Origin of the sequence: Nocardiopsis sp. NPDC049922 (genome assembly GCF_040660275.1) — a bacterium.
Classification (GTDB): domain Bacteria; phylum Actinomycetota; class Actinomycetes; order Streptosporangiales; family Streptosporangiaceae; genus Nocardiopsis.
Genome location: NZ_JBFAME010000003.1, coordinates 282,512 through 337,072 on the forward strand (window position 1 = coordinate 282,512; position 54,561 = coordinate 337,072).

General features: G+C 71.5%; 62 protein-coding genes (2 of these 62 only partly in view). 34 read left to right on the plus strand and 28 right to left on the minus strand.

The annotated features are described in order from the left end of the window. The 7 genes from AB0I72_RS07960 to AB0I72_RS07990 form a co-directional block, all read left to right on the plus strand. Window positions 1-119, plus strand: the final stretch of a protein-coding gene (locus AB0I72_RS07960; RefSeq protein ID WP_358564256.1) for a cupin domain-containing protein. The gene continues 1,087 nt to the left of window position 1, outside the view; the window shows 119 of its 1,206 coding nt (coding positions 1,088-1,206); its start codon lies beyond the left edge, outside the window; the stop codon is at window positions 117-119. Next, entirely contained in the window at window positions 116-967 is an 852-nt protein-coding gene (locus AB0I72_RS07965) for a hypothetical protein (protein ID WP_358564258.1), read from the plus strand. Before AB0I72_RS07960 ends, AB0I72_RS07965 begins: the two co-directional genes overlap by 4 nt. A gap of 24 nt (window positions 968-991) precedes the next feature. Then, window positions 992-2,206, plus strand: a complete 1,215-nt coding sequence (fahA, locus tag AB0I72_RS07970; protein ID WP_358564595.1) for a fumarylacetoacetase — start codon at window positions 992-994, stop codon at window positions 2,204-2,206. 86 nt (window positions 2,207-2,292) lie between these two features. Then, entirely contained in the window at window positions 2,293-2,568 is a 276-nt protein-coding gene (locus AB0I72_RS07975) for a RuvA C-terminal domain-containing protein (RefSeq protein WP_358564260.1), read from the plus strand. Further along, window positions 2,565-2,900, plus strand: coding sequence for a type II toxin-antitoxin system PemK/MazF family toxin (locus tag AB0I72_RS07980; protein WP_358564261.1), 336 nt, complete (start codon window positions 2,565-2,567; stop codon window positions 2,898-2,900). The genes AB0I72_RS07975 and AB0I72_RS07980 overlap by 4 nt, the downstream gene beginning before the upstream one ends. 169 nt (window positions 2,901-3,069) lie before the next feature. Then, a complete protein-coding gene (locus tag AB0I72_RS07985) occupies window positions 3,070-4,116 on the plus strand; it encodes a hypothetical protein (RefSeq protein WP_358564263.1) in 1,047 nt (348 codons plus the stop codon). A 203-nt stretch (window positions 4,117-4,319) separates the two neighbouring features. After that, entirely contained in the window at window positions 4,320-5,348 is a 1,029-nt protein-coding gene (locus tag AB0I72_RS07990) for a hypothetical protein (protein WP_358564265.1), read from the plus strand. Between the two features lie 70 nt (window positions 5,349-5,418). Here the strand turns inward: AB0I72_RS07990 and AB0I72_RS07995 are convergent, their stop codons facing one another. The 6 genes from AB0I72_RS07995 to AB0I72_RS08020 form a co-directional block, all read right to left on the minus strand. Next, entirely contained in the window at window positions 5,419-5,748 is a 330-nt protein-coding gene (locus AB0I72_RS07995; protein ID WP_358564267.1) for a hypothetical protein, read from the minus strand. Window positions 5,749-5,951: 203 nt separating this feature from the next. Continuing rightward, window positions 5,952-6,377 (minus strand): VOC family protein, encoded by a 426-nt coding sequence (locus AB0I72_RS08000; RefSeq protein WP_358564597.1) that lies wholly within the window; start codon window positions 6,375-6,377, stop codon window positions 5,952-5,954. Between the two features lie 202 nt (window positions 6,378-6,579). Then, window positions 6,580-7,029: a carboxymuconolactone decarboxylase family protein gene (locus AB0I72_RS08005; RefSeq protein ID WP_358564269.1), complete on the minus strand. Its 450-nt coding sequence runs from the start codon at window positions 7,027-7,029 to the stop codon at window positions 6,580-6,582. Between the two features lie 49 nt (window positions 7,030-7,078). Continuing rightward, window positions 7,079-8,275 carry an aminotransferase class V-fold PLP-dependent enzyme gene (locus AB0I72_RS08010; RefSeq protein WP_358564271.1) on the minus strand — a complete coding sequence of 399 codons (1,197 nt, stop codon included), beginning with the start codon at window positions 8,273-8,275 and terminating at the stop codon, window positions 7,079-7,081. Further along, complete coding sequence (locus AB0I72_RS08015) at window positions 8,268-9,587, minus strand: pyridoxal-phosphate dependent enzyme (RefSeq protein ID WP_358564272.1); 1,320 nt, start codon at window positions 9,585-9,587, stop codon at window positions 8,268-8,270. The genes AB0I72_RS08010 and AB0I72_RS08015 overlap by 8 nt, the downstream gene beginning before the upstream one ends. Beyond that, complete coding sequence (locus AB0I72_RS08020) at window positions 9,584-11,071, minus strand: hypothetical protein (RefSeq protein ID WP_358564273.1); 1,488 nt, start codon at window positions 11,069-11,071, stop codon at window positions 9,584-9,586. The genes AB0I72_RS08015 and AB0I72_RS08020 overlap by 4 nt, the downstream gene beginning before the upstream one ends. Before the next feature lie 441 nt (window positions 11,072-11,512). On the opposite strand from AB0I72_RS08020, the gene AB0I72_RS08025 reads away from it, so the two are divergent. Beyond that, window positions 11,513-13,879: an FGLLP motif-containing membrane protein gene (locus AB0I72_RS08025; RefSeq protein WP_358564275.1), complete on the plus strand. Its 2,367-nt coding sequence runs from the start codon at window positions 11,513-11,515 to the stop codon at window positions 13,877-13,879. 43 nt (window positions 13,880-13,922) lie between these two features. On the opposite strand, the gene AB0I72_RS08030 is transcribed toward AB0I72_RS08025, so the two are convergent. Next, a complete protein-coding gene (locus tag AB0I72_RS08030; RefSeq protein ID WP_358564277.1) occupies window positions 13,923-14,546 on the minus strand; it encodes a TetR/AcrR family transcriptional regulator in 624 nt (207 codons plus the stop codon). Between the two features lie 62 nt (window positions 14,547-14,608). Between AB0I72_RS08030 and AB0I72_RS08035 the strand changes: the two genes are divergently transcribed. Then, a complete protein-coding gene (locus AB0I72_RS08035; RefSeq protein WP_358564279.1) occupies window positions 14,609-16,021 on the plus strand; it encodes an aldehyde dehydrogenase family protein in 1,413 nt (470 codons plus the stop codon). Window positions 16,022-16,038: 17 nt separating this feature from the next. On the opposite strand, the gene AB0I72_RS08040 is transcribed toward AB0I72_RS08035, so the two are convergent. Together AB0I72_RS08040 and AB0I72_RS08045 are read right to left on the minus strand one after the other, a co-directional pair. After that, window positions 16,039-17,616, minus strand: coding sequence for a polysaccharide deacetylase family protein (locus tag AB0I72_RS08040; protein WP_358564281.1), 1,578 nt, complete (start codon window positions 17,614-17,616; stop codon window positions 16,039-16,041). A 179-nt stretch (window positions 17,617-17,795) separates the two neighbouring features. Beyond that, complete coding sequence (locus AB0I72_RS08045) at window positions 17,796-18,860, minus strand: pyroglutamyl peptidase (RefSeq protein ID WP_358564283.1); 1,065 nt, start codon at window positions 18,858-18,860, stop codon at window positions 17,796-17,798. 237 nt (window positions 18,861-19,097) lie between these two features. Between AB0I72_RS08045 and AB0I72_RS08050 the strand changes: the two genes are divergently transcribed. Beyond that, entirely contained in the window at window positions 19,098-20,645 is a 1,548-nt protein-coding gene (locus AB0I72_RS08050; RefSeq protein ID WP_358564285.1) for an aldehyde dehydrogenase family protein, read from the plus strand. A gap of 425 nt (window positions 20,646-21,070) precedes the next feature. Here the strand turns inward: AB0I72_RS08050 and AB0I72_RS08055 are convergent, their stop codons facing one another. Both AB0I72_RS08055 and AB0I72_RS08060 read right to left on the minus strand, forming a co-directional pair. After that, window positions 21,071-21,454, minus strand: coding sequence for a hypothetical protein (locus AB0I72_RS08055; RefSeq protein WP_358564286.1), 384 nt, complete (start codon window positions 21,452-21,454; stop codon window positions 21,071-21,073). Then, window positions 21,451-22,038 (minus strand): TetR/AcrR family transcriptional regulator, encoded by a 588-nt coding sequence (locus tag AB0I72_RS08060; RefSeq protein WP_358564288.1) that lies wholly within the window; start codon window positions 22,036-22,038, stop codon window positions 21,451-21,453. The genes AB0I72_RS08055 and AB0I72_RS08060 overlap by 4 nt, the downstream gene beginning before the upstream one ends. 163 nt (window positions 22,039-22,201) lie before the next feature. Here AB0I72_RS08060 and AB0I72_RS08065 point away from each other — a divergent pair, with 163 nt between their 5' ends. Beyond that, on the plus strand, window positions 22,202-22,681 hold the full coding sequence (locus AB0I72_RS08065) for a MarR family transcriptional regulator (RefSeq protein WP_358564290.1): 480 nt from the start codon (window positions 22,202-22,204) through the stop codon (window positions 22,679-22,681). 60 nt (window positions 22,682-22,741) lie between these two features. Continuing rightward, window positions 22,742-23,170 (plus strand): organic hydroperoxide resistance protein, encoded by a 429-nt coding sequence (locus AB0I72_RS08070; RefSeq protein WP_358564292.1) that lies wholly within the window; start codon window positions 22,742-22,744, stop codon window positions 23,168-23,170. A 97-nt stretch (window positions 23,171-23,267) separates the two neighbouring features. On the opposite strand, the gene AB0I72_RS08075 is transcribed toward AB0I72_RS08070, so the two are convergent. The 4 genes from AB0I72_RS08075 to AB0I72_RS08090 all read right to left on the minus strand — a co-directional run bounded on the left by AB0I72_RS08075 (window position 23,268) and on the right by AB0I72_RS08090 (window position 27,236). Then, on the minus strand, window positions 23,268-24,275 hold the full coding sequence (locus tag AB0I72_RS08075; protein ID WP_358564294.1) for a hemolysin family protein: 1,008 nt from the start codon (window positions 24,273-24,275) through the stop codon (window positions 23,268-23,270). Further along, on the minus strand, window positions 24,272-25,651 hold the full coding sequence (locus tag AB0I72_RS08080) for a hemolysin family protein (RefSeq protein ID WP_358564296.1): 1,380 nt from the start codon (window positions 25,649-25,651) through the stop codon (window positions 24,272-24,274). The genes AB0I72_RS08075 and AB0I72_RS08080 overlap by 4 nt, the downstream gene beginning before the upstream one ends. A 226-nt stretch (window positions 25,652-25,877) precedes the next feature. Next, a complete protein-coding gene (locus tag AB0I72_RS08085) occupies window positions 25,878-26,438 on the minus strand; it encodes a TrmH family RNA methyltransferase (RefSeq protein WP_358564298.1) in 561 nt (186 codons plus the stop codon). Window positions 26,439-26,573: 135 nt separating this feature from the next. After that, the gene (locus tag AB0I72_RS08090; protein ID WP_358564300.1) at window positions 26,574-27,236 is read right to left on the minus strand and encodes a methyltransferase; all 663 of its coding nucleotides are present in this window, start codon (window positions 27,234-27,236) and stop codon (window positions 26,574-26,576) included. Between the two features lie 158 nt (window positions 27,237-27,394). Between AB0I72_RS08090 and AB0I72_RS08095 the strand changes: the two genes are divergently transcribed. Further along, complete coding sequence (locus AB0I72_RS08095; protein WP_358564302.1) at window positions 27,395-27,778, plus strand: hypothetical protein; 384 nt, start codon at window positions 27,395-27,397, stop codon at window positions 27,776-27,778. 61 nt (window positions 27,779-27,839) lie between these two features. On the opposite strand, the gene AB0I72_RS08100 is transcribed toward AB0I72_RS08095, so the two are convergent. Both AB0I72_RS08100 and AB0I72_RS08105 read right to left on the minus strand, forming a co-directional pair. Continuing rightward, window positions 27,840-28,007 (minus strand): DUF397 domain-containing protein, encoded by a 168-nt coding sequence (locus AB0I72_RS08100; RefSeq protein WP_358564304.1) that lies wholly within the window; start codon window positions 28,005-28,007, stop codon window positions 27,840-27,842. 2 nt (window positions 28,008-28,009) lie between these two features. Next, window positions 28,010-28,861, minus strand: a complete 852-nt coding sequence (locus tag AB0I72_RS08105) for a helix-turn-helix transcriptional regulator (protein WP_358564306.1) — start codon at window positions 28,859-28,861, stop codon at window positions 28,010-28,012. A gap of 110 nt (window positions 28,862-28,971) precedes the next feature. On the opposite strand from AB0I72_RS08105, the gene AB0I72_RS08110 reads away from it, so the two are divergent. From AB0I72_RS08110 to AB0I72_RS08145, 8 genes are all read left to right on the plus strand, one after another. Beyond that, on the plus strand, window positions 28,972-29,172 hold the full coding sequence (locus AB0I72_RS08110; protein ID WP_358564308.1) for a hypothetical protein: 201 nt from the start codon (window positions 28,972-28,974) through the stop codon (window positions 29,170-29,172). After that, complete coding sequence (locus tag AB0I72_RS08115) at window positions 29,169-29,372, plus strand: hypothetical protein (protein ID WP_358564310.1); 204 nt, start codon at window positions 29,169-29,171, stop codon at window positions 29,370-29,372. The genes AB0I72_RS08110 and AB0I72_RS08115 overlap by 4 nt, the downstream gene beginning before the upstream one ends. Continuing rightward, window positions 29,365-29,574, plus strand: a complete 210-nt coding sequence (locus AB0I72_RS08120) for a hypothetical protein (RefSeq protein ID WP_358564311.1) — start codon at window positions 29,365-29,367, stop codon at window positions 29,572-29,574. The genes AB0I72_RS08115 and AB0I72_RS08120 overlap by 8 nt, the downstream gene beginning before the upstream one ends. A 32-nt stretch (window positions 29,575-29,606) precedes the next feature. Next, the gene (locus tag AB0I72_RS08125; RefSeq protein WP_358564313.1) at window positions 29,607-29,861 is read left to right on the plus strand and encodes a hypothetical protein; all 255 of its coding nucleotides are present in this window, start codon (window positions 29,607-29,609) and stop codon (window positions 29,859-29,861) included. Next, the gene (locus AB0I72_RS08130) at window positions 29,861-30,667 is read left to right on the plus strand and encodes an MvdC/MvdD family ATP grasp protein (protein WP_358564315.1); all 807 of its coding nucleotides are present in this window, start codon (window positions 29,861-29,863) and stop codon (window positions 30,665-30,667) included. Before AB0I72_RS08125 ends, AB0I72_RS08130 begins: the two co-directional genes overlap by 1 nt. Next, a complete protein-coding gene (locus tag AB0I72_RS08135) occupies window positions 30,664-31,767 on the plus strand; it encodes a methyltransferase domain-containing protein (RefSeq protein ID WP_358564317.1) in 1,104 nt (367 codons plus the stop codon). The genes AB0I72_RS08130 and AB0I72_RS08135 overlap by 4 nt, the downstream gene beginning before the upstream one ends. Window positions 31,768-31,872: 105 nt before the next feature. Then, window positions 31,873-32,379 (plus strand): dsRBD fold-containing protein, encoded by a 507-nt coding sequence (locus tag AB0I72_RS08140; RefSeq protein ID WP_358564319.1) that lies wholly within the window; start codon window positions 31,873-31,875, stop codon window positions 32,377-32,379. Between the two features lie 213 nt (window positions 32,380-32,592). Further along, the gene (locus AB0I72_RS08145) at window positions 32,593-33,852 is read left to right on the plus strand and encodes an APC family permease (protein ID WP_358564321.1); all 1,260 of its coding nucleotides are present in this window, start codon (window positions 32,593-32,595) and stop codon (window positions 33,850-33,852) included. On the opposite strand, the gene AB0I72_RS08150 is transcribed toward AB0I72_RS08145, so the two are convergent. The 5 genes from AB0I72_RS08150 to AB0I72_RS08170 all read right to left on the minus strand — a co-directional run bounded on the left by AB0I72_RS08150 (window position 33,840) and on the right by AB0I72_RS08170 (window position 38,569). Continuing rightward, a complete protein-coding gene (locus tag AB0I72_RS08150) occupies window positions 33,840-34,628 on the minus strand; it encodes an NUDIX domain-containing protein (protein WP_358564323.1) in 789 nt (262 codons plus the stop codon). The genes AB0I72_RS08145 and AB0I72_RS08150 overlap by 13 nt on opposite strands. Next, complete coding sequence (locus tag AB0I72_RS08155) at window positions 34,625-35,359, minus strand: HAD family hydrolase (RefSeq protein ID WP_358564325.1); 735 nt, start codon at window positions 35,357-35,359, stop codon at window positions 34,625-34,627. The genes AB0I72_RS08150 and AB0I72_RS08155 overlap by 4 nt, the downstream gene beginning before the upstream one ends. 142 nt (window positions 35,360-35,501) lie before the next feature. Beyond that, window positions 35,502-36,449 (minus strand): VWA domain-containing protein, encoded by a 948-nt coding sequence (locus AB0I72_RS08160; protein ID WP_358564327.1) that lies wholly within the window; start codon window positions 36,447-36,449, stop codon window positions 35,502-35,504. A gap of 78 nt (window positions 36,450-36,527) precedes the next feature. Then, complete coding sequence (locus AB0I72_RS08165) at window positions 36,528-37,496, minus strand: DUF58 domain-containing protein (RefSeq protein ID WP_358564329.1); 969 nt, start codon at window positions 37,494-37,496, stop codon at window positions 36,528-36,530. Between the two features lie 5 nt (window positions 37,497-37,501). After that, window positions 37,502-38,569: a MoxR family ATPase gene (locus AB0I72_RS08170; RefSeq protein ID WP_358564331.1), complete on the minus strand. Its 1,068-nt coding sequence runs from the start codon at window positions 38,567-38,569 to the stop codon at window positions 37,502-37,504. A gap of 150 nt (window positions 38,570-38,719) precedes the next feature. Between AB0I72_RS08170 and AB0I72_RS08175 the strand changes: the two genes are divergently transcribed. The 5 genes from AB0I72_RS08175 to AB0I72_RS08195 all read left to right on the plus strand — a co-directional run bounded on the left by AB0I72_RS08175 (window position 38,720) and on the right by AB0I72_RS08195 (window position 44,496). After that, window positions 38,720-39,442, plus strand: coding sequence for a hypothetical protein (locus tag AB0I72_RS08175; RefSeq protein WP_358564333.1), 723 nt, complete (start codon window positions 38,720-38,722; stop codon window positions 39,440-39,442). A gap of 323 nt (window positions 39,443-39,765) precedes the next feature. Further along, on the plus strand, window positions 39,766-40,533 hold the full coding sequence (locus tag AB0I72_RS08180; protein WP_358564599.1) for a HipA family kinase: 768 nt from the start codon (window positions 39,766-39,768) through the stop codon (window positions 40,531-40,533). Further along, window positions 40,530-40,967 carry a DUF3037 domain-containing protein gene (locus AB0I72_RS08185; RefSeq protein WP_358564335.1) on the plus strand — a complete coding sequence of 146 codons (438 nt, stop codon included), beginning with the start codon at window positions 40,530-40,532 and terminating at the stop codon, window positions 40,965-40,967. The genes AB0I72_RS08180 and AB0I72_RS08185 overlap by 4 nt, the downstream gene beginning before the upstream one ends. A 243-nt stretch (window positions 40,968-41,210) precedes the next feature. After that, a complete protein-coding gene (locus AB0I72_RS08190) occupies window positions 41,211-42,383 on the plus strand; it encodes a multidrug effflux MFS transporter (protein ID WP_358564601.1) in 1,173 nt (390 codons plus the stop codon). A gap of 157 nt (window positions 42,384-42,540) precedes the next feature. After that, a complete protein-coding gene (locus AB0I72_RS08195) occupies window positions 42,541-44,496 on the plus strand; it encodes an AMP-binding protein (protein ID WP_358564337.1) in 1,956 nt (651 codons plus the stop codon). A gap of 59 nt (window positions 44,497-44,555) precedes the next feature. Here the strand turns inward: AB0I72_RS08195 and AB0I72_RS08200 are convergent, their stop codons facing one another. Continuing rightward, window positions 44,556-45,422, minus strand: coding sequence for a LysR substrate-binding domain-containing protein (locus tag AB0I72_RS08200; protein WP_358564339.1), 867 nt, complete (start codon window positions 45,420-45,422; stop codon window positions 44,556-44,558). Between the two features lie 70 nt (window positions 45,423-45,492). On the opposite strand from AB0I72_RS08200, the gene AB0I72_RS08205 reads away from it, so the two are divergent. Further along, window positions 45,493-46,089 carry a short chain dehydrogenase gene (locus AB0I72_RS08205; protein ID WP_358564341.1) on the plus strand — a complete coding sequence of 199 codons (597 nt, stop codon included), beginning with the start codon at window positions 45,493-45,495 and terminating at the stop codon, window positions 46,087-46,089. 170 nt (window positions 46,090-46,259) lie between these two features. On the opposite strand, the gene AB0I72_RS08210 is transcribed toward AB0I72_RS08205, so the two are convergent. Next, a complete protein-coding gene (locus AB0I72_RS08210; RefSeq protein ID WP_358564343.1) occupies window positions 46,260-46,922 on the minus strand; it encodes a response regulator transcription factor in 663 nt (220 codons plus the stop codon). Beyond that, the gene (locus AB0I72_RS08215) at window positions 46,874-48,142 is read right to left on the minus strand and encodes a sensor histidine kinase (protein WP_358564345.1); all 1,269 of its coding nucleotides are present in this window, start codon (window positions 48,140-48,142) and stop codon (window positions 46,874-46,876) included. The genes AB0I72_RS08210 and AB0I72_RS08215 overlap by 49 nt, the downstream gene beginning before the upstream one ends. A gap of 341 nt (window positions 48,143-48,483) precedes the next feature. Between AB0I72_RS08215 and AB0I72_RS08220 the strand changes: the two genes are divergently transcribed. Together AB0I72_RS08220 and def are read left to right on the plus strand one after the other, a co-directional pair. Continuing rightward, the gene (locus tag AB0I72_RS08220) at window positions 48,484-48,927 is read left to right on the plus strand and encodes an SMI1/KNR4 family protein (protein ID WP_358564603.1); all 444 of its coding nucleotides are present in this window, start codon (window positions 48,484-48,486) and stop codon (window positions 48,925-48,927) included. Between the two features lie 109 nt (window positions 48,928-49,036). Then, window positions 49,037-49,705 (plus strand): peptide deformylase, encoded by a 669-nt coding sequence (def, locus tag AB0I72_RS08225; protein WP_358564346.1) that lies wholly within the window; start codon window positions 49,037-49,039, stop codon window positions 49,703-49,705. Between the two features lie 64 nt (window positions 49,706-49,769). On the opposite strand, the gene AB0I72_RS08230 is transcribed toward def, so the two are convergent. Continuing rightward, window positions 49,770-50,144, minus strand: a complete 375-nt coding sequence (locus tag AB0I72_RS08230; protein WP_358564348.1) for a VOC family protein — start codon at window positions 50,142-50,144, stop codon at window positions 49,770-49,772. A 225-nt stretch (window positions 50,145-50,369) separates the two neighbouring features. Here AB0I72_RS08230 and rnhA point away from each other — a divergent pair, with 225 nt between their 5' ends. Further along, window positions 50,370-50,840 carry a ribonuclease HI gene (gene rnhA, locus AB0I72_RS08235; protein ID WP_358564349.1) on the plus strand — a complete coding sequence of 157 codons (471 nt, stop codon included), beginning with the start codon at window positions 50,370-50,372 and terminating at the stop codon, window positions 50,838-50,840. A gap of 104 nt (window positions 50,841-50,944) precedes the next feature. Here the strand turns inward: rnhA and soxR are convergent, their stop codons facing one another. Together soxR and AB0I72_RS08245 are read right to left on the minus strand one after the other, a co-directional pair. Continuing rightward, window positions 50,945-51,421, minus strand: a complete 477-nt coding sequence (soxR, locus tag AB0I72_RS08240; RefSeq protein WP_358564350.1) for a redox-sensitive transcriptional activator SoxR — start codon at window positions 51,419-51,421, stop codon at window positions 50,945-50,947. A 9-nt stretch (window positions 51,422-51,430) separates the two neighbouring features. Next, entirely contained in the window at window positions 51,431-51,943 is a 513-nt protein-coding gene (locus AB0I72_RS08245; protein WP_358564352.1) for an ABC transporter ATP-binding protein, read from the minus strand. A 395-nt stretch (window positions 51,944-52,338) separates the two neighbouring features. On the opposite strand from AB0I72_RS08245, the gene AB0I72_RS08250 reads away from it, so the two are divergent. The 4 genes from AB0I72_RS08250 to AB0I72_RS08265 form a co-directional block, all read left to right on the plus strand. Further along, complete coding sequence (locus AB0I72_RS08250) at window positions 52,339-52,689, plus strand: hypothetical protein (RefSeq protein ID WP_358564354.1); 351 nt, start codon at window positions 52,339-52,341, stop codon at window positions 52,687-52,689. An 81-nt stretch (window positions 52,690-52,770) separates the two neighbouring features. Beyond that, window positions 52,771-53,724, plus strand: a complete 954-nt coding sequence (locus tag AB0I72_RS08255) for a GlxA family transcriptional regulator (RefSeq protein ID WP_358564356.1) — start codon at window positions 52,771-52,773, stop codon at window positions 53,722-53,724. Window positions 53,725-53,755: 31 nt separating this feature from the next. Continuing rightward, entirely contained in the window at window positions 53,756-54,397 is a 642-nt protein-coding gene (locus tag AB0I72_RS08260; RefSeq protein WP_358564357.1) for a DJ-1/PfpI family protein, read from the plus strand. 161 nt (window positions 54,398-54,558) lie between these two features. Next, window positions 54,559-54,561, plus strand: partial view of a DUF2332 domain-containing protein gene (locus tag AB0I72_RS08265; protein ID WP_358564605.1) — the 5' end (the start) only. 984 nt of this gene lie beyond the right edge of the window; only the first 3 of its 987 coding nucleotides appear in the window; its start codon is at window positions 54,559-54,561; its stop codon lies beyond the right edge, outside the window.

Genomic DNA, 54,561 nt, shown 5'->3' on the forward strand with positions numbered 1-54,561 from the left:
TCGACGAACTCGCCGTCATGGTCGACACCTTCCGCCCGCTCGACCTGGGCGAGGGCGGCCTGGCCAGCGACGACGGCGGCTACGCCTGGACCTGGGCCGGAGGGAGGAGGGACCGGTGACCCACCCCCTCTACCGCCGCCTGTTCGACGACGCCGCGCTCTTCCCGCCCGGCAACGCGCCCATGGGCGAGGCGGTGCCCGCCCACCGCGGGTACCGCTCGGGGTGGCGCCGCGACCACGTCGGTCCGTTCCTGGTCGCCGACGGCCGCGTGGCCGAACTCCGCGCCGTCCTGGCCCGGGAGGAGGACCCGCCCGGGCCCCTGGCCGTCGCGGTCACCGTGCCCGGCGGCCCCGACGGCATCGGCGCCGCAGTGGAATCCGTCCTCGCCGACCCCGCACTGCGGCTGGTCGGGGTCGAGGCCGCCGCCGCGCCCGGCGCCGCCGGGGCCGTCGCCGAGCGGCTCACCCGCCACCTGCCGTCGGGCGCGTCCGGGTTCGTGGAGGTCTCCCGCGAGGGCGACGTGCGCGCCGACCTGGACGCCCTGACCGGCACCGGCCACAGCGCCAAGTTCCGCACCGGCGGCCTCACCCCCGAGGCCCACCCCGACGAGGCCGAACTCGCCGTGTTCACGGCCGCCGCCGTGTCCCGCGACCTTCCGTTCAAGTGCACCGCCGGGTTGCACCACGCCGTCCGCCACACCACCGGCGAGGGCTTCGAACAGCACGGGTTCCTCAACCTGCTCGTCGCCACCGCCGCGGCCCTCGACGGCGCCGGAACCGACGACCTGGCCGGGATCCTGGCCGACCGCGACGGCGCCGCCCTGGTCGACGCCGCGGCCCGGCTGACCCCCGACCGGGCCGAGGCCGTCCGCGCGCGGTTCCTCTCCTTCGGCACGTGCAGCGTCGTCGAACCCCTGGAGGACCTGGTCGTCCTCGGCGCCCTCACCCCCGAGGCCCGGCCGCACTGACCGCCACCACAGAAAGCAGCGATGATGCCCGACACCTGGCTCGACCTAAACCCGGACGCGCCGTTCGGCCCGGCCACCCTGCCCTACGGGGTGTTCAGCACCGACGCCGACCCCGCGCCGCGCACGGGCGTGGCGATCGGTGACCACGTCCTGGACCTCGGCGCCGCCGCCCGCGCCCTGGGCGCGCCGTTCGCCGACACCGTCGCCCAGTCGAACCTCGACGCCCTCCTGGCCGCCGGGAGACCCGTCTGGGATGCGGTGCGTTCCGCCCTGACCACGTGGTTCACCGATCCCGCCCACGCCGACGCGATCCGCCCGCACCTCGTCGACCGGTCCCGGGCGCGCCCGCACCTGCCGTTCACGGTCGCCGACTACGTGGACTTCTACGCCTCGGAGCACCACGCGAGCAACGTCGGTCGGATGTTCCGTCCCGACCAGGAGCCCCTCACCCCCAACTGGAAGCACCTGCCCATCGGGTACCACGGCCGGTCCGGCACCGTCGTGGTCTCGGGGACCGACATCGTGCGCCCCACCGGCCAGCGCAAGCCCCCCACCGAACCCACACCCCTCTTCGGGCCCTCCGCACGGCTGGACATCGAGGCCGAGGTGGGGTTCGTCGTCGGGACGCCCAGCCCCATGGGGGAGCGGGTCGCCGTGGACGACTTCGCCGACCACGTGTTCGGGGTGTTCCTCCTGAACGACTGGTCCTCGCGCGACCTCCAGGCCTGGGAGTACGTGCCGCTGGGGCCGTTCCTGGGCAAGTCCTTCGCCACCTCGATCTCCCCGTGGATCGTGCCGCTGGCCGCGCTGGAGTCGGCCCGCGTCGAGCAGCCCACGCAGGACCCCGAACCGCTGCCCTACCTGCACGGCGGCCAGCCGTGGGGGCTGGACCTGGACCTGGAGGTGCGGATCAACGGGCATGTGGTCTCGCGTCCGCCGTTCGCCACGATGTACTGGACGGCGGCGCAGCAGCTCGCGCACATGACCGTCAACGGCGCGTCGCTGCGGACCGGGGACGTGTACGCCTCCGGCACGGTCAGCGGGCCCGAGCGCGAACAGCGCGGGTGCCTGCTGGAGCTGACCTGGAGCGGCAAGGAGCCGTTGCGGCTGCCGGACGGGACCGAGCGGACGTTCCTGGAGGACGGCGACGAGGTGGTCATCACCGCGACCGCGCCCGGCCCGGACGGGAGCCGGGTGCACTTCGGCGAGGTCACCGGCCGGATCCTGCCCGCGCGCTGACGCACGGGCGGCGGCCCCGCGCACCCCCCGGGGAATGCGCGGGGCCGCCGCCCACGGGTGTCCAACATTCGTTGTACTGTGTCGATATGAGCACGGGATTTCGACCCACGGAAGCGGATAGGCGACTCATCGAACGCCTGAGGAGTCCGGGGGAGTCGACCAGTGAACTGATTCGGCGCGGACTGCGCTCTCTGGCCAGGGAAGAGGAGCGGCGCAGAGCCTACGAGGACATGGTGCGGATCGCGGAGTCGGGTGAGAACCCCGCCGACGAACCGGACGAGTGGGAGTACACAGCGGACGGCCGCATCCGCGTCGTCGGCACGGACACCACGGTCAACGCGCGCCAGGAGGAGGGGCGGTGATCCGAGGCGCCGTCCATCCGATCGAACTGGGGGAGGCCAAGCGTGGCCACGAGCAACGTGGACGTCGCTTGGGCGTCGTCGTCAGCGACGGTCCCCGTCTGTGGTCCACCGTGACCGTCGTGCCCACGTCCACCAGTGCCCAGGACGCTCTGTTCAGGCCCCGGTTGCACATCGCCGGTCGCGACACCCTGGCCCTCACCGATCAGATCCGCACCATCGACGCGAGCTATGTCATCGGTGACCAGGTCGGTTATCTGGACCACACCGAGATGGCGCAGGTCGAGTACGCACTGGGCCTGTGGCTGGGACTGAGCATCGACCTGGGTTTGTAGGACGCACCATCGCGGCACCGGTCCACGTCCGGAGGGCGGCACGGAACCCGGACCGGCACTCGGGCTCCACAGGACGCGGTGGCGTCCGCGCAACCGTCGGAGTGTCCGCCGCGTCGTAGGTGCGACGCGTGTCTCCCGCACGCGACGGCATGGAAGGTCGCGGCCCCCGATGAAGCTCGAGAAGCACTACGACGGCACACGCCCCGTGTTCGATCCGACCCTCCCCGAAGCGATGCTCCAGGGCCTGCGCGCGGAATCGGTGGAGATCCAGGAGGCACCGGCGGGGTCGCGGCCCCGATTGCTGCGGACTCGACGGGAGCGCCTGATCACGGGTGGGGCGGCCTTCACCGCGACGCTGATCGCGATGGCCGTGTGTCTCTTCGTCCTGGACGCGACCGGGTGGTCTGTCCTGGTCGGTGTCACAGGGATGTTCCTATACATTCCGCTCCACCTGCCCAAGGGCGGGATCAAGGAAGAACTCACGTACCTGTTTATGGGGTGCCTGACATCCTTGGGCGGCTTGGGGGCGGTCACCCTCGGAGTCTTCCACCCCTCTCTCGCGGTCCTCGCTCCCTGCCTTCTGATCCACCTCGTGCGCTACCCGTACTTCGTGTACCTGGGGGAGAGGGCGGTGTACGTCGTGCCCGCGGACCGGTTCGTCGACCCGTCCACGCTCGGAATCGGGGAACGCAAGAAGCTGCGTTGGATCCGGAACGCGTGTGATCGGGTGGAGCGGGCCGAGCGGCTGATCCCGGGTTTCGACGGCCGGTCGGCGCTCATCGTCCTCCGCGAGGAGGAATGGATCGTGGCACGCGACCTGGCCCGGATCGCGCCGCTCAGCGCGAAGGTCGAGCGGTTCAAGGCCGAAGCCGCCTCCGACCGGGTCCGTTCGGCTGTGCGTCCCCAGGTGGCGGCGGTGGAGGCCGCGAACCGTGGGGTGGAGCGGAGACGGGGACGGATCGCGGCGTACATGCGTCCGGTGGACGGGGCGCTCACCGCCTACCGGGAGTGGGAGCAGCTCTCCCAGCTGCCTGGAAGCGTCGACGACTACATCGACCTGATCGCGCGCGGTGGTTCCGATCCCGCGGGTCCGCTGCCGCACGACCTTCACGGGGATCCCGCGCTGCACGCCGCGCGGGACGCGGTCGACGAGCGCGTCCGCGAGGCCAACGAGGCCGCCGTCTGGCTGATCTCGGAGACCCAGGAGCACGGATAGAGCGCAGGGGGTCGCCACCACTGGGCGGGGCGTCGTGTCCGGTCGTGCTCCGCCCGGTGCCGTTCCCGGCGGCCGCCGGGAACGGCACCGTTCTTCCTGGCGGTGCTCCCGTTCGGGAAGGCTGGAACCGCCGGATCGCCAGTGGCGTCGTAGGTGCGACGCGTGTCTCCCGCACGCGACGGCATGGAAGGTCGCGGCCCCCGATGAAGCTCGAGAAGCACTACGACGGCACACGGCCCGTGTTCGATCCCACACTCCCCGCGGACATGCTCCAGGGTTTGCGGGTGGACACGGTCGAGATCCAGGAGGCACCGGCCGGGGCACGGCCCCGATTGCTGCGGACTCGGCGCGAGCGCCTGATCACGGGTGCGGTTCCCTTCACCATCACCCTGGTGGGGATGGCCGTGTGCGACTTCGTCCTGGGCCAGCTCGCGCTGTCCATCATGGTGGGCTTCCTGGGGCTGTTCCTCTACTTTCCGGTGCGGCTGTCGGAGGACGGTGTCAAGGAGGAGGTGTTCTCCCTCGGCTTCGGGCTCTTCTGGTTCCTGTTGGGAGTGTGGCTAAGCGGCTTCGGCGGAGCCTTCTTCCCCTTGCTGGTCGTTCATCTGCTGCGCTTCGGGCTCTTCCTCCTCCCGGGGAAGGCGGCGGAGTACGTCGTGCCCGCGGACCGGTTCGTCGACCCGTCCACGCTCGGATTCGAGGAGCGCAAGAAGCTGCGTTGGGTCCAGAACGCGTGTGATCGTGTGGAGCGGGCCCAGCGGCTGATCCCGGGCTTCGACGGCCGGTCGGCGCTCATCGTCCTCCGCGAGGAGGAATGGCTCGTGGGACGCGACCTGGCCCGGATCGCGCCGCTCAGCGCGGAGGTCGAGCGGTTGAAGGCCGAAGCCGCCTCCGACCGGGTCCGCGAGGCCATGCGTCCCCAGGTGGCGGCGGTGGAGGCCGCGTACCGCGAGGCGAGCCAGCGACTGACCCGCATCGGGCGGTACATGGGCCCGGTGGACGCGGCGCTCACCGCCTACCAGGAGTGGGAACAGCTCTCCCAGCTGGCCAGAGGCACGGACGGCTACACCGACCTGGTCGCGCACGGTGGTTCCGAGCCCGCGGGTCCGCTGCCGCACGACCTCCACGGGGATCCCGCGCTGCACGCGGCACGGACCGCGATCGGGGAGCGCGTCCGCGAGGCCCACGAGGCCGCCGCCTGGCTGGCGTCGGCGACCCGGGCGGACGGTTAGGGACCCCTGAGGCCGTCAGCGGTGGACGACGCGCGACGAGGCCGGGCCCCGCCCACCGCGCCTTCGGAGGTCACCGACGCTGGTCGGCCTCCATCATGCGGACCAGGAGGGTGGCCAGGCCGACCGCCGTGGTTCCCTCCCCGACGTCGTCACCGCCCTCGATGGTCCACTCCGCGCTGCGGTCGTCGCGGAGGTACGCCTCCAGGGTGAACCTTCCGCCCGGCCAGCTCACCGACAGGTGGGTGGTGTCGCCGTCGTCGGTCTCCACCCTCAGACCGGCGGCGCGCAGGAGTTCGGCGACGGTCTCGACGTACCGGTCGAGCTGGTCCTCGCTGAGCAGTTCGGGGGTCTCGTCGCCCATGTCCTCCCACATCATGAGGGCACGGGCATCGCTGCTCACTCACGCGTGGTGTCCTGGGCGGGGCCCTCGCAGTCCGCCGGACTGGACGTGGGGCGTCGCCGCGGACCGGCGATGTGTACGCCCCGGGTACGGTCAGCGGTCCCGAGCGCGGACAGCGCGGGTGCCCACTGGAGCTGGCGTGGAGCGGCAGGCATCCGTGTGCACTCCGGCGAGGTCACCGGCCTGATGCTTCCCGCTCGCCGTCAGGCGAGCTGCTGCGCCAGGGCGACGATGATGCCCTCGGGGCCGCGGACGTAGCAGAGCCGGTAGCTCTCCTCGTACCGCGCCACCTCACCGAGGAGTTCGGCGCCGTGGGCGCGCAGACGAGCCAGGACGTCGTCGATGTCGTCGACGGCGAACATGATGCGACGGATGCCCAGCGTGTGCGGTGGCGCGTTCTCCGGGGCGGCGCTGATCGCCGTCGGCGTGCGGAACTTCGTCAGCTCGATCCGGCCGTGGCCGTCCGGGGTCCGCATCATCGCGATGTCGACCCGGACGCCGTCGAGCCCGACGACCTGGTCCAACCATCGTCCCTCGGCCGGTGCCTCCCCCTCAAGCTCCATGCCGAGTTCGGCGAAGAAGGCGATGGCGGCTCCGAGGTCGTCGACGACGACACCGACGTGGTCCATCCGTTGAATCGTCATGCCCCAGAGCATAGGGCGGATGGCCGACGATCGGGCGCAGGAAGCGTGTGCGTCCACCGCGTGAGCCGTGCGGCCGTCGTGGATCCCGCCGAGCGGTTCGGGGATCGGCGGCCCCGCACCCGTGGACGACGCGGAGGCCGCCCCGGGCCCGGGGCCGGGGCGGCATCGTGGAGGTTCGGGGTCCGGGTCACTCGGGTCGACGGCTCACCGCCACGTCCACCTGGTTCACCGCGTTGGCCGACGCGATCGAGAACAGCAGGTGCGCCAGCTCGCCCTCGCTGAACCGCGCCCTGGCCTCCTCCCACACCCGGTCGGGCACGGGTCCGCGCCCGGTCACCGTCATGGCCTCGGCCAGATCCAGCGCCGCCCGCTCCTTGGGGGTGAACAGGTCGGTCTGCCGCCACACGGCGATCGCGTGCAGGCGGCGGTCGCTCTCGCCCTTCCCGGCGGCGGCCGCCGCGTGCAGGTCCACGCCGTGGGCGTTGCCGGTGAGCTGGGCCGTCCGAACCAGGACGAGTTCGGTGAGCAGGGGGTCCAGGAAGCCCACCGCCTTGTCGAGCAGGGCGGCCAGGGCCGTGTTCAGCTGCGGAGCCACCTGGCGCGGCTCCATACGGGGTTCGTAAGCAACGTCACTCATGGTGGAGAGGGTAGCGCGGTGTGTGACTTTCTGGGAGTGGTTTCCATGTTCACAAGTCCCGGAGGACCGCCACGAGCGCGTCGATCTCCTCGGGTGTGTTGTACACGTGCAGGCTCACCCGCACCGACCCGTCCCCCGGATCCGCCCCCGCCTGGCAGTGGCTGTCCGACCGGACCATGAACCCGTGGCTGAACAGGATGAACCCCAGGTCACCCGAGTCGATCCGCCGGTGCCGGAACGCGACGATCGACGAGCGTCGCTGCACGGGGGAGTCGTCGGCCAGACTCAACTGGCACCCCAGCACCTCGAAGGCCGGCAGCTCGCCCAACGCCTCGGTCAGCCGCGCCGCCAACCCCGCGCACCAGCGGTCGATCCGCGCCACCCCGGCCCCGTCCAACCAGTCCAGCGCCGCCGCCAGACTGGCGATGCCCACCGTGTTCGGCGTGCCGTCCCACCCGCCGGGGGCGAACCGCGGCCCCCGTGCCCGCCGTGACCACACCGCCCCGATCCCGGGCAGCGCCAGCGCCTTGTGTCCGGAGAACACGACGAAGTCCACGTCGAGCTCGGCCACCGACACCGGCAGGTGCCCCACGCTCTGCGCCGCGTCCAGGCAGATCACCGCGTCCGGACCGACCGCCTCGCGCACCCGGTGGACGTTCATGTCGCCCCCGTACACGTGGTGCACGTGGGTGAGGGCCACGAACCGCGTCCGGGGCCCGACCAGCGCGGCCAGGGCGTCGGTGTCGTAGTCGCCCGACCCGGCCTGCCGGGGCATCTCCACCACCCGCACCCCGATCCCGCGCCGCGCCAGCGCGTCGCGCGCCTCCAGCCACGGCGACAGGTTGGCCTGGTGGTCGGCGAACGGCACGACGATCTCGTCGCCGTCAGCCAGGAACGCCGTCAGCCAGTCGAGGGCGATCCTGCGCAGCCCCTCGGTCGTCCCGCTGACGAAGTGCACGGACGACCGCTCGGGCTCCGGGTCGTCGAGGAACGCCCTCACCCGATCACGCGTGCGCTCCACCATCGCCGTCGTCGCGTTCGCCCAGGGGTAGGTGCCCCGCCCGGCGTTGGCGTTGCCGGTCACCAGGTACTCCTGGACCGCGTCCAGCACGGCACGCGGCTTCTGCGAGGTGGCCGCGCTGTCCAGGTAGGCCAGATCGGGGTGCCCGGTGATGATCGGGAACTGCTCACGTAGGGACCGCTGCCAGTCCCCGAGCTCCTCCCACACCCGCCCCACGTCAGTCACGCACCAGCGGCGCACCGGCGTCGCGCCAGGCGATGATCCCGCCCGCCAGACTGCGCGCGTCGGTGTGTCCCATCCGCCTGAGCAGGGCGGCGTAGCGCGCCGACTGCTCGCCGACCGGGCACGCCAGCAGGACGGGCTGCCGTGTGCTGAACGGCAGCCCGCCGCGCAGCATCTCGTCGAACAGCTCGTCCACGATGTTGACCGACCCCTCGATGTGCAGCGCGGAGTAGGCGAACGGACTGCGCAGGTCGACGACGAGCGGCCGGCCCTCCGCGATCCAGGCGCGCGCCGCGTCGACCTCCAGCGCCGGTACGGCGAGCACCTCTTCCTCGGTCAGGCTCGCCACCGAGTTGGTCTCGGGCGGCCGGTGGAACAGGTCGGGACGCAGCCGCCGCACGTAGCTGAGGTAGCTCTCGCACCGGTCGCACACGATGAACACGGCCGTGGCCCGTCCGGTGAGCGTCGCGTCGATCCCGCGCAGGTGGCGCACGGCCCCGAAGTAGGCGGCCCCGCCCGTCGGACCGGACAGGATCCCGCACCGGCGCACGAGGGTCAGCATCCCCTCGACCGCGTCCTCGGCGCTGACGTCCTCGATCGTGTCGTAGACCGCCGGGTCGAACAGCCCCACCTCGTGCACCTCGTCGATGGTGCGGATACCCGGGATGAAGTCGGACTTGGCCCCGACCAGCCCGACCACGCGCGTCGCCGGGTCGTGTTCGCGCAGCACCCGCGCCACCCCGGTCGAGGAGCCCGCCGTGCCCACGCACGCCACGAAGTACTCCGGGGCGCGTCCGCCCAGGTCGGCGACGATCTCCGGCCCCGTCCCCGCCGCGTGCGCGTCGGCGTTGCGCGGGTTGAAGTACTGGTCGGTGTGCAGGTGGGCGCTGTCGGGCGCGGACAGTTCCTGGTGGATGAGGGTGAGCGGGTCGTCGGTCAGCGTCGGGTCCAGGCACTCGGTGCGCCCCGGCAGCTCCTCGATCTCCGCGCCCAGCAGCAGGAGCAGATCCTTGATCTCCGGCACCCGCATCCGGTTGGTCACGCTCCGGAACGGCAGCCCGTGCATGCCCGCGATGGCCGCCAGCGCCTTGGCCGTGTTGCCGCTGGACAGCTCCACGACCGTCGCGTCCGCCCGCTGGGCCTCGGCCAGCCCCGGCCGCGCCATGTTCCACGCCGCCCGGTCCTTGACCGACCCGAACGGGTTGAGCATCTCCAGCTTCGCGTACAGGTCGATGTTGCGCAGGCCGTGTACGGCCGGGTCGATGCGCACGAGCGGGGTGTCGCCGATGGCGTCGGTGATGCTGTCGTACCTCACGCCGACCTCCCTTCCGGACGCGAGACGGGGGAGTAGTGCTCGTCCAGGGTCCACCGCCAGCGTCCCGGCTCCCCGTCGACGGCGACCTTGCGCGCCGGGGGCTGGAGCTGGGCGTGCGTGGCGGCGAAGTCCATGCAGTAGCCCGCGGTGTTGGCGAAGGCCAGGAGATCGCCGGGCCGGGGTCGGCGGGGGAGGAAGACCCTGCGGCGGGTGATGAGATCGCTCTCCAGACACAGGCTGCCGGTGAGGAACACCCCGGCGGGCTCCTTGTCCTCGGTGTCGGGGCCGTCGCGCCCCGGATCGGGTTCGCCGCGGTCCAGCAGCAGTGGGTCGACGAGCACGCCGTGGTCCTCCAGACCGATGTCGGTGGCCTTGGCGGCGAGCCGCAGCATGGGTTCGCCCGCCCGCGTGCGACGGGTCTCCAGCACGCGCGCCAGGGTGAGGCCGCACTGGTCGAGCAGGGCGCGGCCGGGTTCGACGTACAGGTCGTAGAGGTTCTCCAGCAGCAGGGCGCCCAGCCCGCGGCCCAGGGTCGGCGCGGTCCGCGACAGCAGGGCGTCCAGGTAGGCGGGGCCCGCGTCGGGCCGGTGGGCCGGGTACAGGCCGAGCGAACCGCGAACGGCGCCGCCCTCGGCGCGCAGGCCGTAGCCGTGTCCGCCCCAGGTCAGCGGCGGTCGCTCGCCCAGGACGGCGCGGGTCAGCTCGGTGGTGTAACGGTCCCACTCGTCGCGGTCGTCGACGTAGCCCACCCCGAACCCGCCGCCGACGTCGACGACCCTGGGCTGGAACCCCCGGGCGCGCAGGGCGTTCATCGCGTGCAGGCACCCTTCGAGCGCGACGGCCTTCTCGTCGAGGCTGACGGTGTCCAGGTGGTAGGCGGTGCCGACGGGCTCGATCGCGTCACGGTGCCGTTCCAGGTCGTCCAGCAGACCGTCCAGCGCGGGGGCGGGCACGCCGAATCGGCTCTCGCGCGACCGGATGGCCACTCCCGGCGCGGTGAACCCGGACAGCCGGACCAGGACGCGTACCGGCGGCAGCCGGTGGGCGCGCACGAGCCCCGCGAGGGTGTCCAGCTCGGCGGGTCCGTCGATGTGGACGGTGGCCCCGACCAGTGCGGCCAGCCACAGGAAGTCGGTGTCCTTGGGGCCGGAGGCGACGATCCGCTCGCCGGTGAACCCGGAGCCGAGCACGTGCCGCAGTTCGCCGACCGAGGCGACGTCGACGCCCGCGCGGGTCGCCGCCAGCCGTCGGACCAGGGCACTGGAGCGGTTGGCCTTGTGCGCGAAGAACTCGCGTCCGTCCAGCCGGTGGGCGCGGCGGACGTCGGCGAAGCGCTCGGCGTTGGCCGCGATCCGGTCGGGTAACAGGACGTCGAGGGGGGAGCCGAGCGCGTCGGCCAGGGTGTGGAGGAGGTCGGACGAGCCCAGAAGGGGCGCCAGCGGGGGTTCCAGCCGCGGTCGCAGGTACAGGGGGGCCTCGTCCACCCGGCTCTTCCTCCCCAGAGCGGAACACTCTCGACGGTCCTCCCGACTCCTTTCCAGTTGCCGCGCGCCTTACCCCCGCATGACCGCCGCTTCACCGGACGTGGGGTCGCCGTGAAGAGGTCTTGCGAGGAAGGCGGTACCGCGACCCACGCAAACCGTGACCAGGGTCACATGTCTGGAGGCGGGACGGCGGGTACGCGGGCGAGGGGCGAGCGACGCGACGGTCGGCCGTCGCCGACGGTGTCCGAGTGTGGCCAAACGCCTGTGGAACCCCCGGCGGCCTGGTCATAATGAGGCTCCTTCCCGTCATCGGACACGGCTGGGAGATCCCCCATGGCGCCTTCGACGCACGGCCGACCCAGGACTCCGGATGACCCTCACGTCGGGGCGTGCCCCGCCCACCGCGGACGGCCGACTCGCGCCCCCGCGCTCCGGCGCCTCATGCGACGCCTCACCGCGGTGCTCGCCGCCGCTCCGCTCGTCCTCGGACCGGGCGGCGCTCCGGCCGCCGCGACCGACACCGACCCGGCCGCGCCCACGGTCGACCCCTTCATCGACCAGTTCACGCCGGATCCCGGTCTCCAGGAGACCCCCGAGGCGGAGCACGCGGCTCGGGAGGTGACGGCGCACGAGCACCTGTTGTGGGCGCCGACCTCGTCGATCGTCAGGACCATCGTGGTTCGGGACGCTCCGGCCTGCGCCCTCCCCGAGGGGGCGGAAGGTCCCTCGGCGGACGGGAGCAGGGGAGTACGGCTCAACGGCGCACTGGCCGTCGGCGAAGGACGCGAAGCCGTCCCGATTCCCGAACCGACCGTGTACTACGCCGATCCCGACGACCTCGTCATCGAGATCGACGAGGCGCTCCAGGCGCCTCCGGGGGAGACGGTCACGGTCACGGTCGAGTGCCTGACGACCGACGACACGTGGGTTCCGGTCGGCGAGGGATCATACTTCATCGAGTTCGGCACGGACGTCCTCCCCTTCGGCCTGGACTTCCCCACCGCGGTCGACTTCGGTCCGGTCGTGGAGAACGGGCGCGTGCCGCTCAGCCTCGCCGAGATCCCCGCCGACGGGCCGGTCGGATACCCCGTGACCGACCTGGACATCGCGGACGTGCGCGCGGGACTCGACGGGGAGCCAGCGACGGTCACGGGGACGGACGAGGACGCGGAGGTCGTGTTCCCGGAGGACGCGGAGCCGGGCCTGCACCTGCTGACCCTGAGCTACGCCGAGCCCGCACTCTGGGAGGTGACCGTGCCCGTCATCAACGGGTACGCCGCTCCCGCGGTCGAGCCGCCGCCGGTCGCGCAGGCCGAGGGCGACGGCGACGGCGTCCCCCGCCTGGAGGACCTGCGCACCGACCCCGTCACCCTCCTCATCGCGCTCGCCGTCACCACCGCGGCGATCGGCGTCGTGTGGCTGCTGGTCGGCTTTCCCTCCGACATCCTCAACAAGTCGATCGAGGGCAACCAGGGGCGCGTCCGCGGCTGGTGGAACCGCCTCCGCGCCTTCGTCACCGGCCGCCCAGGCGAGCGCCGCGCCCTGCTCACCCTGTCCGCGGGGACGGCCTTCGTCGTCTTCTGGATCCTGTCGGCGGCCCTGCCGGTGCTGCTCAACTGGAACCCCGCACCCGAGGCGACGCCGGTGCTGGACTTCCTCGGGCTCCTGATCGCCGTGTTCGCCGTCACCGTCGTCTACGCGTGGGTGGTCAACGCCCGCGACTGGTCGTGGTCCCAGGTCCCGGGGCGCTTCGAGGTCCTTCCCGCCGGACTGGCCATCGTCGCCGTGTGCTCGGCGGCCTCCGCGGCGGCGGACTTCGAGCCCGGGTACTTCTACGGCCTCATCGCGGGGTTCGCCGCCGTCGCCGACCGCGCCGCGAAGCTGGACCTGCCCGAGGCGGAGCGGGACGGCTTCGTCCGGGAGAACGAGGGCCGCGCCACCCGGCTCGGCGCCTTCAGCGTCCTCGTCCTGAGCGTCGTGTGCTACCTGTTCTGGAACTCCCTCAGCGCGGTCGTCGAGGACGGCGGCGCGCCCTTCGGCGTCCTGCTCATGGAGAAGGCGCTGTTCGCCACCACCGTGCTGGGCGTCCAGACCGTCGTCTTCGGGCTGCTGCCGATGCGGTTCCTCGACGGCCACCGGCTCTGGCGCTGGGGGCGGGCGCACTGGGCGCTGGCCTTCACCCCGGGCCTGTTCGTCTTCGTCTACCTGCTCCACATGCACCCCGACCAGGTGGCGGGCAAGACCGCGCCCGAGTCCCTCCTGTCGACGGCCGCGCTCTTCGTCGGGTTCGGAGTCCTGTCCCTGGTCGTCTGGGCCTTCTTCGTCTGGCGCGCCCGCCGCGCTCCCGCCGACCGGCCCCAGCCCGTCGCGGTGGCCGCGTCGACGCCCGGGGAGCCGTCCGCGACCGATCCCGCACGGGCGGCACGGGCCGATTCCGTCGAAGCGGACGCGGTCGCGCCGACGCCTTCGGAGGAGACGGACGAGCCCCTCACGGGCACGGACGAGGCCGCCCCGGAGGACGGCCACACGGAGCCGGTGCCCGTCGACCCCGAGCCGACGCCCCCTGAGCCCGCGTCCGGCCCGCCGGACACGGACCGAGCTGACCCCGTGGAACCCGAGGAGGACGGGTCCGACGAGGAACGGCCGTCGGAGGCTCACCGGGACACGACCGGCGAACCGGAGGAGCCCCCGCCCAGCGACCCCGACACCGACATCGACGGCGACCCCGCCGAGGCCACCGAACCGACCGCCGCTGATCCGACACCCGATGACGCCGTCCTCACCGAGGAGCGTTCCCGACAGGACTGACAGGTCGCCGGTCCCCGGCGGTCCACGCCTCGTCGACCACCCGCTACCCCTCCGCGCCCAGTGCGCGCAGCAGGTACGGCAGCAGGCGGTCGGCCATGTCCGCGCCCGGGTCGGCCCCGGGCACGTGCGGGATGAGGAACGTGTGCGTGACCATCGGGCCGATCACCATCTCCCCGACCACCACCGGGTCCTCCACCGGCGCGATCTCCCCGCGTTCGGCGGCCCGCTCCAGCAGCGCCGCCACCCGGTTCTGGAGCGGCAGCACGAACGCGTCGAACAGCACGTCCGCCAGCGCCCGGTTGTGCGCGGCCTCGCCCACGACCGCCCGCAGCAGCCGCCCCGAGGGGCCGTCGAGCGCGCGGGCCTTGTCGTGCAGGACCCGGCTCAGGTCCGAGCGCAGGCCCCCCGTGTCGCGGTCGGGCCCCAGGTCCTCGGCCCAGGCCTGGGCGGCCCCCACCACCAGGTGCTCCTTCGACCGCCAGCGCCGGTACAGCGTGGCCGTGGAGACCCCCGCGCGCTTGGCGACCGCCGCCGTGGTCAGGCCGCTGTACCCGTGCAGCTGGAGTTCGGCGAGGGTGGCGTCCATCAGCGCGCGGTCCCGGGCCGCGTCCCGTGGCCGCCCCCGGGCGGGGGCGGCGGACGCTTCGGGCAGATGGTCGGTGGTCATACCCGGAATCCTATGCGAGCGACCCTGTTGGAAACGAAACAGTTTCGTTTAGTATCGAGTCCATGACGGAGACCCACGCCCACAGTGAACCGCTGACCGACACCGCCGCGATCCCCGGGATCGTCGACCGCCTGCGCGCCGCCTTCGCCAGCGGTCGCACCAAACCGATCGCCTGGCGCCGCGAGCAGCTGCGCGCCCTGCGCCGCCTGCTCACCGAGGAGCGCCCCACCCTGGAGAAGGCGCTCAAGGCCGACCTGGGCAAGAGCCCGGTCGAGGCGCACACCAGCGAGATCGGGTTCGTGGTCAACGAGATCGACCACACCCTCAAGCACCTGGCGTCGTGGCTGCGTCCCCAGCGCGTCTCGGTGCCGATGGCCCTGGCCCCGGCCAAGGCGCGCCGCGTGCGCGAACCCCTGGGCACGGTGCTGATCATCGCCCCCTGGAACTACCCGGTGAACCTGTCCCTGGCGCCCCTGGTCGGCGCCATCGCCGCCGGGAACACCGCCCTGCTCAAGCCCAGCGAACTCGCGCCCGCCACCTCCGCCGCCCTGGCCGAACTGCTGCCCCGCCACCTGGACACCGAGGCGGTCGCGGTCGTCGAGGGCGGCGTCCCCGAGAGCACCGCGCTGCTCGAACAGCACTTCGACCACATCTTCTACACCGGAAACGGCGCCGTCGCCCGCATCGTCATGGCCGCCGCCGTCAAGCACCTGACCCCGGTCACCCTCGAACTGGGCGGCAAGAGCCCCGCCATCGTCGAACCCGGCGTCGACCTGGCCGCCACCGCCCGCCGTCTGGCCTGGGGCAAGTACACCAACGCCGGACAGACCTGCGTGGCCCCCGACTACGTCCTGGCCGTCGGCGACACCGCCGACGAACTGGAGCGCGAACTCGCCGCCGCCATCACCGAGATGTTCGGCGACGACCCCCGCACCAGCCCCGACTACGGCCGGATCGTCAACGAACGCCACTTCGACCGGCTCACCGCCCTGCTCGACTCCGGCACCGTCGTCGCCGGGGGAGACCACGACCGCGACGCCCTGTACATCGCCCCGACCGTGCTGGGCGGAGTCTCGGCCGACACCCCCGTCATGGCCGAGGAGATCTTCGGCCCGGTCCTGCCCGTCATCCGCGTCCCCGACCTGGACGCCGCCATCGCCTTCGTCAACGAGCGCGACAAGCCCCTGTCCCTGTACGCCTTCACCGACTCCGAGGAGACCAAGCGCCGCCTGACCACCCAGACCTCCTCCGGAGGACTGGCCTTCGGCCTGCCGATCGCCCACCTGGCCGTCCCCGACCTGCCCTTCGGCGGCGTCGGCGAGAGCGGCATGGGCGCCTACCACGGGGCGGCCTCCGTCGACACCTTCTCGCACACCAAGTCGGTGCTCGACAAGTCCCTGTTCATGGACACGATGCGGGTCGCCTACGCGCCCGTCACCGACCTCAAGGAGCGCATCCTGCGCCGCATGCTCTGAGCGGCCGGGAGGCCGCCTCACTCGTGCCGGGCGTCGGTGTACACGTCGCCCGGCTCCAGCGTGCCGTCGAACAGCTCGGTGACCGACACGAAGTGGAACCCCTGCCGGTGCAGCTCCGTCAGGACGTCCGGGATCGCCCGCACCGACGACTCGTGGATGTCGTGGAACAGCACCACGCTCCCGGACGTGCTGTGCTCGATGGCGTACGCGGCGACCTCGTCGGTGTCCCGGCTGCGCCAGTCCATGGTGTCCACGTCCCACAGGATGATCGGCAGGCCCACGCTCTTGCGCACGGTCCCGTTCAACGCCCCGTACGGCGGCCGCATCGAGGGCGGATCCGAGCCGATCACGTCGCGCACCGCCCTGTTCGTGCGCGCCATGTCCGACTCGACGGCCTCGGCCGACTTCCCGCTCAGGTCGTCGTGGTCCCACGTGTGGTTGCCCAGCTCGTGCCCCTCGGCGGCCATCCGCTCCAGGGCCTCGGGGAACTCGCCGACCAGGGAGCCCAGCACGTAGAACGTCGCCTTGGCGTCGTACTCGTCGAGGGTGTCCAAGAGGTCGTCGGTGTGCTCGCCGGGGCCGTCGTCGAAGGTCAGCGCCACACACTTGAGCCGCTGGCAGTCCAGGGTGTCGCGCTCGTCGGAGGAGCCGTCGCCCAGGGGCACGTCGGGGTCGGGTCCGGTCAGTGCCGCATCCCGCGCACGGAAGCCCAGCTCGGACAGGACCTCCTCGGCGTCCTCGGGCTCGACCGGCAGGATCACCTCCGCGACTCCCCCCGCCCCCGGCACCTGGGTGGGATCCATGCGCACGGCCAGACCTCCGCCGGTGCTGAACGCCAGGTCCTCCAGCGGGGAACCCTCCCACTCCTGGGCGACCTCCCGCGCCCGCTCGACGTCGAGCAAGCCGCTCCGCGCCGCCTCCTCGGCCGCCTCGGCACCCGCCCCGGCCCCCGCGGCCCCCGCCGTGTCGGTGGACGCCGATCCGCCCTCGGCCCCGGCGTCGGTCGCCTCGGCCTCCTCACGTGCGCGCACGGCGGCCTCGCCGATCACCCCGGGAAGGTCCGCCAGGGGCAGGTGGTAGTGCTCCTGGAGCACGTCGGCCAGGAGGACGTGCGCGCGTTCGACGGCCGCCTCGTCGCGGAAGAGCGCCGTCCAGGGCAGGACCCGTTCGGCGCCGGCGTCGAACCACAGCGTGGAGGCCTCCCGTGTCTCCCGCATGCCCGCCGTCGACACCGCGGTCAGCCGCACCCCAATGACCTCGGGTGAGGCGGCGACCACGGACACGTCCTGCCGCAGTTCGGGACGGCCGCTCCCGGACAGCTCCTCCAGGAAGGCGGTCTGCCGCGCGGCCATGGCGGTGCGCACCTCCGCGCTGAGCGGGTGCCCCGCGCCCAGGAGCGGGTAGCGGTAGCCGACCACGCTGTGCTCGGTCTCCACGGCGTGCTCCCTGACGGTGAGCCCCGGCACCTCGTCGAGCGGGACGCCGATCACCTCGGCGTAGGGCGACGCGTGCTCTCCGACGTGGCATCCGGGCACCAGCAGGAGCCCCAGCGCCGCGCCGACGGAGAACGTTCGTCGCAGTAGGGTGTCGCACACGTGGGGGACCCTATCGAAACGACCACCCGAAACGGGCGAAGCGCGACGAGTTTCGCACGGAGTGTCACCGATTGGCGAAGTCCGCTCCGAGGTGAACCCGGTGCTCCCCTGGCCCGGAGCGAGCGGCCCCGCCCGCCGGGCGTGCCCCCGCCGGGGGCGCCCCGGTGCGGGGCCCGGGTTCAGCTGACGGTGGCCGCCACGATCTCCCGGACCTGCGCCAGCACCTCGGCGTGCTCGTCCGGGGCCGTCGTCCGGGGCAGGTGGACGTGGCCCGCCGGGATCGAGCGGCCCGACCGGTCGCGCAGCAGGGTGTTGCGGTAGGCGATCTCGTTGGACAGGTAGTCGCCTCCGCCGCCCGCGCGGGCGGCGGACCCCTCGGTGGGGCCCTGCGGACGCCGGACCTCCTCGCGCGACCCCGCCGGGACCTCGACAACCTCGGTGTTGGCCACCACCGGATACCGTCCCGACACCGTGTCCGCGATCCGTTCGCACGGCAGCGACGACCGTGTCCACTCCGGGACCCGCGGCCCCGGCACCGGCGCGCGCCCCGTGCTCGTGCGGCCCAGGTTGTCCGTGCCGCCGCCGCGCCACACCCCGTTCCAGACCTCCAGGTCGAACCGGTCGGGCCGGCCCCTGCTCAGGGTGACCACGGCGTCGACCGAGGTGTGGTGGTGGCCCAGGGCCCGCTCCACCACGCCCTCGTCGAAGTCCGACCAGCGCACGGGAAAGACCGCGGCGCGCACCACGGCGGTGCGCCCGCCGACCGGGAAGGTCCATCCGTGCAGGTCCAGAGCCGCGGCCCCGGACGGGTTGGAGCACGCGACGTCCTCGTCCAGGCGGAAGGGGTCGAAGCCGGTCACCACGAGCCGGAGCCAGCGTTCGCCCGGAGGGAAGCCGATGTCGGCGAAGCCCCGTGACTCCCACTCCAGCAGCCGCAGCAGCTCGGCGCGCTGGCCGTCCGTGAGCGCGAACCCCGGCCGCCAGGCGCGCAGCCGGGCGGAAAGCACCAGGCGGGCCCAGTACAGGGGCCGGTCGTCGGTGTCCCCGCTCTCGGCTCGCGTCGCCTCGGTCCACAGCCGGGAGGCGTGCGCGGCGACCGCCTCCCGGGCCTGCTCGACGTCGCCGCTGTCCGCCAGGTCGGCGGCGAACAGGGGTTCCGCGGCGTCGAACCCGGAGCGGGCCAGGATCCGCCTCGGCTCGGGGAGCTCGGCTCGGGCCTCTTCGGGGGTGGTGTCGTGCTGCACGATTCCCTGTCTGGGTCGGGGGAGGGGAACGCCGATGGGACGGGCCGGACGAGTGTAACGTCACCGGGGTCGGGCCCGGGGTCGGGCCCGCCGTCCACGGCGGCGCCGTCGGCGCCGGGTTCGGGGCGGGGCTCCGCCGCCGTTGTCCACAACCTCGACATCGGGGGTGGACCACCGGCCCCGGACTTGGCAGTGTGAGAACTGACAGCCCGTCCCTCTCAACGGAGAGAGAAACACATGCCTACTGCTGCACTCCCCGACACCGACGTCCTCGCCGAGCGCGCGCGGACCGCGTTGGAACGGTGCGGAGTCGACCGCCTGCGCGAGCCGATCGGCGCGGCCGGGGTGGCGAGGACGCCCATCACGGGCCAGATCCTGTTCCCCGTCGAGTTCGACACACCCGCCTCAGTCGACCGGGCCGTCGACACCGCCAAGGAGTGCTTCACCGCCACCTGGCGGGACACGCCCGCGCCCGAGCGCGGCAAGCTCGTCCACCGGTTCGGCGAGCTGCTGCGCGAGCACAAGGCCGACCTGGCCGAGCTGGTGACGATCGAGGCGGGCAAGATCACCTCCGAGGCGCTCGGCGAGGTCCAGGAGATGATCGACATCTGCGACCTCGCCGTGGGGATGTCCCGACAGCTGTACGGCCGCACCATGCCCTCCGAGCGCCCGGGGCACCGTCTCATGGAGACCTGGCACCCGCTGGGCGTCGTCGGAGTGGTCACGGCGTTCAACTTCCCGGTCGCGGTGTGGGCGTGGAACACGTGCGTGGCCCTGGTCTGCGGGAACACGGTGGTGTGGAAGCCCTCGGACCTGACCCCGCTCACCGCACTGGGCTGCCACGGCCTGCTCATGCGGGCCGCCGCCGACGTCGGCGCGCCCTCGGACCTCCACTCGGTGGTGCTGGGGGGCCGCGACGTCGGTGAGGCTCTGGTGGACGACGCCCGGGTGTCGCTGCTGTCGGCCACCGGTTCGGTCGCGATGGGCCGGACGGTCGGGCCCCGGGTCGCCGCGCGGATGGGCCGGTGCCTGCTGGAGCTGGGCGGCAACAACGCGGCCGTGGTCGCGCCCTCGGCCGACCTGGACCTCGTGGTGCGCGGCAGCGTGTTCGCCGCCGCCGGGACGGCGGGCCAGCGCTGTACCTCGCTGCGCCGCCTCATCGTGCACGAGGACGTGGCCGACCAGGTCACCGAGCGCATCGTGGACGCCTACAAGCAGCTGCGCGACCGGATCGGCGACCCCTTCGAGGAATCGACCCTCGTCGGCCCGCTGATCGGCGAGCGCGGGTACTCGGGCATGGTCAAGGCGCTGGACCAGGCCAGGGCCGACGGCGGCGACGTGCTGGTCGGTGGCGGCCGCCGGCTGGAGGAGTCCGGGGCTGACGCCTACTACGTCGAGCCCGCCGTGGTGCGCATGCCGGGCCAGACCGAGATCGTGCGGGAGGAGACCTTCGCGCCGATCCTGTACGTGCTGACCTACCGCACCCTGGACGAGGCGGTGGAGCTGCACAACGGCGTGCCGCAGGGGCTGTCGTCGGCGATCTTCACCCAGGACCAGGCCGAGGCCGAGCGGTTCCTGTCCTCGGCGGGTTCGGACTGCGGCATCGTCAACGTCAACATCGGCACCTCGGGGGCGGAGATCGGCGGCGCGTTCGGCGGTGAGAAGGACACCGGCGGCGGCCGTGAGTCCGGCTCCGACTCGTGGAAGGCGTACATGCGCCGGGCGACCAACACCGTCAACTACGGCGGTGAGCTGCCGCTGGCCCAGGGGGTGCGTTTCCTCTAGGAGGTGCGTCCTCCGCCGGAGAGTTCGGGGGTCCGTTCCGGCGGACCCCCGCGAGCCGTTCGAGGGTGGTGGACGGTGTGGTGGTCGTGCACCGCGGTCGGCCGTGAGCGGCCGCCGCACGCCGGGGCGGTGCGCAGTTCGGGGACCGGCCGGACGGACCTCGCCCGCCGCACCCGGTACCCCTGAGGCGGGGCCGACACCGTCGGTCCATGGTGGGCGCGCCCACGCGGGATCGCGTACGGACGCGCCCACCAGCGATCGCGGGCCAGGAACAGGCGTCCGGCGGGGGTCCGGCGGGCGTTGGGATGGGTGGTGTGGGGCATCGAGGCCCTTCTGGCGGGCCGGTGTGGACGTCAGACATCCACACCGATACCGAAGGCCCTCTTCGCGTGTGTCAGCCGGGGTGGGTGTCACCAACCTCGTGGTCAGTACATCTGGAGCGCACCGACTCCCGCCAGGACCGCCACCGGCAGCAGGAGTATCCACTGCGGCAGCCGCAGCAGGGGCCGAGACCAGTCCGCGCGCAGCGTGATCACCAGGAAGACCGCCGAGTACGCCACGAAGTGGGCCGCGATGAAGAGGACGAGCGGTGCGTTCGTGGTGTTCGAGGCGCCGAGGGCGATCAGGGCGGCACCGCTGAACAGCAGGTCCGCTGTGGCGAAGTGCCACACCGCGTGCAGCGTCCGCATCGGCTCGGAGGGCAGGGCGCTCTCCAGGAGAGGGCGGACCACGTCGCGTCCGCCGGCGAAGAGGTGGATCAGGGCCGTCACGGTCGCCAGGGCGCCCGCGGCCAGCAGCCAGCCGTTCAACGGGCCTCGATTCCCTTGGCGGTGATCCCGGCGATGCTCCGGGCCAGTCGGGGGTCGGGGGGATCGCCGAGTACGCCCAGTCGGAACACGACGGTTCCGACGAGTGCGTCGAGCACGAGGTCGGTGTCGACGTCCGCCGCGCTCTCACCGCGCTCGCGGGCTCGCTCGAAGACGTCGACGAGGCGTTCCTTGGCGGGAGTGAGGAAGTCGGAGCGGATCCTGGCGCGCGAGTCGGGGTCGGCGGCGAAGTCCGCCAGCAGGCCGGGAAGGGCGGCGATGGCGGCCGGGGTGCTGAACTCGTCGATCAGCTGCTGGGTCATGGCCGCGAGGTCGCCTTCGAGGCTGCCGGTGTCGGGGACGGGGGCGGTGTCGGTGGTGGTGAACACCGCCTCGTAGACGAGCTCTGCCTTGCCGGACCAGCGACGGTAGAGGGTGTCCTTGCCCACCCGGGCCCGCGCCGCCACCGCCCCCAGGGACATGGCGGCGTATCCGGTCTCGGCCACCAGTTCGGTGGTGGCGGCGAGGATCGCCGCGTGCACTCGCGCGTCTCGCGGGCGTCCGCGAGGTGTGGTCACCGTGGTCATGGCTCCTTTTTACCATACGGGTCGTCCCGTATGGGAATGTGCCTCCCCGAGGGGCAGCGAATGGTCTCCATCGGAAAAGTTGTGCAAAACCATGTTGTGCACAACTAAAATCTGCTACGGTGGTGCCGTTCGATGGACGTGCCACCCACGCGAGGGAGGGACCATGGCCGACACCGGCGAGGGAGACCCCCTCGCGCTGGACAACCAGCTGTGCTTCTCCCTGTACGCGGCCTCCCGCGCCCTGACCGGGCTCTACCGCGAGCTCCTGGACGACCTGGGACTCACCTATCCGCAGTACCTGGTCATGCTCGTGCTCTGGGAGCGCGGGACGCTGAGCGTCAAGGAGTTGAGTCAGGCACTGCACCTGGACTCGGGCACGCTCTCCCCACTGTTGCGCCGCCTCGAGGGCGCCGGGCTCCTCATCAGGGAGCGCGGCGCGGCCGACGAACGCGTCGTCGAGGTCACCGCGACCGAGGAGGGCACCCGACTGCGCGCACGGGCCCGGGACATCCCGAACCGCCTGCTGTGCGCCGTCGACCTGCCCGGGGACCGGGTGCGCGAGGTGAAGGGGGTCCTCGACCGGATCACCCGGTCCGTGGAGACCGCCGCCAGCGGACGGGCGCCCCGCACCCCGCGTGACTGAGCACCGCCACCGACATCTCCGTCACCTTCCGACCCCGCGTCGGAACACAGAAAGGCAGTCATGGCAGTCGACATCCTGTACACCGCGAACGCCACCGTCACCGGTGAGGGCCGCGCCGGAACCGGCAAGACCGACGACGACCGCCTCAGCGTCGACCTGTCCGTGCCCAAGGGCATGGGCGGCGACGACGGCCCCGGCACCAACCCCGAGCAGCTCTTCGCCGTCGGCTACGGCGCCTGCTTCCACGGCGCCCTGAAGAAGGTCGCCCGCGAGGCCAAGGCCAACGTCAACGGCTCCGTCATCGACTCCCGGGTCAGCCTGGGCAAGGCCGAGGACGGCTTCGCGCTCGTCGTCGACCTGACGGTCACCATCCCCGGCGCCGACCAGGCCGAGGCCGAGAAGCTCGTCGAGGCCGCCCACCAGGTGTGCCCGTACTCCCGCGCGACCCGCGGCAACATCGACGTCAACCTCACCGTCAAGACGGCCTGAGGCACGTTCCTTCCGGAGCGCTGAGACGCCGCCCACGACGCGGGGGCGGGGGAACCACGTCCCCCGCCCCCGCGTTCACGCGTGCCCGGACCGCCCGCTAGGCGGCGGCCTCCAGCAGCAGCAGCCGGTCCAGGATGTCCTGGAGGGTCACCAGACCGATGAGGCCCTCCTCCTCGACCAGTGACAGGTGGCTGCGGCTGTCCCGCATGATGCTCATCGCCGCGTACATCGGCGTGCTCGCGTGCAGCATGAGCACCGGTCGCATCAGGTCCGCCGCGGTCGTCCCGGGCGGGCAGGTCAACGCCTCGCGCACGTGCAGCACGCCCACCGGCTCACCCTGCTCCATGACCACCAGGCGCAGGTGCGTGGAGGCGCGGGAGACCCGCTTGATCTCCTCCAGGTCCGCGTCCGGCGGCACCCACGCGATCTCCTCGCGCGGGGTGACGATCTCGCTCAGCGGACGGGAGTTGACCTCCAGCGCCGTGGCCAGCTGGTCGCGTCGCTCGGTGTCCAGCGCACCGGCCTTGGCCGAGTGCTCCACCAGCTCGCGGACGTCGTCGGGGTCGTGCCCCGACACCATCTCGTCCACCGCGGCGACGCCCACCCGGTGCAGGCACCGGTTCGCCATGCCGTTCACCGCGACCAGCAGGGGACGGGTGAACCACATGAACGCCCGCATCGGCACCGACAGCAGCCTCGCCGACTTCTCCGGATGCGAGATCGCCCAGGACTTCGGCGCCATCTCGCCCACCACCAGGTGCAGGAAGGTCACGATGACCAGGGCTAGCACGAAGGAGAGCGTCGAGGACACCGCGTGCGGCAGTCCGTGGAACAGCGGCTCCAACAGGTGGTGCACGGCGGGCTTGGAGATCGCGCCCAGCGCCAGCGTGCACAGCGTGATCCCCAACTGGGACCCGGCCAGCAACAGCGACAGGTCACGCGCGTTGCGCAGCGCGGCGCGCGCGGCCAGGCTGTGGTCGGCGTCGGCCTCCAGCCGGTACCGGCGGGCCGCCACCAACGCGAACTCGATCGCCACGAAGAAGGCGCTCAACGCGATGATCGCCACGGTCAGGGCCATCGCGACCCACGGGTTCATGTCGCTCATGCCCGCACCTCCCGGGACTCCTCATCGGCCAGTTCGCGCAGTCGCAGCTCCACGGTGTGCGGAACGTGCCGCTGCACCGAGTTCACGGTCAGGGTCAGCGCGAAGTCGGGATCCCCGTCGTGCGCACTGGTCGGCCGTGGCAGGGTGATGTCGACCTGGTCGCCGACCTCCGGCAGCCGGTGCAGCTCGTGGATGACCAGGCCGCCCACGGTCTCGTAGTCGCCCGTCGGCAGGTCGTGCCCGAGCAGACGCTCGGCCTCGTCCACGTGCAGGGCGCCGGGCACCATGTAGCCGCCCTCGCCCTCCAGATGCGCCGGAGCCTCCTCGTCGGGGGAGTGCTCGTCGGCGATCTCGCCGACGAGCTCCTCAGCCAGGTCCTCGGTCGTGATGACTCCGGCCAGGCCGCCGTACTCGTCCACCACGCAGGCGAACTCCTCGCCCGCCTCACGCAGCTGGTTGAGCACGCCCGGCAGCGCCAGCGACACCGGCACCATGACCGTCGGCCGGGCCACCTCGGTGACCTTGATGTGGTCCAGGTCGCGCTCGCCCAGGGCGAGGACGTCGCGCAGGCAGATCACGCCCACGATGTCGTCCACGCCGTCACCCAGGACCGGGAAACGCGAGTGGTCCGAGGCCATCAGCTCGACGACCCGGCTCACCGGGTCGCCCTCCTCCACGGTCGCCACCTCGGGCCGCGGGATCATCGCGTGCCCGGCGGTGCGCTCGTGGAAGTCCAGCGTGCGGTCCAACAGGGTGGACAGCTCCGCGGGCAGGTCGCCGGTCTCGCGGGACTCGGCGATGATGTGCTCCAGGTCGCGCGGTGTCGCCGCGTGCTGCACGTCCTCGACCGGGGTGATCCGCACCGCCTTGAGCAGCAGGATCGCGGCCTGGTCGAACAACCAGATCACGGGCCCGAACACACGCAGGTAGACGAGCGTGGACAGGGCCAGCCACCGGGCGACCGGTTCGGGCTTGGCGATCGCCAGGTTCTTCGGGAAGAGCTCACCGAACACCATCTGCACCACCGTCGAGAACAGCAGTGTGAGGACGGTGCCGACGGCGACGCCCGTGGCCACGGGGACACCGGCAACGCCCAGGATCTCACCGATTCCCTGACCGATCATCGGCTCGGCCACGTAGCCGACCAGCAGACCGGTCACGGTGATGCCCAGCTGGGCGCCGGAGAGCATGAACGAGGTGCGGTCGGTGACCTTCTTGACGCGCCGGGCGACGGGGTCCCCGGACGCGGCCCGGGACCGCACACGCGAGCGGTCCACGGCCATGAAGCCGAATTCCTGGGCGACGAAGTAGCCGTTCGCGGCGATGATCACGAGGATCACCACGATGCCGGCGGCCATGGTGAGAACGGTGCTCATCGGGCACGCACCGCCTGGTTCCGCCGCACGGCGGGGTCTCTACGAGGGTGCGGGCCCCACGAAGAAGGAGGCTCGTCGGAGTCTGGGTCACAGCATCCACGCGGGATGCTGCTGGTACTTCGGGACGGGTCCACTGTTCCTCTCTCTGCGCCTTCGCGCGTTGGGTGTGCTTGGAGTGGTCCTGGTGAAGTGAAAGACGATCGGGGGCGGGGTAAAGGTTCCCCGGTCAGCCCCCGACCGGTGCGTCGGCCTCTCCGCCGAGGGACGCCCACTCGCGGCGCCGCGCCTCGGACAGGGCGATCGCGGTCGCCACGGCCACGTTGAGCGATCCGACCCGGCCGATCTGCGGGATGTAGGCCACCGCGTCCGCACCGGACAGCAGCGCCGGGGAGCACCCGTGGTCCTCCGCCCCCACGGCCAGGCACACGTCCGGCTCCAGCGGAGCGGCGTGCAGCGGCACCGCGCCGCTGGCCAGCTCCACGGCGACCACCTTGTAGCCGTCACCGCGCGCCGCCGCCAGGGCCTCGCCGGTGGTGGCGAACCGGGTGTGCGGCACCTTGGCCGCCGTGCCCAGGGCGGTCTTGCCGACCTTGGGATCGTCGGGGTCCGCGCTGTTGCCCGTGAGCCACAGCTGGTCCACGCCGAAGGTCGCGCACGTGCGCAGGATCGACCCCAGGTTGAACGGCTGGGTGACGGATTCGACGAGAAGGGCGAGCCGCCCCTCGGTGCGCCTGCGCCACTGGCGGTTCAGGCGTTTGACGTCCGTGGGACGCAACTGCGTGCTCAACTGCTGTGTGTTCCTCAGCGGGTCGGTGCCGGGCTGTTCCCGGTGGTCCGGTGTTCGCAACAGGTTACCGGTCACCCGGGGCCACCGCACTCCCGGCCCTGGACACATCAGGCAAAATCGGCGGCCGGACGCCGATCACGCGCCCTCGGAGCGCCGCACGGCCAGCACGCGAAAGCCCGCGCGCGAGGCCACGCGTTCGGCGGGCAGCCCCTGGGCGTCCAGCCACCGCTGCAACGAGTCCGCGCCCAGGTGCTTCTGGACGACCAGGTGCGCCACGCCCTCGGGCGTGAGCCGACCCAGCCACGTGCGCAGCATCGCGTGCAGCACCCCCTTGCCCACCCGGATCGGCGGGTTGGACCACACCGCGTCGAAGGGACCGAGCAGCTCCTCGGCCGTGGGGGCGCCCTCCGCCGCCCCGGCCCCCTGGTCCGTGGCCAGTCCGCCCTCGGGCGAGACCACCGCGAAGCGCGCGTTGCCCAGCCCGTGCTCGGCGGCGTTGCGCCGCGCCAGGCCCACGGCCCGCGCGTTGACGTCCACGCCCAGCACCCGCGCTCCCGGCGCCCGCGAGGCCATCGTCAGGGCGATCGGGCCGTACCCGCACCCCAGGTCGAGCAGTCGGCCCTCCGGCGGGGGCGCGGGCACCGTCTCCAACAGCACGCGGGTTCCCAGGTCGACCTTGTCGGGGGAGAACACGCCCCGGTCGGTGCGCAGCCGCAGGTGCAGATCGGGCAGGACCAGGTCGGCCGTCGAGGGACGGCTGGCGGCGTCGGGGTCGGAGTCGAAGTAGTGCTGGGCCACGCCGTGACGCTACCAGGGCCGGGACACCCCGCGCCCCGGGCGAAGCCGAACAGCGGCGGACGGGGCCCGGTAAGAAATCTACGACGTAAAGACGGCGGATCGGTGTCCACTCAACCACCGAGGCGTAATACGGCGAGGATGTGGACACACCGAAGGTCATGAACACTCACCGCCTCACGATCATCCGCAACCTGCACACCTGCGGCGGAGTCGAATTCGACTTCCGGGTCCTGTGGGGAGCCCTCACGCCCCCGGACGATCTCGGCCTGCGGGAGCAGGACCCCGAGCGGACTATCGAGTGCTGCACCGAGCCCGGGCCCGACCAGGCGGACCGGTCCGACGGGGTGAACCTGATCCAGCTCATGGACCGGGCCGGCTACGACCGCGTGGACGTGGACGGAACCGACGCGCTGTTCGCCGACAAGTTCCACATCGCGGTGTGGGGGCTGGAGCTGCTGAGCTGGCACAGCGACCCGAACGTGGCCGCGGCCCGCCACGCCCGGATCGATCTGGCCACGGGCGACACCCTGGCCCTCGGGTAGAACGCGGATGCGAGCGGCCCCGGGCGCCACGCCTGCCCGGGGCCGCTCCGCGCGTCGGGTGTTACAGGGCGGCGACGCTCAGCAGCGCCTTCCATTCCTGGGCGGGGAACTCCAGGTACCCCGACTCGCGATTCTGGGTGTCACGAACAGCGGTGACCGCACCCTCGGCGACCTCCACGCATTCACCCTCACCCGAGCTGTGGCTGGACTTGTGCCAGTGGTCGTACATGGTCAACTTCCTTTCTCGATGAGCTCCCGGACGAACGCCAGGCTCCCGCTGGGAGATGACGCGATGGCTCGCAGGGCCCCGAACCGATGGAGGGTGGTGGACACGGTGGGCGGGTCGGTGATGACCTGTCCACCGGCCGTGGTCTCCACGAACAGCAGGGTCTCGGCCCGGGTCATCCCCAGGAGCGTACAAGCCCCATGGGTTAGGGGATGTGCCCCGTCCGCGAATCTCAGCACCTGGACGGTGACGGCGGGGGCCTGGGCGAGGTCGGCGATCGCCTCCCACTGGCGGCGCATCACCTCCGGGCCCCCGATGACACGTCGCAGGGCACCCTCGTCGATGACGAACTGGGCCATCGGCGGCTGACTCCTGCGCAGGATCTCGCCGCGTTTGAGCCGTGCGGTCGCCAGCTCCTCCACCCGGTCGACCGACAGGGGTGGAACGGACGCGGCCAGGTCGGCACGGGCGTACTCCTCGGTCTGGAGGAGTGCCGGAACGACCTGGGGCTGGAACTGGTCGATCGTGAGCGCGCGAAATTCCAGGTCGACGTATTCGCGCAGGTAGCGTCTGCGCGACCCGTTCTTGCGAGGCAGAAGGTCCAGGAGGGCGCCACCCGCGTCGAGGGCTTCGTCGACCTTCCGGGCGAACTCGGGTGTGGGGTGGCGGTCCAGGCGTTCGACCGCACCGATGGACTGGTGGGAGTAGCCGGCCAGCGCCCCCAGCTCAGTCTGGGTGAGGCCGGCGCGGATTCTCAAATGCTCCAATTCTCGTGCGAATCTGGACATTCCCATGGGGTCCACATCGGCCTTCGTACGTGCCATACCCACAACAATGCCCGGGATTGACACAGGCATGCACGTGATTTCTCTTGGTTTCCCCGTCCTCGCGCATATCCCTGGCGTGTTCGGGCTCGTCGGGTGAGGTTTTCCTACGTGAATGACACCACCTGACGCCGGACGGATTCATGAACGCCTCAATAACAGCCCTCGCCGCCCTCCGCGGGCTCCACCCCGCGTGGACGATCTCCCGAGCCGAAGACGGCTACGTCGCGGTCCACACCGACGCCGAGACGGGCCGTGCCGACGACGTGGTCCGAGCCGCGCGGGTGGACATCCTCGACATCCGCCTCAACGCCGCCGCTCGCCCCGCGGGAACCCCGAGGTGACCCCGCACTGGCGGGATGTGCCCGCCCGGGAGCTGCGTCGCAACGACATCGTGCGGATGCACACGGGCCACCTGCGGGTGGTCACCGACATCCGCCCACCCCAGAACGGCCGGGTCCAGGTCCGGCTCGGTAGCACTTGGTACCAGCTCCCCGCGGGACAGATGCTGACCGTCGACCGACGAGGACACGGTCGTGGGTGACGCACACGCCGCGTACCTGGGGCGGTCCGAATGGCTGGTGGACGGCCGACGAGGCGACTGGTCCACCTCCTACCACCGACTGATCCGCGAGCACGGGATGCGCCACTCGGTCGCGGTGCGGACGCTGGGCGAAGCGGTCCGACTCGACCCGCACCTGACCGCATCCGGCCACCCTCCGAACTCGATCCCGCACCCGGGGTAGACCCCACGTGTCACCGACAGGAAGAGACCCTCATGGAACACGCTCCCCTCGTGGCAGCCAAGGACCGGTTCTCCACCGGCCTGCCCGGCCGCCGCGTCCCCGTCAGCGAGGCCCAGCCCTCCGCGTACCGACCGTGGGGCATGGACCACGCCGTCGTTCCCCGCCCGGTCGACATGTCAGGCAGGCACGAGAAGCCCACGGAGAACAAGCCCGTGACGCGGCGGACCCAGTACAACGACGACGGCAAACTGGAAACCGACACCGTCACCGAGACGCACACCGACTGATGCCGGTCACCGTCCTGATCCTGATGGCCTTCGACGACGGCGAGGGCCGCCTCGTCGCCGATGAACTCCGGCGACGAGGGCACCGCCCCGTGCCCTTCGACCTGTCCGACTTCCCCATCCGCGCGAGCTTGGACGCCCGCCTGGGCCCCGACGGGTGGGACGGGCGTCTGAGAACACCGGACACCTCGGTGGACCTGACCGACGTCACCGCCGTCTACCACCGGCGATGCCCATCCTTTGAACTGCCCGAGACGATGAACGCCGCTGAACAACGGTTCTCCCGAGTCGAAGCGCGGTTCGGGCTGGGCGGTGTGCTCGCCAGCCTGCCCGCGCACTGGGTGTCGCACCCCTCGGCGATGGCCGACGCCGAGTACAAACCCGTCCAGTACGTCGCCGCCACACGTGTCGGCCTGCCCCTGCCCCCGACCTGGGTCGGCAACACCCCCGAGGCAGCCCGCGCCTTCCTCACCGACCAGGGCGGATCAGGGGTGTACAAGCCGCTCATGCACAAGTTGGTCGCCGACTCCGGGCAAGCCCGTCTCATCTACACCACTCCCACCCGTGCGGCCCAGGTCGACGACCGGGTCACCGTCACCGCCCACCAGTTCCAACAACACGTCCGTGCCGAGTACGACGTTCGCGCCCTTGTCACCCGTACCGGATGCGAAGCTGTGGCGATCACCATCGAGGGTCGGACCGTCTTCTACGAGGTGAACCCGGCCGGACAGTGGGCTTGGCTGATGGAGGAGACCGGAGCGCCCATGACCGGTCTGATCTGCGACGAACTCACGGAGCCGTCCCGATGACACGACCCGACACCGCCGAGTGGGAACCGCTTGCCGCCGCCCTGGCCGACGACGTCACACCGAGGGGCTCACCCTGGCGCGACATCGTGGCTCGCACGCCACGCCACGTGTTCGTACCCGAATTCGCCGAGCGCGACGGCAACACCTACCGGCGTGTGTCCAGCTCCGAACCCACCTGGTTGGAACGCGTCTACACCGACGAGGCGCTGACCACACAACACCAGGCGCACCCCGACCACCCGGGTCTGGAGTTGCCCACCTCCTCGACCACCCGGCCGTCCCTCATGATCGCCATGCTGGACGCGCTCGACGTGACCGACGGGGCACGGGTGTTGGAGCTGGGGACCGGAACCGGATACAACGCCGCCCTGCTGTGCGAACGTCTGGGGCAGGAGAACATCACCAGCGTGGACCTGGACCCCGGGCTGGTCGAGGCCGCACGCCGACGCCTCGCGTCGGCCGGATACCGCCCCCACCTGGACGTCGCCGACAGTGCACACGGGTATCCGGCGCGGGCCCCCTATGACCGGGTGATCGCCACTCACTCCGTTGAGCGGATACCGCACGCGTGGGTGGCCCAGACCCGGCCGGGTGGGCGGATCGTGTGCGATGTGCGGTCGGCTCCGGCGGCTGACATCGGACGTCTGGCCACTTTGACCGTGGACGGTGACGGAACCGCCCGGGGCCGTTTCTGGGCCAGCGACCCAGGAGGGTTCATGGCGGCCCGCACCCGGGTCGACGTCCCCTCGGTGTGCTTCGGGCCGCCCGTCAGGGACCTACGCGACGCCGAGCGCCGTCGCAGTCGGGTCGACCCCACCGTCCTGACCGACGCGAACTTCCGGTTCGCCCTGTGGGCACGCTCTCCCCACCTGACGATCGCCCTTGGTCCGGATGCCGGGGTGTCGGAGCGGGACGGCGCATGGGCCCAACCGGTCGACGCCCGGGACGTGGACGTGGCGGGGCCGGTGGACCTGTGGGAGCAGGTGGAGGAAGCCCACGCGTGGTGGGTTCGGTCGGGATCTCTCGGCCCCGCTGACTTCGGGATCACCGTCACTCCCGAGGGGCAACGGGTGCGGGTGCGACGTCCTCTCCCTCCGTGACCCGGGCAAAAACCTCCCATGCCACCGGAAACGAAATCGCCAAGGCCCCGGACCTGGCGGCGGAGGACGCAGAAGATGGAGGTAGCCGAGGTTTGTGGGGGAAGCATGCGAGCACAGGTAGGTGACCGACTCGTAGTCGAGAGCCCGCGCGCCGACGCCCATCGCCGGACCGGGGTCGTGACCGAGGTGCGCGGATCCAGCGGCGAACCGCCGTACCAGGTGCACTGGCTCGACACCGAAGAGGGCCACGACACCCTCGTGTATCCGGGACCGGACGCGCACATCGAGCACACGCCCGGCGCCACGGGCGAACAGGCGGAGGGGGCGAGCAGGATGCAGACGACGAAGCGCTGGGACCTGGACGTCGTCGTGTCGGAGGAAACCGAGGGTGACACCGCGCGTACGTGGGCCGAGGTGGGCCTGGTAGCCGACGACGGGACGGCGCTGAGGGGCCACGGCATGGCCCGTAAGCACCCGGCGGACATGGACGTCCCCGAGATCGGGGAGGAGCTCGCCGTCTCGCGTGCGCTGTCCGACCTCTCGCGTCAGCTCCGCCAGGTCGCGGCCGAGGACATCAACGAGAACACCGGCACCCCGTGGCGGCCCAGTTGAGCCGACCGCCAGGGCCGACGCCCGGGCCCCCGGCGCCCCGCCGGGGGCCTTCGCGCGTCCCGGGGCGGTCCCGGTCGCGGTGCGTCACCGTCCGACTCCATCGCAGGTCATCGGCCAGACCGGAAGTGGCCACCCTCACCACGGGTACACCGCACGGGTTGGTCACCTGGATCGGGCAGACTCGGAAGGTCCCCACCGACCCAAGGAGACCCGTTGACCACCTCCTCCGGAGCCCAGGCCCGACCCGCCCGTGTGCTGGGCACCGTCGACGCGGTCGCCATCGGCGCGGGTGCGATGCTCGGCGCCGGGGTGTTCTCCGTCTTCGCCCCCGCGGTGGTGGGCGCCGGCGCCTGGCTCCCGGTCGCGATCCTCATCGCCGGAGCGGTCGCCTACTGCAACGCCGTCTCCTCGGCCCGACTGGCGGCCCGCCACCCCCAGTCCGGGGGCGCCTACGTCTACGGCCGCGAACGCCTGGGCGACCTGTGGGGCTACCTGGCGGGCTGGTCCTTCGTCGTCGGCAAGACCGCCTCCTGCGCGGCGATGGCGCTGACGTTCGCGGCCTACACGCTGCCCGGCTGGGAGAAGCCCGTGGCGGTGGCCGCCGTCGCGGCGGTCACGGCACTGAACTACCGGGGCGTCCAGCGCTCCACGTTCGTGCTCAAGATCCTGGTCGCCCTGGTGCTGGCCGTCCTGCTCGCCGTGGTCGTGGCGATGGGGCTCAGCGGGCGCCTGCCCGCCGTCCTGGAGGTGGACGGGCTCGGGCCCTGGCCGGGGTCCTTCGGCGTGCTCGGCGCGGCCGGGATGATCTTCTTCGCCTTCGCCGGGTACGCCCGCGTGGCCACCCTGGGCGGCGAGGTCCGCGATCCGGCCACGACCATCCCCCGCGCGATCGCGCTCTCCCTGGGCGGGGTGCTGGCCCTGTACCTGGTCATCGGAACGGGCGTGCTCATCGTGCTGGGCCGCGAACGGCTCTCCCTCAGCACCGCCCCGCTGGCCGACGCCGTCCAGGTGGCCGGCTTCTCGGGGCTGGTCCCCCTCGTGGTGGCGGGCGCCGCCGTCGCCAGCCTGGGAGCACTGCTCTCCCTCGTCCTGGGCGTGTCGCGGACCACGGCCGCGATGGCCGCCGACGGCCACCTGCCCCGCCGCCTGGCCGCCGTCCACGAGCGCTACGGGGTGCCGCACCGCGCCGAGATCGCGGTCGGCGCCGTGGTCGCCGCCCTGGTGCTGCTGACCGACCTGCGCGGAGCGATCGCCTTCTCCGCCTTCAGCGTCCTGGTCTACTACGCCATCACCAACGCCTCAGCGCTGCGGTTGGGCCCGCACGAGAACCGGCCGCCGCTCCTGGTCCCGGTCGCGGGGCTGGTGGGCTGCGTCGTCCTGGCGTGCAGCCTGCCCCTGCCGGTGGGCGCCACGGGTCTGGCGGTGCTGGCCGCCGGCGCGGGTCTGTGGTGGCTGCGCGATCAGCGGCGGTGAGGCGCGCGCCGGGGTCGGCGCAGGAGGAACTCCAGACCGCGCCGCGCGGTCCGCGACAGTCTCAGCCCGGCGAGCTCCTCGGGGGTGAACCAGGCGCAGTCGGCGGTCGAGCCGGAGACCTCGGTCACGGTCGGCTCGGTCGGGGAGGCCACGTGCACGTGGGAGAACACCCACACCCCGTGGATCTCCGGTTCGCCGGGGCGCTCGCGGTGGTGGCTGGAGACGGCGATCAGCTCGCCGACGACGCCCTCCTGTCCGGTCTCCTCGAACACCTCGCGCCGCAGGGCCCGGCGGACGTCCTCTCCGACGTCCACCCCGCCTCCGGGCAGGTGCCAGGTGCCCGCGCCGGGGAAGCCCTCGGCGATCAGGCTCAGCAGCACGCGCCCGGCGGGGTCGGTGACCATCCCGTAGGAGGCCACACGGCTCAGCCGCGGCCCCGGGTCGGCGTGCTCCTCCTCGGGCGCCAGTTGGGCCGCGCGGGGTCGCGGACCGCCGGGCGGGAGCACGGTGGGCCACTCGCGGACGGCGTCGGGCACGGCGAAGACCACGCGGTCGATCTGCATGAGGTAGCCCGCCGGGGTGGACGCGGGTTCGGACACCACGTCCACCGCGACCAGGGGGGCGTCCTCGGGCAGCCCGCCGAGCGTACGGGCGACCGTCTCGGGGTCCTCCCCGAACAGCAGCCGCCGTCCGCTGATGGTCGGGCCGGTCGGCCCGTGGTGGACCAGGTGCACGGTGACGCGGCGCGCCGCCCCACCACCGGGGACGGAGGTCACAGCGCCCCCGAGGCCGCCGTGCTCGGCAGGCCCACGAGCTGGAGGAGTTCGTCGAGGCTGGCGATCGTGGTGACGCCCTCCAGCCGCTGACGGCCCTGGCGGTCGATCATGATCGGGCTCATGCGCGCGGCCACGGCGCCCACGCCGTCGGACTGGATCTGGTCGCCGACGTGCCAGCAGGCGCGCGGGTCCACGCCCAGGCGCTGCGCGGCGGTCTCGAAGATCCGGGGGTCGGGCTTGCCCGCGCCGACGGCGTCGGCGCACACCACGGTGTGGAAGTACGGGGTCAGCTCCAGGGCCTGCATCTTGGCGTGCTGGAGGGCCTCCACGCCGTTGGTGACCACCGCGAGGCGGTACCCGGCCGAGGCCAGGGCGTTGAGCGCGGGGACGGTGTCGTGGAAGACCTGCCACCCGGAGCGGTGGGCGTCGAGGTAGAGGCGGTACAACTCGTCGCAGTGCTGGTCGGCGATGTCGGCGTGCCCGGCCTGGACCGCCAGGGCGCGGATGCGCTCACGGCGCTGCTGCTCCAGGCTGAGTCCGCCGCGCAGGTAGGCGCCGAAGGAGATCTCCGTCTGCACGTCCCAGAGGCTGCGTGCGGCGGCGAAGTCCGGGTGTCCGAGCCGGTCCATGACCGCGCGCAGTCCCGTGGACGACGCGGCGTTGTCGTCGATGAGGGTGTCGTCCAGGTCGAAGCAGATCGCGGTGGGGGCCGCGGCGGGTATGTTCGGCATCGTTCCTCAACTGAATGGGCAGGACAAAACATGCCAACGCTAACCCGTGGACACGACGGAAAAGGTGTAAACCCCGCCTAAAGGGATGTGGTCAGAATCACTGTACGCAGTGTGGTGTCCCGTGTCCCCTGAGGTCAGAGCGTTACGGAAGGCGCTGGAACCACAGGAGTGATGTCACAGCGGTGGCCGTGCCGAGCAGAATCGCAATCAACACGAAACGCGTCACGATCTCCTCGTGAACCCACTCGGTGCCCAGTGAGGAACCGATGTCCTCGTACACCTCGTTCAGTTCGGTCTCGCTCTCGGCCTCGTAGTAGTGGCCCTCGGTGTCCTGCGCCAGCTCCATCAGCGCCTCGCGGTCGATGTCGGCGGGCACCCGGTACCCGTCGATCTCGATCATCGCCGCGCCGCTGCCGAACGCGATCGTCGACACCGGGACCCCCGCCTCGGCCGCCGCGGCCGAGGCTTCCTCGATCGCCCGACCGCTGGTGTTCTCCCCGTCCGACAGGAGCACGATCGCCGACGGCGGCGGATCCTCCCGCGCCTCCTCGTCGAAGCCGCGGATCGCCTCCAGCGAGGCGAACACCCCTTCACCGATCGCCGTGCCCGGGCCCAGCCGCAGGTTCTCGATCGACCCGATCACCGCCTGGTGGTCCTGCGTGGGGGAGGCGACCATCGTCGCCGCGGACGAGAAGGACACCAGCCCCACGTTGAACCGGTCGGGGAGGGTCTCCACGAACCCCTGCGCCGACTCCTTGGCCGCGTTGAGCCGGTCGGGTTCGATGTCGGTGGCGGCCATCGACAGCGACACGTCCACCGCCACGATGATCGTCGCCCGCTCCCGGGGCGCCTCCACCGGCATCGCGGGCAGCGCCAGGGAGGAGATCAACACCGCCAGCGTCGACATGAACAGCGCGGCGGGCACGTGGCGGCGCACGTCCGGCCGGTGCGGCACCACCTGGTCCAGCAGGGCGAGGTTGGTGAACCGGGCCGCGTATCCGCGCCGCCGGGTCTGGGCGAACACGTAGGCGCCCACGAGCACCAGCAGGGTCAGCAGCCACCACAGCCGCTGCGGTTCGAGGAAGGTCATGTCATACTCTCCGCGCGTCGGCTCGGTGCCGCGGGACGCCCCCGCGCCGTCGCTGTCGCATCTTCAGCCCTTCCGTGGTCATCGGGGGGTCCCCGGGGTGTGGCGGGCCAGGTGGTGGGCGGTCCGCCGCTGGTGGATGACGAACCGCGCCGTGTCCAGGACCCAGTCGCGGTCGGTCCGCAGCACGAGGTGGTGCACCCCGCACCGCCGCAGGGCCGCGCGGATCGCCTCCCTCTGGGTGTGCGCGGCCTGACGGTACCGTTCGCTGACCGTCCGCGTCAGTCGCACCTGGCGTACGCGTCCGGTGCGCGGATCCCGCAGGGTCACGTTCCCGATCGGGGGCACCTCCAACTCCCGGGGGTCGATCACCTCGACCACCAGCACCTGGTGCCGGGAGGCCATCAGGCGCAGCGGCCGTTCCCAGGGGACCGACTCGCCCGTGACGGGGGTGTCCAGGAAGTCGGAGATGACCACGCGCAGACCGCGCCGTCGGCGGGTGCGGACCAGGTCGGTGCACGCGTCGGCCAGCGTCGCCTGGTGGGGGGAGGGGTGCTCCACGTCCCCGGTGGGGGCCGCCGCCACCGTCGCCAACAACGACAGCAGCGCCTCCTTGCCGGACCGGGCGGGCCAGCGGCGGACCGTGCCCTGGTGCAGGAAGTGCGCGCCGAACCGGTCGCCGACCCGCTGGGTGAGCAGGTTGGCGGCGACCAGCGCGCCCACCGCCACCTCCCGCTTGGTGCGCAGACCCGTGCCGAAGTCCATGCTGGGCGACAGGTCCAGCAGCGTCCAGCTCTCCAACTCCCGGTCGGCGACCAGGTCGCGCACGTGCGGGGTGTCGGTCCGCGCGGTCACCGCCCAGTCCATGCGCCGCACGTCGTCCTCGCCGGGCCGGTACTGCCGCGCCTCGGCCGCCTCGGATCCGGGCCCCAGTCGCAGACCGAGGTGCTCGCCGTGCAGCAGGCCCTCCAGCCGGTGCACGATCCGCAGGTCCAGGCGGCGCAGTGCGGCGCGCAGCCGCGGATCGGTGCCGATGACCGGTTCGGACACGGCCCTCACCTCGGCGCGGCGAGGGAGGCGGACTCGCCGCTGGGCGGTTCGTCCCAGATCACCCGTGGTGCCAGCACCGTGGACAGGATGCGGTCGACGACCTGCTCGGGGGTGATCCCGTCGGCCAGGGCGTCGAAGGTCAGGACGAGGCGGTGGGCGATGACGTCCCGGGCCAGCACCCGCACGTCGTCGGGGAGCACGTAGTCGCGTCCGCGCAGGACGGCCAGCGCGCGGGCGGCGGCGACCAGTCCGAGGGTGGCGCGCGGGCTGGCGCCGACCTCCAGGACGTTGCGCAGGTCCGGCATCTGGTGCTTCTCCGGCTCGCGGGTGGCCATGACCAGGCGCACGACGTAGTCCGCGATGAGCTGGTGGACGTGCACGCGCTCGGCGTCGGCCTGGAGTTCGCCGAGGGTGACCGGGTCGAGTACCTGGTGGGCGGTGGGCGGGGTGGTGCTCATGCGCCGCAGGATCTCCATCTCCTCGTGCGCGTGCGGGTGGCCGACGTTGACCTTCATCAGGAAGCGGTCGCGCTGCGCCTCGGGGAGGGGGTAGACGCCCTCGGACTCCACGGGGTTCTGTGTGGCGATGACGATGAACGGGGAGGGCACGGGGTAGGTGGTGCCGCCGAGCGAGACCTGCCGTTCGGCCATCACCTCCAGGAGGGCGGACTGCACCTTGGCGGGGGCGCGGTTGATCTCGTCGGCGAGGACGAAGTTGGCGAAGACCGGCCCGAGTTCGACGTCGAACTGCTCGGTGGAGGGGTGGTAGATCCGGGTGCCCACGATGTCGGACGGCACCAGGTCGGGGGTGAACTGGATCCGGGCGAAGGAGCCGCCGGTGACCTTGGCCAGGGTGGACACCGCCAGGGTCTTGGCGATGCCGGGCACACCCTCGATCAGGCAGTGGCCCTTGGCGACCAGGGCGATGAGGGACCGTTCCACCATGCGTTCCTGGCCGACGATGACCGTGGACACCTCGTGGAGCGCCGCCCGCAGCAACCTGGTGGGCTCTCCCGGGGCACTGTCCGGGCCCGGCGAGGGCGCGGCGCCGCTTCCGGGTGAGTTCTCTGACATCTTCCGCCTTCCCGACAGGACGCCCCCGCGGGCGGCGCCGAATAGGGTGTGGATCACCTGCCTGTGGCGACATTACCTGCTTCGGTCGGCGCGGTCGGGGACACAGCGTCGGCGGGCGTGCGGCGCCGTACCGCCGGAAGGGGGCGTGACATGGGGGTTCCCACCAAGGGTCTGCACGAGGGTGATCCTCGTCAGTTGGGTGGGTTCCGGCTGGTCGGCAGGACGCGTGAGTCCGCGCTCGGTGTGGTCTACCTGGGGCGGGACGCCTCCGGGGCCGAGGCGAGCGTGGTGATGCTCAACTCCGCCGCCGGCGGCGACCACGAGGCGCGGGAGCGGTTCGCACGGGCCGTCCACGACCGGGACGACGTGTTGGCGGCGCGGACGCGCGGTCGGTCGGCCCTGTGGGTGGCGCTTCCGGCCGACGCCGACGGCGCGGGGGAGGTGCTGGAGCGGACGGCTCGGGGCGGTCCGGTCGCGGAGAACGGCCCCGTGGTGCAGCCGTACTGGGCGTGGGAGCGGCGCGGCTCGGTGGTGCGGTGGGCGCCCTGGCACGGCCGCCGGGACAGCGCGGTCGCGCCGGGGGAGGGGAACTGGTGGGTGGCGGCGGCCCTGGGGCTGATCCTGGTGCTGTTGCTGCTCCTGGGGGCGGGGGTGATCTGGTGGATGTCGAGGTTCCCGCGTCCGGAGATCCCCGCGCCCGGGCAGCCGGTGGAGATCCAGCAGGAGGAGTCCGAACCGGCGGCGGAACCCACCTCGGGGGAGGAGGGCGGCGAGGAGCCCGCACCGAGGCCGGGCGAGGAGGAGCCCGACATCCCCGCCCCGACCCCGGAGGGTGAGGGCGAGCTGGAGGGCGATCCGGAGGACCATCTCTAGCGGGCGCGGGAGGGGTGTCGCGGTGGCGGCGCCCCCGCGTTTGGCCCTCATTGAAATCTACGCTGTAAAGGTGGCGGAGCTGATTCCCTCAGCCTCGGAAACACCAAGATCGCGCGGCTACGCCGCACCCCTCCCCTGACATCCGCGCCCGGGCGTGTCGGGGCCGTCCAGCTCCCGGCCTAGAACGTGTTCAGCGTTGCGTAAGAAGCCTTGTGGGGCGGTTGGTGACAGATGGGTTGGGGCGAGGGGTCGAGGGCGGCTGCGTGTCCCTGAGCCACGCGCCCGCCCGGTCGCGTCCGAACGGCGGGGCCGCGCCGATCCCTATGCTGGACCGCGTGCTGAAAAAGGTGATCGCGACGCGGTACGTCCTACCGCTGCGCGAAGGAGGTTCGCTCCCCGGACTGGTCGAGGCCGACGACCTGGGGATGTACGTGGTGAAGTTCGTCGGCGCGGGCCAGGGCCGCAAGACGCTGGTCGCCGAGGTCGTCGTCGGCGAGCTCGGGCGGGCCCTGGGGCTGCCCGTTCCGGAGTTGGCGCTGGTGGAGATCGACCCGGTGATCGGTCGGGGCGAGCCCGATCCGGAGGTGCAGGAGCTGCTGCGGGCCAGCGGCGGGCTCAACCTGGGGATGGACTTCCTGCCGGGGTCGCTCGGCTTCGACTCGCTCACCTTCGACGTCGGCCCGGAGCTCGCCGGACGGGTGCTGTGGTTCGACGCCCTGACCGGCAACGTCGACCGCTCGTGGCGCAATCCGAACATGCTGCTGTGGCACGGCCGCCCCTACCTCATCGACCACGGGGCGACGCTGATCTTCCACCACAACTGGGCCGGGGCCGCGCGGTACGTCACCCGCCCCTACGACGGCCACGACCACGTGTTGGCGGGGGCGAAGCCCGACCTGGCCGCCGCCGACGCCGAGCTGGCACCGAGGGTGGACGAGGAGCTGCTGCACCGGGTGGTGGGCCTGGTGCCGGACGTGTGGCTGGAGGACGAGCCGGGCTTCGGATCCCCGGACGAGGTCCGGGACGCGTACGTGCGGCATCTGCTGGCCCGTGCGACGGATCGCTCCTGGCTGCCGGAGGTGGCGCGGTGAACGAGGTCAGGCGGTACAGCGAGGCGGTGACGACCGGTCGCGTGGGTGAGGAGCGCGATCGGGCGGTGTTCGAGTACGCCCTGGTGAGGGTGGTGCCCCGGTTGGAGCGGGGCGAGTGCGTCAACGCCGGGGTGGTCGTGTACTGCCAGGAGCGGGCGTTCCTGGCGGCTCGGACGGCGCTGGACGAGCGGCGGTTGCTGGCGGTGGATCCGGGGGTGGACGTGGCCGGTGTGCGGCGTGCGTTGGAGGCCTTCGAGGTGATGTGCGCCGGGGGCGCCGAGGCCGGTGCGGTGGGGCGTGAGCGGCCGGGGCAGCGGTTCCGGTGGTTGACGGCGCCGCGGAGCACGATCGTGCAGACGGGGCCGATCCACGGGGGGTTGACGGAGGATCCGGCCGCGGAGGTCGAGCGGTTGCTGGACCGGCTGGTGCGCTGAGGCTGCGGAGTAGCCAATATCACAGGGGTCGGCCGGGTGGTGGGGAAGACATCCATCGGTGTGTGGTGTTGGTAAAGGGGTGGTCAACGCCCGGTTTCGCGCCGGGGGTGGGCCGCCCCGTTCCCCCCCTTCGCCCCTTGTATTGGAGTGTCCGTGTCGTCTGTGCACGCCGCGTCCTCGCCCGCCGACGTCGGTGGGTCCCCTTCGTCCGGCAGGCCTCGCTCGCGTGGCTGGGTCGCCGGGTTGGTGCTGGTGTTGGGGGTGCTGACGGCCGTGGGGCCGTTGGCGACCGACATGTACCTTCCGGCGTTCCCGCAGATCACGCGTGAACTGGGGGCGACGGAGGGGCAGATCCAGCTGACCCTGACGGCGATCATGCTGGGGATCGCGGTCGGGCAGTTGGTGATCGGTCCGATGAGCGACGCGTGGGGGCGGCGCAGGCCCCTGCTCGTGGGCGTCGCGTTGTTCACGGTGACGTCGGTGCTGTGCGTGTTCGTGCCGGACGCGGCGACGTTCGCGGCGGTGCGGTTCGTGCAGGGTGTGGCCGGTGCCGCCGGTGCGGTGATCGCGCGTGCGGTGGTGCGTGACCTGTTCGAGGGCGATGACGCGGTGCGGTTCTTCTCGCGGTTGGCCCTGGTGATGATGTTGGCGCCGCTGCTGGCTCCGTTGGTGGGGGCTCAGCTGTTGCTGGTGGGTCCGTGGCAGTTGAGTTTCTGGGTGCTGGCCGGGGTGTCGGCGCTGAGCTTCGTGTTGGTGCTGGTGTGGCTGCCGGAGAGTCTGCCGGTGGCGGAGCGGCGTGCGCGGGGGCCGCGGGAGCTGTTGGCGACGGTGGGCCGCTTGTTGCGTGATCCGCGGTTCATGGGTCCGGTGCTGACCGTGGGTCTGAGCTTCGGGATGTTGTTCACGTACGTGTCGGCGTTCTCGTTCGTGTCGCAGGAGGAGTTCGGGGCCTCGCCGCAGACGTACGCGTGGCTGTTCGCGGTGAACTCGTTGGCGATGATGGCGGGGACGCAGATCAACGGGGTGTTGGTGGGTCGTGTGGAGACGCCGCGTCGGTTGGGGTTGGGGCTGGTGGTCGCGCTGTCGGCGGTGGTGGCCCTGTTGGTGGTCGCGTTGTCGGGTGTGGCGGGTCTGGGCCTGGTCGCGGGGTTGTTGGGGCTGATGATGTTCAGCGTCGGGTTCATCATGCCGAACGCGACCGTGAGGGCTCTGGATGGTCAGCCGGTGGCGGTGGCGGGGACGGCCTCGGCGTTGATGGGGGCGTTGCAGTTCGCGTTGGGTGGCGGTGTGGCCGCGTTGGCGGGGATGACGCCGTCGGGTGAGGCGTCGGTGCGGAGTATGGCCGTGGTGATGGTGGCGGCGGCTGGTCTGTCGTTCGCGGCGTTCGTGTGGTCGGCACGCGCAAAGGTCCGATGAACCCGCGTATGAGGCTTCTGTGCAGGGTTTTTACCAGATCGCTCCGGGTTGCCGTTGGACGGGGAGTACGGGCACAGTAGGGCTTCTGTTCCCCTTTTGTGTGACGGGTCCCGTGCCTGGTGGGCCTGTCCTCCGACGTAGCAGGTGATGTGTGGGTATGGGCGAGGCGGGTGTCAGCCCGGGTGTGCGGGCGCGGGAGCTGTCGGGGCTGGGCGATCTGGTGTACGAGGCGGCCAACGCCGACGCTCACGCCGAGACGTTCTCGGTGCCGTCGTCGGAGCCGGGGTGGGACCGGCGGACGGCGGGTGCCTTCGCCACGGACGTGACGGGGATCGCCAAGGGCCTGGTCGCGGCGGGTGTGTCCGAGGGTGACCGGGTGGTGGTGGTGTCGGGTACGCACCACGACTGGGTGACGTTGGCGTTCGCGGTGTGGTCGGTGCGGGCCGTGCTGGTGCCGTTGTCGACGTCGGCGTCGGTGGAGCGGGTGACGCACGTGGTGCGTGAGACGCGTCCGACGGCGGCGGTGGTCGAGGGTGGGCGGTTGTTGGCCGCGGTCGCGGCGGTGCAGCGGGAGTTGCCGGACCTGGGTCGGGTGTGGCCGTTGGAGGAGGGGCTGGAGGAGGTCGTCCGGCTGGGGCAGTACATGGACGCCACGGCCGTGCGGTTCCGGCGGGACGCGACGATGCCGGAGGACGCGGCGGTGGTGCTGTACCCGATGAGCACGGCCTCGCGGCGGATGCGGGGTGTGGTGCTCTCGCACGGGGCTCTGCTGTCGGCGGCGGCCGGTGTGGTGGATCGGATGTGGCCCCGGTTGTCGGAGTTGGGTCCGGGGCGGGCCAGTGCGTTGGTGGATCTGCCGTTGTCGGAGATCTCGGGGTTGGCGTCGTTGTTGGCGTGTGTGGTGGGCCGGGTGCGGGTGGGGTTGTCCGCGCCGGGTTCGTTGCCGAGGTTGGTGAAGTCGTTTCGGCCGACGGTGCTGGTGTGTTCGGCGGGGTTGTTGGAGCGCGCCTATGAGGTGGAGCGGGTGCGGGCGCACTCGACGGGGTGGGACTCGTTGGGGACGTTCAACGCCGCGGCGGAGGCGGCGGTGCAGTTCGACCGGGCTCCGAAGAAGGGCGCGTGGCGGAAGCTGTCGCGGTCGATGTACGACTGGTCGTTCGCCAAGGTGCGGGAGCTGTTCGGCAACCGGGTGCATCTGGCGGTGTGCTGGGGTGGGGGTCTGTCCGAGCGTTTGGACCATTTCTACAACGGTGTGGGTCTGCAGGTGATGCAGGTGTTCGGTACGCCGGAGACGGCCGGTGTGTTCGCGGCCAACGCGCAGGGGGACCGGTCGGCGGGGTCGGTGGGGCGTGCGATGCCCGGCCGTGAGGTGTGGGTGTCGCGTGAGGGCGAGATCCACGTGCGCGGTGGTGGTCTGTTCTCGGGGTACTGGGCCGATGGCGAGGCTTCGGGTTCGGCGTTCCGTGAGGACTGGCTGGCGACGGGTGTGGCCGGCGAGGTGGACGGCGGCGGGTTCGTGCGCGTGAGTGGCCGGTTGCGTCCGCAGGCGGCGGTGGCGGAGGTGCCGGGTCGGTTCGTGGTGGCGCGGCGGGTGGAGTCGGGTCCGTCGGAGGTGACCGGGCCGTTGGAGGGGGCGGTCGTGGGGGCTCCGGTGGTGCCGGTGGCCGATGGTCCGGAGGCGGGGTCCGCTGACGGTGCGGCGGGCGGTGACGCGGCGCTGGTGGCGGAGTTCGAGGCTCGGTTGCGGGCGCATCCGTTGATCAGTCAGGTGTTGGTGATCGTGGAGGGGCGGCCGTTCGCGAGTGCGTTGGTGACGTTGGTGCGTGACCAGTTGGAGTACTGGCGGTTGGTGAACGGTCGGCCGTTGTCGATGGCGCCGGAGGAGATCGCGGGGGATCGGGAGCTGCTGCGGGAGGTGCAGGGGTTGGTGTACGAGGCCAACCGGAGTGTGCCGCGGCATCTGGCAGTGCGGTCGTTCCATGTGTTGGCGGAGGAGTTCACGGTGCAGTCGGGTTTGGTGGCTCCGTCGGGTGAGTTGCGGCGTGAGGCGGTGCTGCGGGCGTTCTCGGAGGAGATCGACGGGTTGTACCGGGTGCGTCGTGATCAGCGGTAGGACGCCGGGGTAGGTCCTGGTCGAGGAGGCCGCGGTCCCGTGGGGGCCGCGGCTCGCGGCTACGCCCCGGGTCCTGCGGTGTCGGTCATGCGCTGGAGGTGGGTGAGCAGAGCGGGGATGGCCGGATGCGTGGGGGTGCGCTGCCAGGCCAGGAGGACCGCCACCGGCGGTGCGTCCGTCAGGGGGACGTAGTGGACGCCGGGGTGCGGGTGGTGGTGTTCGGTGGCCTCGGCGGTGATTCCTACGGCGTCGCCCATGGCGATCACGGTGAGCCATTCGTCGACGTTGGCCACTTCGATCGTGTGGGGGCGCCGTGTGTCGGCCCAGAGGTCGTTCGTGGTGGGAGCGGTGGAGCACAGCACCATCGACCGGTCGGCGAGATCGCTCAACCGTACGGTCGGGTGGTGGGTGAGGGGGTCGTTTTCGGGCAGGGCGGCCAGGCGCCGCTCCCGGTGGAGCAGCCGTACCTCCAGGCCGGTGCTCGGGGCGGGTGCGGTGCGCAGGAGTGCTGCGTCGATCTCTCCTCGGCGCAGTGCCGCTTCGGGGTCCTCGCGGCGGTGTACCTGGATGGGGGTGTCGGGATGGTTCTCGCGCCAGGCGCGCAGCACGGGTACCGTTCGGTCGCCGAGCGCGGCCCGGGCGAACCCGAGGCGTAGTGGTCGCACTCCGGCGGCGGCTTCGGCCAGGGCGTCGTCGAGTTGGTGGAGGATCAGGTGGGCGCGCTCGTACAGTCGTTGGCCGGCGTCGGTGAGGGTCAGGCTGCGTGTGGTGCGCTGTGCCAACCGCACTCCGACACGGTTCTCGAGTTGCTCCAGGGTGCGCGAGAGCGCGGGTTGGCTGATGTGGAGCGTGGTCGCGGCGCCCGTGATGGTCCCCTGGTCGCCGATCGCGGTGAGGGCGCGTAGGTGTCGTAGCTCCACATTCATAACCCTGGAGTATAAGTGCTTTCCAGAAGGCATTTCCCTCTGGTCGGGGTCGGGCCGTAGCGTCGCGGTCATGAAGATTCTTCTCATCGGCGGCACTGGCACGCTCGGTACGGCCGTCCACGAGGCATTGGACATCCGCGGGCACGAGGTCCTCACCGTGGGGCGCGGCGGTGGTGATCTGCGCTATGACGTGACCGACCCGGTGCAGGTCGCCGAAGTCTACGATCGGGCGGGTCGGGTGGACGCCGTGGTCAGCGCCGCCGGTCACGTGCCGTACAAGCCGGTCACCGAGTTGGTCCCCGAGGACTATCTGGCCGCTTTCCGCGGCAAGGTCCTCAGCCAGATCGATCTGGTTCGGCAAGGGGTCTCCCGTGTCGCCGAGCGGGGCTCCTTCACCCTTGTCACCGGGGTGCTGGCACGCGAGCCCATTCCTCTGGGCGCCGCCGCCTCCATGGCCAATGGTGCGGTGGAGGCGTTCGTGCGGGCCGCTGCCGTCGAGATCGCTCCGCAGCGCGTCAACGCGGTCAGTCCCACGGTGTTCACCGAGAGCCTCGGCCGGTATGGGGACTTCTTCCCGGGGATGCCGTCGGTGGATCTGGTCGATGTCGCGCGGGCGTACGTCCGTTCCGTGGAGGGTGCTCAGACCGGGCAGGTCTTCGTGCCGTAGGGGAGGTTGCCTGAGCTGACGTCGGCGTGGTGGCTCGGCGGAGGTCGAACAGCGGGGTCGACGCCTGTGCGAGGGTCGGCCCCGCGTCGTGTCAGGGCGGTGTGCGGGTGTTCGACGATGGCCGGCCGCTGTTCGGGGTGGGGTGGGGGTCGGGTCGAGCGGGCGACGCGTCAGGACGGCGGCATTTTCGTGGAGGACAGGTAGGCGAGGACGGCGAGGACGCGGCGGCTGTCGTCGGAGGAGGGCGGGAGGTCGAGTTTGGTGAAGATGTTGTTGATGTGCTTGCTGACGGCTTTTTCGGTGATGTAGAGGCGGGCGGCGATGGCGGAGTTGGAGCGGCCTTCGGCCATTTCGGAGAGGACTTCGCGTTCGCGGGGGGTGAGCTGGGCGAGGGGGCCGCTCTGGTCCTGGCGGGCGAGGAGTTGGGAGATGACGGCGGGGTCCATGGCGGTGCCGCCGGCGGCGACGCGGCGGACGGCTTCGATGAACTGGCCAATGTCGAGGACGCGGTCCTTGAGGAGGTAGCCGACGGCGCCGGTGTCGTCGGAGAGGAGTTCGCGGGCGTAGAGCTGTTCGACGTGTTGGGACAGGACGAGGATGGGCAGGCCGGGGATCTGGGCGCGGGCTGCGAGGGCGGCCTGGAGTCCTTCGTCGGTGAAGGTGGGTGGGAGGCGGACGTCGACGACGGCGACGTCGGGTTTGTGTTCGGTGAGGGCGTTGTGGAGGTCGGGGCCGTTGTCGACGGCGGCGACGACGGTGAAGTCGTGTGCTTGTAGGAGGCGGATCAGTCCGTCTCGGAGGAGGGCAAGGTCTTCGGCGATGACAACGCGCACGGGATCTCCAGGGTCACGATGGTGGGGCCGCCCGGGGGGCTGGTGATGTTCATCGTGCCATCGAATGCGTCGAGGCGGCGTTTGATGCCGGTGAGGCCGCTGCCGGGGGTGGCGGTGGCGCCGCCGGTGCCGTTGTCGGTGATGGTGATGACGAGTCGGTGGCGGCCGTGGTTGATGCGGATCCAGGCGTGGGTGGCGTTGGCGTGTTTGGCGGTGTTGGTGAGGAGTTCGACGATGGCGAAGTAGGCGGCGGATTCGACGGGGTCGGCGGGGCGGCCGGGGAGGTCGACGTCGACGGTGGTGGTGAGGGGGTGGGTGAGGGCGAGGGCGTGGACGGCGCCGTGGAGGCCGCGTTCGACGAGGACGGGTGGGTGGATGCCGCGGACGAGGTCGCGGAGTTCGGTGAGGGCTTGGCGGGTGGTTTCGCGGGCTTCGGTGAGCATGTCGCGGGCGGTGGTGGGGTCTTGGTCGATGATTTGTTCGGCCATGCCGAGGTTCATGCCGAGGGCGACGAGGCGGGCTTGGGCGCCGTCGTGGAGGTCGCGTTCGATGCGGCGGATTTCGGCGGCTTGGGTGTCGATGGTGTTGGCGCGGCTGGTGGCGAGGTGGGCGACGCGTGCGGTGAGGCGGGCTTTTTCGTTGGGGGCGAGGAGGAGTTGGTTGAAGGCGAGGTAGAGGTGGAGGGCTTTGGGGGCGGTGTAGAGGGCGAGGGTGGTCAGGAGGGCGCCGGTGAGGAGGGGGAGGAGGGTTTCGGTGGTGGTGTGGGGGGTGTAGAGGCCGTAGAGGGGGTTTTGGGGGTTGGTGAGTGTGTGGGCGATTTGGTAGGTGCCGTGGAGGAGGAGTGCGGGGGGGATGGTGATGAGGAGGAGGTTGGCGGTTCCGCCGGTGAGCCAGAGGATGTCTTTCCAGGTGGCGGGGTCGGTGAGGTGGGCGGTGGCGCGGCGGAGGACGCTGCCTGGGGGGATGGGGCGGTAGGCGGAGGGGATGGGGCCGTGGGGGAGGAGGTGGCCGAGGGTGCGGCGTTGGGCGTCGGCGAGGGCGCGTAGGAGTGTGGCGGTGAGGATGACGAAGGGGAGGCCGATCCAGAGGAGGGTGAGGACGGCGGTGGCGAGGATGAGGGGGGTGAGGAGGAGGGCGGCGATGTTTTGGGAGAGGAGGAGGAAGAGGTAGGCGAGGGTGGTGAGGGGGCCGGGGCGGTGGGTGCGGTGTGTGGTGGTCATGGGTGGTGGGTGGTGGGTGTCCTTGTGGGTGTGGGTGTGGGTTTATTGAATCGTGGTGGGGTGGGGGTGTGCACGCAGGTGGGTGTGTTGGGTGTGGTGGGGCGGGCCGGTGTGGTGGTCGCCTCTCGGCGCGTGGCACAACGCGGCTCCTGTCCGCCCGGTGGGCGCGGTGTTCCGCGAAGGCTGTGGTTGGAGCCCGGGGGACACTTGCTACCGCACCGGCCCGCTGTGGGGGGAACGGGGTGTGGCCTGCGGGTATTCCCGGTGGGGTGGGGGTGGGCGGGGTGGGTTTTCGGGTCGACTCGCCGTTGGCGATTTCCCGTGGGTTGCCACGACCTGTGATGATCGGGGGTGTGTGGCGTGAACTGATCCTGCAGATGTATCCCGAAGCCGATCTGAGTGGTCCGGCTGATGAGGTGACCCTGGCGGAGGTGGAGCGGCGGTTGATGCTGCCGTTGCCGTTCGAGTTGGCGTCGTTGTTGCGGGAGACCGACGGGGTGACCAACGAGTACGGGGATGCGGTGGTGTGGAGTGCGCGGCGGTTGGTCGAGGACAATCTGGCGATGCGTGTGGAGCCGGACTATCTGGAGTTGTACGCGCCGTTCGACGAGATGATCTTCTTCGGGGATTCGGACATGGGTCCGCAGTTCGCGTATGTGCATACGGACTATGGGCCGGGGATCGTGGTGTGGGATCACGAGTCGGATCGGCGGCGGTTGGTGGTGGTGTCGTTGCGGGACTACTTGGCGCGGTGTCTGATCCAGGGGAATTCCTGGTTTCGTTGAGGTGGTGGATACTGTGCGTGGTTGACCAGCCGTTTCGTGCTATTTTTCGGGTGTTGGGGTGGTGTTGTGCCACCTGTTGTCTCCCCGAGCACGTTGTGAGAGTAGGACCATGTCGGAGCAGTCGACGCCCGCGCAGGTGGCCGCCGTCGTTCAGGGGCGGGAGGTGGCGGACTTTCCGGCGCTGGCCCCGGAGGCGGCGCGTGGCCGGGTGTTGCGGGTGACCGTGACGGGTGAGGACGTGTTGCACCGGCCGGGTGTGGATGTTCCTGAGGAGATGTGGGGTGGGGCGGAGCTGGGTCGGTTGGTCGACGACATGTTCCGGACGATGTACGCGGCCGAGGGTGTGGGGTTGGCGGGTAGCCAGGTCGGGGTGGATTGGCGGTTGTTCGTGTATGACTGCCCCGATGACGATGGTGTGCGGCATGTGGGGCATGTGGTCAATCCGGTGCTGGAGGAGCGTGATCTGGACGACGCGGTCGTCGTGGAGAGCGAGGGGTGTTTGTCGGTGCCGGGTCCGCACGCGGATCTGGGGCGGGCCGAGCACGCGACGGTGCGGGGTGTGGACCGGGATGGTCGGCCGGTGGTGATCAGCGGCAGTGGGTACTTCGCGCGGTGTTTGCAGCACGAGACGGATCACACGTTGGGGCGGTTGTATGTGGACCGGTTGTCCAAGCGTGAGCGTAAGCGTGTGTTGAAGAAGATGAACGAGATGTCGGCCAGTGTGTTCGAGCGGCGTGAGGAGCGGGCCGCGGAGTTGGAGCGTGAGCTGGCGGGCTGAGCGTTCGCGGGTGTGTTGCGGGGGCGTCTGCGGCGGTGGGCCGCGGCGCCCCCGTGTGGTGTGTTCAGCGTTCGTGTTCGGCGCGGACGATGCAGAACTCGTTGCCCTCGGGGTCGGTGAGGACGGTCCAGCCGGCGCCGTCGGGTGTGCGCCGGTCGTCGATGAGGGTGGCGCCGAGGTCGATGAGGCGTTGGGTTTCCTGGTCGCGGGTGCTGCCTGGGGCGGCGCTCAGGTCGAGGTGGAGCCGGTTCTTGGTGGTCTTGGGTTCGGGGACGCGGAGGAAGAGCAGGGGCGGGCCCTGGGGGCGGCGGATGAGGGCTTCGGGGTCGCCGGGTTGGTCGTCGGGGTGGAGGGGGTGGCCCAGGGCTTGGGACCAGAAGGTGGCGAGGGTGTGGGGGTCGGCGCAGTCGATGGTGATGGCGTCGATGTCGAGGTTCACGTGGGTCCTTGGTGTGTGGGTGTGTGGCCTGGGTCATTGTCGTGGGGTGGTGTGGGGGTGGGCAAGGATATTTCGGGGTGGTTGGCGGGTGGGTGCCATTGGTGGGGTTGGGGGGCCGGTGTGGGGGGTGTGAGGGTTCCACTGGGTTGATGTGGTCCTGTTTGTGGCCTGGTTTGGGCGGTCTGTGGCCTTTTTGTGACCGGTGCGGGCGGTAGATTGCGCGGCATGGACATCGGGGAGGACCAGGGGGACCTGGAGCAGCGGGTGGTCATCTACACCGACGGGGCGTGCAGCGGCAACCCCGGCCCTGGCGGGTGGGGTGTGTGGCTGCGCTACGGCGGGCATGAGAAGGAGCTGTACGGGGGCGAGGAGAGCACGACCAACAATCGGATGGAGCTGATGGCGGCCATCCGGGCGTTGGAGAGCCTGAGGCGGCCGTTGCCGGTGGTGGTGCACACCGACTCCAGTTATGTGCGCAACGGGATCACGTCGTGGTTGCCGAACTGGAAGCGGCGCGGGTGGCGCACGGCGGACAAGAAGCCCGTGAAGAACGTGGACCTGTGGCAGCGGTTGGACGAGGTGGCCTCGCGCTACGAGGTGGAGTGGCGGTGGGTGCGCGGTCACAGCGGTGATGAGGGCAACGAGCGCGCGGACGCGTTGGCGCGGCGTGGTCGGGACGAGGCCGCGGGCGTGTAGGCGCGGTCGGGGGCGGCGATCCGGTGGGGTCGCCGCCTTCGGTGTTCTCGGGGGTGTGTGCTGGCGGCGCCCGGGTGCGGAGCGGGGGTGTGTGCGGGGCGTGCTCAGTCCTGGGTGGCGGCTTCGTCCTTGAGGGCGTCGACGAGGAGGCGGCGGGCTCCGGAGCCGGTGCTGGAGAGGACGTCCTCGGGGTTGGACAGGGTGCACGAGCTCAGGGACAGGCAGCCGCAGCCGATGCAGCTGGTCAGGTCGTCGCGCAGGCGGGTGAGCTGGTCGATGCGGGTGTCGAGTTCGTCGCGCCACTGTTCGGAGACGCGTGCCCAGTCGGCGGGGGTGGGGGTGCGGTTGTCGGGCAGGGAGTCCAGGGCCTGGCGGATGCGGGCCAGGGGGATGCCGACGCGTTGGGAGATGCGGATGAAGGAGACGCGGCGCAGGGTGTCGCGCCGGTAGCGGCGTTGGTTGCCGGTGGTGCGTCGGCTGTGGATGAGGCCTTGGCGCTCGTAGAAGTGCAGGGCGGAGACGGCGACTCCGGCGCGTTCGGCGACCTGTCCGACGGTGAGTTCCTTGGCGATGGGTGGCACGTGCCCAGTTTAGGTGGGGTCGGTGGTGCGGTGGGGGCCGCGGAGGGCGTAGAGGCGGGCGTAGGCGCCGCCGCGTGCCAGGAGTTGGTGGTGGGTGCCGGTCTCGGTGACGCGGCCGTGGTGCAGGAGCAGGATGCGGTCGGCGGTGCGGGTGGGGTGTTGGGTGAGGTGGATGAGGGCGGTGGCGGGTGGGGGTGTGGGTGGGGTGGGTCCGGTGTGGATGAGCAGGGGGGCGTTGGTGGGGTGGGGTTCGGTGGTCAGGTGGGCGGTGGTGTGGGTGGTGATGCGGCCGTGGGTGGGGGTGGTGCGGCCGGTGAGGAGGTGGGTGAGGGCGGTGGTGGCGGTGGGGCCCAGGCCGATGAGGGCGATGTGTTCGCCGGGGCGGACGGTGAGGTCGAGGTGGGTCAGGAGTGGGGTGTGGGCGTGGGTGAGGGACACGTCGTGGAGCTCGACGAGGGGTGGGGTGGGTGGGGTGGTGGCGGCGGGTGTGGCGTGGAGGTGGCCGCGGTCGGAGAGCCTCACGGGTGTCCGTTCGTAGGGGTGGTCGTCTGGTGCGTGGGATCGTCGTGGGCGCGTGAGAGTTCTGGCGGGGTGTTCGTGTCCTTGGTCTCGGTGGGTGTGGGGGTTGTGGCTGGTGGGGCTGGTGTGAGTTGTTGACAGGACGTTAGCCCACGGGCGGGGTGGGGTGGGGGTCGGGTGCCGGGTCGTGGGGGCAGGGGTCGTGTCCCCCGGCGTGGTGTGCCCTCGTTCGGCCCGGACGCCGTAGGAGCCACCCGCTGACAGCGGGTGGCTCCTGTGCGCGTGCTCGCGTGCTTGACCACCGGTGCACGGGGCGCCGTCGCGGGGTGTGGGTGCGGGGCACGTGTTCGGGCGGCGCCGTCCGGAGGAGTCGTTGGCGGCGTTGTGGGAGCGGGCGGGTGCTGTTCGGGGAGGCGTTGTGGGAGCGCACGCCCACGGACGGGGAGTTGGCGTTGTTCCACGGGGGTGGGCGTCGTGAGCACCACGTGGAGTTGGCGGCGTTGGTGGAGGCGGCGACGCGGGTGGGGTTTCGGCCGTTGCGGGTGCACACGGCCACGCCGGTGGAGTGGGAGGACTTCGAGTCGGCGCACCTGGCGGCGGCGGAGGCGTGGTTGATGGCGCACGCGGGTGAGGGGCGGGCGGAGGGGGTGCGGGCGTCGGTGGAGGCGTTTCGGCAGGCGTATCTGCGGGTGGGGCGGCGGATCCAGGGGTTGGCGTACTTGCTGTTGGGGCGTCCGCGGGGCACGTGAGGGGGTTGTGCGCTGGGGGTGGCAGGAAGGGTGGGGTGTGCGACCTTGTGGTCGGCGTGGGTGGGTGACCAGGATGTGGCCATGGTTCGTGAGGTGGTCATCGTCGTCTTCGACGGGGTGCAGAGTCTGGACGTGAGTGGTCCTCTGGAGGTGTTCTGGGGGGCGTCGTGGGCTCCGGGGAGGCCCTATCGGGTGCGTACGGCCTCGGTGGGGGGTGGTGTGGTGACCACCGCGTCGGGGTTGGGGTTGGTGCCGTCGGTGGCGTTGGAGGAGGTCGGGGAGGTCGACACGGTGGTGGTGCCCGGGGGTGAGGGGACCCGGGTGGTCGATCCGGCGTTGGTGGCGGCGGTGCGGCGGGTGTCGCGGGGGGCGCGGCGGACGGCGTCGGTGTGCACGGGGGCGTTCGTGTTGGCCGAGGCGGGGTTGTTGGACGGGTTGCGGGCGACCACGCATTGGGCGCACTGCGGTGCGTTGGCACGGCGGTATCCGCGGGTGGTGGTGGATCCGGTGCCGATCTTCGTGCGGCAGGGGTCGGTGGTGACGTCGGCGGGGGTGAGCGCGGGGATCGATCTGGCGTTGGCGTTGGTGGAGGAGGACGTGGGGCAGCGGGTGGCGTTGGCGGTGGCGCGTCAGTTGGTGGTGTTCCTGCGTCGGCCGGGCAATCAGGCGCAGTTCTCGACGCATCTGGCGGTGCAGACGGCGCAGCGGCCGGCGGTGCGGGAGTTGCAGCACTGGATCGTGGCGCATCCGGCGGAGGATCTGTCGGTGGGGTCGTTGGCGGAGCGGGCGGGGTTGTCGCCTCGTCAGTTCGCGCGGGTGTTCACGCGTGAGGTGGGGGTGACGCCGGGGCGGTTCGTGGATCGGGTGCGGTTGGAGACGGCGTGTCGGTTGTTGGAGGAGAGTCAGGCGGGGGTGGTGGCGGTGGCGCGTAGGTGTGGTTATGGATCCGATGAGGTGATGCGGCGGGCGTTCGTGCGGTCGTTGGGGTGTGCGCCCAGTGAGTACCGGGAGCGGTTTCGGGGCGTGGGCGGGTGAGTGGTGTGGTCGTTGTGGAGGGTGTGTGGTGATGCGGGTCGCGATCGTGTTGTTCGAGGACGTGACGGTGTTGGACGCGGTGGGTCCGTTTCAGATGTTGGACGGGTTGCCGGGGGTGGAGGCGGTGTTCGTCGCTGAGCGGCCGGGGCCGGTGCGTGGGCACGGGGGTCGTGTGGCGTTGGTGGCGGACGCGGCGTTGGATGAGGTGGGGTCGCCGGAGGTGGTGTGTGTTCCGGGGGGTCCGGGGCAGACGCGGTTGATGGACGGTGGTCCGGTGGTGGACTGGGTGCGTGGAGTGGAGGGGTCGGCGACGTGGGTGACGTCGGTGTGTACGGGGTCGTTGGTGTTGGCGGCGGCGGGTGTGCTCGCGGGGCGGCGGGCGACCACGCACTGGTTGGCGATGGAGGAGTTGGGTCGGTGGGGTGCGGTGCCGACGTCGGAGCGGGTGGTGTTCGACGGTAAGTACGTGACGGCGGCGGGGGTGAGTTCGGGGATCGACATGGGGTTGGCGTTGGCTGAGCGGTTGACGGACCGGCGGACGGCGGAGTTGGTGCAGTTGGTGACCGAGTACGATCCGGCGCCGCCGTTCGACGCGGGTTCGCCGGGGCGGGCTCCGGCGGAGGTGGTGGCGATGGCGCGGTCGATGTCGAGGTTCATCCTGACCGGTGAGTGAGGGGTGTGGTGCGGCGGGCCCGGGGGTGTGATCCTTCGGGCCCGCCGGTGTGTGAGGTGTCGGGGGCTCTTGCGGGGGTGAGCGGGGTCATGGGGAGTGGCGGTGGGGGGTGGGGTAGGGGCGGGGTGAGGACTGGTCGCCGTGAGGGAGAGGTGGGCGTGGTG

Coding starts and splice junctions, on each gene's coding strand:
- fahA (WP_358564595.1), top strand. CDS start 992: ATGCCCGACACCTGGCTCGACCTAAACCCGGACGCGCCGTTCGGCCCG.
- AB0I72_RS07975 (WP_358564260.1), top strand. CDS start 2,293: ATGAGCACGGGATTTCGACCCACGGAAGCGGATAGGCGACTCATCGAA.
- AB0I72_RS07985 (WP_358564263.1), top strand. CDS start 3,070: ATGAAGCTCGAGAAGCACTACGACGGCACACGCCCCGTGTTCGATCCG.
- AB0I72_RS07990 (WP_358564265.1), top strand. CDS start 4,320: ATGAAGCTCGAGAAGCACTACGACGGCACACGGCCCGTGTTCGATCCC.
- AB0I72_RS08000 (WP_358564597.1), bottom strand. CDS start 6,377: ATGGACCACGTCGGTGTCGTCGTCGACGACCTCGGAGCCGCCATCGCC.
- AB0I72_RS08005 (WP_358564269.1), bottom strand. CDS start 7,029: ATGAGTGACGTTGCTTACGAACCCCGTATGGAGCCGCGCCAGGTGGCT.
- AB0I72_RS08025 (WP_358564275.1), top strand. CDS start 11,513: ATGCGACGCCTCACCGCGGTGCTCGCCGCCGCTCCGCTCGTCCTCGGA.
- AB0I72_RS08030 (WP_358564277.1), bottom strand. CDS start 14,546: ATGACCACCGACCATCTGCCCGAAGCGTCCGCCGCCCCCGCCCGGGGG.
- AB0I72_RS08035 (WP_358564279.1), top strand. CDS start 14,609: ATGACGGAGACCCACGCCCACAGTGAACCGCTGACCGACACCGCCGCG.
- AB0I72_RS08050 (WP_358564285.1), top strand. CDS start 19,098: ATGCCTACTGCTGCACTCCCCGACACCGACGTCCTCGCCGAGCGCGCG.
- AB0I72_RS08060 (WP_358564288.1), bottom strand. CDS start 22,038: ATGACCACGGTGACCACACCTCGCGGACGCCCGCGAGACGCGCGAGTG.
- AB0I72_RS08065 (WP_358564290.1), top strand. CDS start 22,202: ATGGCCGACACCGGCGAGGGAGACCCCCTCGCGCTGGACAACCAGCTG.
- AB0I72_RS08070 (WP_358564292.1), top strand. CDS start 22,742: ATGGCAGTCGACATCCTGTACACCGCGAACGCCACCGTCACCGGTGAG.
- AB0I72_RS08075 (WP_358564294.1), bottom strand. CDS start 24,275: ATGAGCGACATGAACCCGTGGGTCGCGATGGCCCTGACCGTGGCGATC.
- AB0I72_RS08080 (WP_358564296.1), bottom strand. CDS start 25,651: ATGAGCACCGTTCTCACCATGGCCGCCGGCATCGTGGTGATCCTCGTG.
- AB0I72_RS08095 (WP_358564302.1), top strand. CDS start 27,395: ATGAACACTCACCGCCTCACGATCATCCGCAACCTGCACACCTGCGGC.
- AB0I72_RS08100 (WP_358564304.1), bottom strand. CDS start 28,007: ATGTACGACCACTGGCACAAGTCCAGCCACAGCTCGGGTGAGGGTGAA.
- AB0I72_RS08105 (WP_358564306.1), bottom strand. CDS start 28,861: ATGCCTGTGTCAATCCCGGGCATTGTTGTGGGTATGGCACGTACGAAG.
- AB0I72_RS08110 (WP_358564308.1), top strand. CDS start 28,972: ATGAACGCCTCAATAACAGCCCTCGCCGCCCTCCGCGGGCTCCACCCC.
- AB0I72_RS08125 (WP_358564313.1), top strand. CDS start 29,607: ATGGAACACGCTCCCCTCGTGGCAGCCAAGGACCGGTTCTCCACCGGC.
- AB0I72_RS08130 (WP_358564315.1), top strand. CDS start 29,861: ATGCCGGTCACCGTCCTGATCCTGATGGCCTTCGACGACGGCGAGGGC.
- AB0I72_RS08135 (WP_358564317.1), top strand. CDS start 30,664: ATGACACGACCCGACACCGCCGAGTGGGAACCGCTTGCCGCCGCCCTG.
- AB0I72_RS08140 (WP_358564319.1), top strand. CDS start 31,873: ATGCGAGCACAGGTAGGTGACCGACTCGTAGTCGAGAGCCCGCGCGCC.
- AB0I72_RS08155 (WP_358564325.1), bottom strand. CDS start 35,359: ATGCCGAACATACCCGCCGCGGCCCCCACCGCGATCTGCTTCGACCTG.
- AB0I72_RS08160 (WP_358564327.1), bottom strand. CDS start 36,449: ATGACCTTCCTCGAACCGCAGCGGCTGTGGTGGCTGCTGACCCTGCTG.
- AB0I72_RS08170 (WP_358564331.1), bottom strand. CDS start 38,569: ATGTCAGAGAACTCACCCGGAAGCGGCGCCGCGCCCTCGCCGGGCCCG.
- AB0I72_RS08175 (WP_358564333.1), top strand. CDS start 38,720: ATGGGGGTTCCCACCAAGGGTCTGCACGAGGGTGATCCTCGTCAGTTG.
- AB0I72_RS08180 (WP_358564599.1), top strand. CDS start 39,766: ATGCTGGACCGCGTGCTGAAAAAGGTGATCGCGACGCGGTACGTCCTA.
- AB0I72_RS08195 (WP_358564337.1), top strand. CDS start 42,541: ATGGGCGAGGCGGGTGTCAGCCCGGGTGTGCGGGCGCGGGAGCTGTCG.
- AB0I72_RS08200 (WP_358564339.1), bottom strand. CDS start 45,422: ATGAATGTGGAGCTACGACACCTACGCGCCCTCACCGCGATCGGCGAC.
- AB0I72_RS08205 (WP_358564341.1), top strand. CDS start 45,493: ATGAAGATTCTTCTCATCGGCGGCACTGGCACGCTCGGTACGGCCGTC.
- AB0I72_RS08215 (WP_358564345.1), bottom strand. CDS start 48,142: ATGACCACCACACACCGCACCCACCGCCCCGGCCCCCTCACCACCCTC.
- AB0I72_RS08220 (WP_358564603.1), top strand. CDS start 48,484: ATGATCGGGGGTGTGTGGCGTGAACTGATCCTGCAGATGTATCCCGAA.
- def (WP_358564346.1), top strand. CDS start 49,037: ATGTCGGAGCAGTCGACGCCCGCGCAGGTGGCCGCCGTCGTTCAGGGG.
- rnhA (WP_358564349.1), top strand. CDS start 50,370: ATGGACATCGGGGAGGACCAGGGGGACCTGGAGCAGCGGGTGGTCATC.
- AB0I72_RS08255 (WP_358564356.1), top strand. CDS start 52,771: ATGGTTCGTGAGGTGGTCATCGTCGTCTTCGACGGGGTGCAGAGTCTG.
- AB0I72_RS08260 (WP_358564357.1), top strand. CDS start 53,756: ATGCGGGTCGCGATCGTGTTGTTCGAGGACGTGACGGTGTTGGACGCG.